Raw genomic sequence first — 55512 nt, forward strand, 5'->3', positions numbered from 1 at the left:
CGCCTCAACGCCAAAGCGCGCGATGCGCGAGCCGAATACGCTAATGCAACTTGACACGCCAGATAGTCGCTCACCCGACCCGGCTTCGCTGCGCTACGCCGGGCCGACCTCTCCCCGCAAGCGGGGAGAGGTGAAGACCGGGCGCGGCACGTTCAAAGACAAATACGCACAATCCTCAAGCCGTCCCTACGCCGCCCCGTCCTTCATCGGCGGCTGGAAGGTCAGCGCCAAGTCCCAGGGAAAGAAGATCCAGGTGTCCTGCGACACTTCGGTGATGAAGGTGTCGACCAAGGGCCGGCCCTTCGGCTTGGCGTAGACGGTGGCGAAATGGGCGTCGGGCAGCATCTCGCGCACCAGGCGCGCGGTGGCGCCGGTGTCGACCAGGTCGTCGACGATCAACAGCCCCCGGCCGGTGCCGCCGCCGAGCGCCTTGGTGGCCTCGGAGACGCCCTTCAGCACCTGCAATTCGCCCTGGCGGTCGTGGTCGTAGGAGGCGATGCAGACGGTGTCGATGACGCGGACGCCGAGTTCGCGCGCCACGATCGCCGCTGGCACCAGCCCGCCGCGGGTGATGGCGATCACCGCGGCGAACGGCCCGACCTCGTTGAGCCGCCAGGTCAAGGCGCGGCAGTCGCGGTGGAACTGGTCCCACGACACCGGAAATGCCCTGCCCGCGCGTTCCTGCGCGCTGAGATCGCTTGGCACCATTTCATTCGCTCCAACGGGCGTCATTGCGCGGAGCGAAGCGACGAAGCAATCCAGCAGTCACGGCATGAGGCCCTGGATTGCTTCGCTTCGCTCGCAATGACCGCATGCGGCAATTGTTGCAGTCGGCTCACTGCGGCGCCTGCAATGCGCCGAGCATCTGTTTGACGCCCTCGACCGCGTCGCGCAGCTTGTCCGGATCGCGCGAGCGCACCACCAGATAGGTGTTGGGCTTCTTGTCCTCGTCGAGGAACGGATAGCTGCCGATGATGGCGTCGGGATGCGCCTTGGCCAGCGCCCGCAGCGGGCCGCCGATGTCGCCCTCGCGGGCGTTGGCGCGAATCGATTCCGACAGCATCCGCACCCCGGATTTCAGCTTCGGCGCCACGATGTCCATCATCGCCTGCATGATCGAGGGCACCCCGGCCAGCACGATGACGTTGCCGATCTTGAAGCCGGGCGCCAGAATGGTGGCGCTCTGGATCAGTTCGGCGCCGTCCGGAATCCGCGCCATCCGCAACCGCGCCTCGTTGAGCTCGGCCTCGGAGAAGCGCTCGCGAAACCGCGCCACCACCTCCGGGTGATGGTCGATGCCGACCCCGAACGCCTTGGCGACCGCGTCGGCGGTGATGTCGTCATGGGTCGGACCGATGCCGCCGGTGGAAAACACGTAAGTGTAGCGATGCCGCAGCGCGTCGAGCGCCTCGACGATCGCCGCCTCGTCGTCGGCGACGACGCGGACCTCGCGCAGGTCAATGCCGATATTGGTCAGGTATTCGGCGATGAAGCCGATATTCGCGTCCTTGGTGCGGCCCGACAGGATCTCGTCGCCGATCACCAGAATCCCCGCCGTAATGATCTCGCTCATTGGCTTTCCCCAGCGTGAGCCATCCGCTTAGCATGCCCTGGCTCGGTTTCACGAGACCCTGCCGCCAATTTGAGCAGGCACTGGCTATTTTTTCCGGCAATCTTTTCAGCGGTTCAGGTAAATGCTCTGTTCGAATGCATATCGCGGTGGCCCGGGCCTTGCTACCATTGAGTTCCGTGTTGCAGTGTCGCGCAGGACCATCAGGAACAGTCAGAATTTATGGCAGTTGCGTTCGATGAAATGAATGGACCCGGCGGCGACCTTCGCCCGGCCTATCAAGAACTTTCCCGCTGGTTGAGCGAGACTCCCCCCGACGCCCTGGAATACCGGCGCCAGGAAGCCGAGCTCTTGTTTCGGCGAATCGGCATCACCTTCGCGGTCTACGGCGACTCCGAGGCCCAGGAGCGGCTGATCCCGTTCGACGTGATTCCCAGAATCATCTCGGCCAAGGAATGGACGCTGCTGGAAAACGGCCTGAAACAGCGGGTCCGCGCCCTCAACATGTTCCTGCGCGACATCTATCACGGCCGCGACATCCTGCGCGCCAACCTTATTCCGGATGACCTGATCTTCCAGAACCCGGTGTTCCGGCCGGAAATGAACTGCCAGGACGTCCCGCACGACGTCTATGTCCACATCGCCGGGATCGACATCGTCCGGGTGGATTCCGAGAACTTCTTCGTGCTCGAGGACAACGCCCGCACCCCGTCGGGGGTGTCCTACATGCTGGAAAACCGCGAAATCATGATGCGGCTGTTTCCGGACCTGTTCGCCCGCCACCGCGTGGCGCCGGTGGAGAAATATCCCGACGAGCTGTTGTCGGCGCTGCGCTCGGTGGCGCCGTTGCACACCTCGTCGGAGCCGACCGTCGCGCTGATGACGCCTGGCGTCTACAATTCGGCCTATTACGAACACTCGTTCCTGGCCGACAAGCTCGGCGTCGAGCTGGTCGAGGGTCGCGACCTCATCGTGAAGAACGACGAGGTGTTCATGCGCACCACCGAGGGGCTGAAGCGGGTCGACGTGATCTACCGCCGGGTCGACGACGACTTCCTCGATCCGCTGACGTTCCGGCCGGATTCCGCGCTCGGCGTCCCCGGGCTGATGTCGGCCTATATGGCCGGCAACGTCACGCTGGCCAACGCGGTCGGCACCGGCATCGCCGACGACAAGGCGGTGTACAGCTACATGCCGGAAATCGTGAAATTCTACCTCGGCGAAGAGCCGATCCTGAAGAACGTGCCGACCTGGCGCTGCCGCGAACCGGCCGACCTCGCCTATGTGCTCGACCATCTCGGCGAGCTGGTGGTCAAGGAAGTGCACGGCTCCGGCGGCTACGGCATGCTGATCGGCCCGGCCGCCACCAAGGCCACCATCGCGGCGTTCCGCGATAAATTGAAGCGCGAGCCGGAGGGCTTCATCGCCCAGCCGACGCTGGCGCTGTCGACCTGCCCGACCTGCACCGCCAAGGGGCTGGCGCCGCGCCACGTCGACCTGCGGCCGTTCGTGCTGACCGGCAGCCGCCAGGTCACCGTGGTGCCGGGCGGCCTCACCCGGGTGGCGCTCCAGGAAGGCTCGCTGGTGGTCAATTCCAGCCAGGGCGGCGGCACCAAGGACACCTGGATTTTGGATGAGTGATTTGAGGCGAATAGCGAATGGCGAATAGCAACGAGACGACTGCCGACGCCTTCCCTATTCGCTACTCGCCATTCGCAATTCGCCCTTTCCTCCCCCGCTCGTAGCAACGAAGAAAAAGCCCCATGCTGTCGCGCACCGCTGAAAATCTGTACTGGCTGGCCCGCTACGTCGAACGCGCGGAATATCTCGCGCGCACCATCGAGGCGACGCTGCGCGTCACCGCGCTGCCAAACACCTATATCGGCCAGACCAACGAGTGGGATTCCGCGCTCTTGACCGCCGGCGTCTCGGCGTCGTTCTACAGCCACTACGACGAAGCCAATGAAAAGAACGTGGTCGAGTATCTGGCGTTCTCGACCGCGAATCCCTCCTCGATCCGCAACTGCATCGAGAACGCGCGGCTGAACTCGCGCTCGGTGCGCACCGCGCTGACCAGCGAGATGTGGGACACCATCAACTCGGCCTGGATCGACCTGCAGGAGGTCTGGGGCAAGGGCACCAAGAGCCGCGAGGAGCTCGCCAAATTCCTGCGCTTCGTCCTGGAAACCTCGCTGCGCTTCGACGGTTCGGCCTACCGCACCATGCTGCGCAACGACGCCTATTGGTTCTCCCGGCTCGGCCTGCACCTCGAGCGTGCCGACAACACCGCGCGGATCCTCGACGTCAAATATCACGTGCTGCTGCCGGAAGAAGAACACGTCGGCGGCCCGCTGGACTACTATCAGTGGACCTCGATCCTGCGCTCGGTGTCGGCGCTGACCGCCTATCACTGGGTCTATCGCGAGACCTTGAAGCCCTGGCTGATCGCCGACCTGTTGATCCTCAACGACTCGCTGCCGCGCTCGATGTCGTCGTGCTACGGCAATCTGGTGCGCAATCTCGACCAGATCGGCGTCGCCTATGGCCGCCAGGGCGCCGCGCAGCGCCACGCCCGCGGCGTGCGGAACCGGCTGGAACACAGCCAAATGGACGATATCTTCCAGCGTGGGTTGCACGAATTCATTCAGGAATTTATTGCGGATAACGCCCGGCTCGGCGAAATCATCTCCAAGCAGTATCTGATTTAGGCTACAGACGTTGTCTGCCTGCGAGAACCGGACGGCCCAAAGCCATGCGCCTGCGAATTGCCCATTCGACGATCTATCGTTATGAGCCGCCGGCCTCGGGCGTGATCCAGATTCTGCGGATGACGCCCGGCAGCCACGACGGCCAATACGTCGCCAATTGGCAGATCGACGTCTCCACCGATTCCCGGCTCGACATGCACCACGACGCGTTCGGCAACGTCACCCATGTGCTGACCTACGGCCCTATCGCCGATCTCACCATCCGGGTCGAGGGCCTGATCGAAACCCAGGACACCGGCGGCATCCTGCGCGGCACCGACGAGCGGTTTCCGCCGAGCCTGTTCCTGCGCTCCTCGCCTTTGACCGAAGCCGATCCGGCGATGACCGGCTTCGTCCGCGAGCTGCACGCCGAGACCGGCGACGACGTGCTCGGCTTCCTGCACGCGCTGATGATGAAGATCAACGAGCACATGACCTTCGATGCCGATCCCACCAACAGCGGCACTTCGGCGGCCGACGCCTTCGCGCTGAAACGCGGGGTGTGCCAGGACTACGCGCATATTTTCATCGCCTGCGCGCGGCATCGCGGCGTGCCGGCGCGGTTCGTCGCCGGGCATTTCCTGCGCTCCGACGGCATGGTCGACCAGCAGGCCGGCCACGCCTGGGCCGAGGCCCACGTGCCCGATCTCGGCTGGATCGGATTCGATCCGGCCAACGCGATCTGCACCACCGACGCCCACGCCCGCGTCGCCATCGGGCTGGATTATCTTGGTGCGGCGCCGGTGCGCGGCACCCGCTACGGCGGCGGCACCGAGACGCTGACCGTCGAGGTCACCGTCGACCAGGCCGGCCGCCACGGCCAATGGCAATCGCAATCCTGAGCCCGGTCGGCCGCGGTCCGGTTGCCGGACGGCGGCCTATTGCGTAAGACGCAGTCCTGAGGATTTGAGGACAAAGATGACCTATTGCTGCGGAGTTCTGGTGCGCGACGGCCTGGTGATGATCGCCGACACAAGAACCAATGCCGGGCTCGACAACATCTCGACGTTCCGTAAATTGCACGTCTTCAACAAGCCGGGCGACCGCATCATGGCGGTGGCCAGCGCCGGCAATCTGGCGATCAGCCAATCCGTGCTCAGCACGCTGGTCGAGGGACTCGAAGACCCGGCCACCGGCGAACGCGAAACCCTGATGAACGCGCCGACGATGTTTCAGGCGGCGCAGCGGATCGGCCGCGCCATCCGCCACGTCAACGCCACCGAGGGCGTGGCGCTGAAATCCGAGGACATCAATTTCGACGTCTCGTTCCTGTTCGGCGGCCAGATCAAAGGCTCGCGGATGCGGCTGTTCATGGTCTATCCGGCCGGCAACTTCATCGAATGCACCACCGACACCCCGTATCTGCAGATCGGCGAGCACAAATACGGCAAGCCGGTGCTCGACCGCGCGATGCATTACGACGTCGAATTGTACGAGGCGCTGAAGACCAGCCTGATCTCGATGGATTCCACGATGCGCTCCAATCTCGGCGTCGGGCTGCCGATCGACGTGCTGGTGGTGCGCACCGACGTCTGCGACGCCGATCTCAACCACCGCATCGAGGCCGGCGAGCCGTATTTCCACGATCTGCGCTCGCGCTGGTCGGCGGCGCTGCGCGCCGCGCACAAGAACATCCCGCGCCCGCCCTACAAGAACGAGAGCTGAGTTTTTCGCGGGCGAAACATGCGAGGGAATCACGCCGGACTCATCGAGGCTGTCATTCCGGTGCGCGAGCAGCGTGAGCTGCGAGCGAGCCCGGAATCCATAACCCCTGCAGGGAGTATGGATTCCGGGCCTGCCTCCGCGCCGGCTGTCGCCGGGCGGACGCATCCCGGAATGACAAGTTGTGAGGTCATCCGGATTGCGCTTCGCGCACCGCATGCCGCAGTCAGCAGCCCGGCACGGCGATGAATTGGCGGGCGATGACGCCGCGCGATCTGGCTGCGGTGAACACGATCGCCGTGCGCGTGCATCCCGACTATCCGGAAGACGCCGCGGTGTTCGCCGAGCGGCTGGCGCTCCATGCTGGCGGTTGCTTCATCCTGCAGGGCGACGTTGATCCGGTCGGCTATCTGATCAGCCATCCCTGGCATTTCGCCGAACCGCCAGCACTGAACGTGCAACTTCGCGCCCTGCCCGCGCCGGCCTCGACCTACTACATCCACGACCTCGCGCTGTTGCCGGAAGCCCGCGGCAGCGGCGCCGCCGCGGCCGCGGTGCGCATGTTGATCCCGCTCGCGCGCACCCAGGATATGCGCAACATCTCGCTTGTCGCGGTCAACAATTCGGTCCAGTTTTGGCAGCAACAAGGATTTCACATCCACGTCGATGACGCGCTGGCGCAGAAGCTGATGAGCTACGACGCAGCCGCCTGCTATATGGTCCGCGATTTGAGCAGCGTTTGAAGCAAGAATGAATTCAGGGATGGCAACGACATGACACACGGCAGCAGCGCGCAGGGCAGCAATCGGATCGCGTTGGTCACTGGTGCCGGCTCCGGCGTCGGACGCGCCACCGCGCTGGCGCTGCTGAAGGCCGGGTTCTGCGTGGTGCTGGCCGGACGCCGCGCCGACAAGCTCAACGAGACCGCGACCGCCGGCGAAGCCTTCGGCAAGAGTCTGGTGGTGCCGGCCGACATGACCGACCCGGACTCGATCGCGGAATTGTTCGGCACCACGATGGAAGCGTTCGGCCGGCTCGATCTGTTGTTCAACAATGCCGGCATCGGCGCCCCGCCGCTGCCGCTGGAGGACGTCTCGCTGGCGCAATGGCAGGCGGTGGTCGACACCAACCTCACCGCGCCGTTCCTGTGCACCCAGCACGCCTTCCGCATCATGAAGGAGCAGAGTCCGCGCGGCGGCCGCATCATCAACAACGGCTCGATCTCGGCGCACGCGCCGCGGCCGTTTTCCGCGGCCTACACCGCGACCAAGCACGCCATCAGCGGGCTGACCAAGGCGACCGCGCTCGACGGCCGCGCCTACGACATCGCCTGCGGCCAGATCGACATCGGCAATGCCGCGACCGAAATGACCGAGCGGATGACCGGCGGCATCCTGCAGCCGAACGGCAGCCTGATGGCGGAGCCGCGGATGGGCGTCGACAACGTCGCCGAGGCGGTGGTCTACATGGCGACCCGCCCGCTCGACGCCAATGTGCTGTTCATGACGGTGATGGCGACCAAGATGCCGTTCGTCGGCCGCGGCTGAACGCTTCGCCTGCCCGCGAGCGCGCGAAAATCACTCCAGCCGCTCGACCTTACGCAGCGCCGGAAACAGCCGCATCCACAGCAGCGCGATCAGCACGGTGCCGAGGCCGCCGAGCAGCGCCGCCGGCATCGCACCGAACAACGCCGCGGTGACGCCGCTCTCGAACTGGCCGAGCTGGTTGGAGGCGTTGATGAACAGGTAGTTCACCGCGCCGACCCGGCCACGCATCGCGTCGGGCGTAGCGAGCTGCACCAGCGACAGCCGGATCACCACGCTGACGGTGTCGGCGGCGCCCATCACGGTGAGCGCCACCAACGACAGCGCGATCGAGCTGGAGACCGCGAACACCATGGTGGCGACACCGAACACGATCACCGCCTGGAACATCCGCATCCCGACCCGGCGGGTGATCGGAAACCGCGACAGCACGAAAGTCATCGCCAGCGCGCCGATCGCAGGCGCCGCGCGCAACACGCCGAGCCCCCAGGGTCCGGTCTCAAGAATGTCGCGGGCATAGATCGGCAGCAGCGCGGTGGCGCCGCCGAGCAGCACGGCGAACAGATCGAGCGAGATGGTGCCGAGAATCGCCGGATTGCGCCGCACGAAGCTGACGCCGGCGAACAACGCGGCGAAGCTCGGCGGCTCCCGCACCATCACCTCGCTCTGCAGCCGGATCGCGCCGCTGAACAGCCCCGAGGCGATCCAGAACACCGCCATCACCGCATAGGGTGCGGCCGGCGCCGCCGCAGAGGCGAAGCCGCCCAGCGCCGGCCCGGTGATGGTGGCGATCTGGAACACGCCGGTGGCGGCCGCGGTCGCCCGTTGCAGCATCCCGGCCGGCACCACCGCCGGCAGCAAGGCGGCCGCCGCGGGGCTTTCGAACGCGGTGGCGGCGCCGAACACCGCGACCGCGGCAAAGATCTCCGGCACGGTGATCCAGCCGGCATAGCTGCCCCAGGCGAGATACGCCGCAGCGAGGCCCTGCGCGATCTGACAGAGCTGAACGACGCGCCGGCGATCGTAACGGTCGGCGGCGTGGCCGGCGGCGAACACCAGAATCGCGGTCGGCGCGAATTGCACCAGCCCGACCATGCCGAGCTGGAAGGCGCTGCCGGTCAATTCATAGATCTGCCAGCCGACCGCCACCGCGGCGATCTGGCTGGAGAACCGGGAAAAGCTGCGCGACCACAGATAGAACAGGAACGGCCGGTGGCCGAACAGCGCGACGGGAGGGGCAATCGGATCTGACATCGTTTCGTAGCCAGTGATGACCGAGGCTTTGCCATGCGTCAACCGCGGGCGGTCGACGCTGATCGGGCCCCTGAAAGCGCGCGTCCCGGGCGCGGTGCAGCGTTTCGCGCTGCTCCGCAGAACCGGGACCGTTCCAGATGCCGCGCTCCGTAACAGCCCCGGCTCTGCAGCGCACCACGCCGCCAGCGCGGCGCGCTGCGCTGCGTCCGGGGCACGCCCGTCATCTCGCATAGCCTCGCACTCCCGTGGTGCGGTGGCTTGAGATCCGAGGCCTACTCCGCACCGCCCAAAGCCGGCTTGCCTGCCCGGCTTGGGTGGCTTACTCGTGCCCCCCGGGTTCGGGGTGATCATGCTTCAATTGCAATCGGCGTTTGGTGTCTTTGCACTGCTCATGCTGGCGTGGACGTTCGGCGAAAACCGCGGCGCGGTGTCGCTGAGGCAGGTCGTGATCGGCCTCGCCGTGAGCATGCTCACCGCGGTGACGCTGTTGAAGCTGCCGATGGTGGCGCACGGCTTCGGCGTCATCAACGACGCCGTCGGCGTGATCTCCACCGCCAGCCGCGCCGGCACCAGCTTCGTGTTCGGCTATCTCGGCGGCGGCGCGCTGCCGTTCGACCCCAAGGCGCCTGGCGCCGACTTCATCCTGGCGTTCCAGGCGCTGCCGATCGTGCTGGTGATGAGCGTGCTGACCACGCTGTTGTTCTACTGGAAGATCCTGCCGCCGATCGTGCGCGGCATGGCCTGGCTCTTGGAGCGCACGCTCGGCGTCGGCGGCGCGGTCGGGCTGTCGACCGCCGCCAACGTGTTTCTCGGCATGGTGGAAGCGCCGCTGTTCATCCGGCCTTATCTCGCGCAGCTCACCCGCGCCGAACTGTTCCTGGTGATGACCGGCGGCATGGCCGGCATCGCCGGCACCGTGCTGGTGCTGTACGCGACGCTGCTGGCGCCGCTGATCCCCGACGCCGCGGCGCATTTCGTCATCGCCTCGGTGGTCGGCGCGCCGGCTTCGATCCTGATCAGCCTGATCATGGTGCCGGAGACCGCCAAGCAGCGCACCGACGGCCTCGCGGTGGATCCCTCCGGCGTGGCGTCGAGCACCATGGACGCGGTGGTCAAAGGCACCAGCGCCGGGCTCGAACTGTTGCTCAACATCATCGCGATGCTGATCGTGCTGGTGGCGCTGGTCTATCTGGTCAATGCCGGGCTCGGGCTGTTGCCGCATCTCGGCGGCGAAGCGATCTCGCTGCAGCGGCTGCTCGGCTATGCGATGGCGCCGGTGTGCTGGCTGCTCGGATTGCCGTGGGATCAGGCGGTCACCGCGGGATCGCTGATGGGCATCAAGACCGTGCTCAACGAATTGATCGCCTATGTGCAATTCGCCAAGCTGCCGCCGGAGGCGCTCGATCAGCGCTCGCGGCTGATCATGCTCTACGCGATGTGCGGCTTCGCCAATTTCGGCAGCCTCGGCATCATGATCGGCGGGCTCGGCACCATGGCGCCGCAGCGCCGCGAGGAAATCGCCGCGCTCGGGCTGAAGTCGATCGTGTCGGGCACGCTGACCACCTGTTTGATCGGCGCGATCGTGGGCGTGGTGAGTTAATTTGCCAACAATCGGATCGGTTTGCAAACGTGCTCCGGACGCAGCGCAACGCGCCGCGCTTGCGGCGTGGTGCGCTGTGATCCGGGGCCGTTACGAATGCTGCCGTTGCAACGGTCCCGGCTCTGCGCAGCAGCGTGAAGAACGCTGCAGCGCGTCCGGGACACGCTCGGGGGCAGCCGCTCAATGCAGCCGGAATACGCCGTCGATGGCGCGCAGTTCGGCCGGCTTGATCAATTTGGAATGCGCCACGGTGACCGCGAACAGCGGGCCCTCCAGTTGCTTCTCCCAGAAGCTCAGAAAATCCTTCAGCGCCGGGAAATGCGGGAACAGGTCGTAGTCTTGCCAGACGTAGCTTTGCAGCAGCCAGTGCCGATCCGGACGGCGGTACAAGATCTCCGCCGTGGTCAGCCCGTAACCCAACACCTGCTTGCGAAAGTCCTTCGACACTTCGACCTGAGAGCCCATGCCAACCTCCATGCGTGCATGAAATTTTGACGTCAGACGGCAATCCATCTCAAGCCTAAAAGTTTAACCATGTGTTGAAAAATTCAGCGTTAGCAGCGACTTAGGCTCAGTGCTAGTACCAGGCCGAGAGCCGCGGCCGGATTCGCCGTACCGGCGCAGTTGGCAGTCGTCACATTTGAGTGCCAATTTTTCTGCTAGAAGCTCTTGCCGGCCAAGCCGCATTGGCTTATTTGCAGGGCATCGGCTAGCACTCGATGCGGCCGACTGCCAATTTCCAAAATTTGAGCATCGTCAGAAACTTAGGAGGACTTGCATGAAATTCCGTCCGCTTCACGACCGCGTTGTAGTCAAGCGCATCGACGCCGAAGAGAAGACCGCAGGCGGTATTATCATCCCCGACAGTGCCAAGGAAAAGCCCTCGCAGGGCGAAATCCTGTCGGTCGGCCCGGGTGGCCGCGACGAGTCCGGCAAGCTGATCCCGATCGATCTCGCCGTTGGCGATCGCGTGCTGTTCGGCAAGTGGTCCGGCACCGAGGTCAAGCTCGACGGCCAGGAAGTGCTGATCATGAAGGAAAGCGACATCATGGGCGTCCTCACCGACCTGCCCTCGACCAAGAAGAAGGCCGCTTAATTGCCGCTCCCCGTCTCGTCCTGCTGAGGCCCGCTTGTTCGGGCTCGCGGGATGAGGACCAAAAGATCAAACCCAAGGGAAACCATCTATGTCAGCTAAAGAAGTCAAATTCGGCGTCGACGCCCGCGACCGCATGCTCCGCGGTGTCGATATCCTCGCCAACGCCGTCAAGGTGACGCTCGGCCCGAAGGGCCGCAACGTCGTGCTCGACAAGTCGTTCGGCGCGCCCCGCATCACCAAGGACGGCGTCACCGTCGCCAAGGAAATCGAGCTCGAGGACAAGTTCGAGAACATGGGCGCCCAGATGGTGCGCGAAGTGGCCTCGAAGTCCGCCGACCTCGCCGGCGACGGCACCACCACCGCGACCGTGCTGGCCGCGGCGATCGTCCGTGAAGGCGCCAAGTCGGTTGCCGCCGGCATGAACCCGATGGATCTGAAGCGCGGCATCGACCTCGCGGTCGAAGCCGTGGTCGCCGATCTCGTCAAGAACTCCAAGAAGGTCACCTCGAACGAGGAGATCGCCCAGGTCGGCACCATCTCCGCCAACGGCGACGCCGAAATCGGCAAGTTCCTGTCGGACGCGATGAAGAAGGTCGGCAACGAGGGTGTCATCACCGTCGAGGAAGCCAAGTCGCTGGAAACCGAACTCGACGTCGTCGAGGGCATGCAGTTCGACCGCGGCTACATCTCGCCCTACTTCGTCACCAACGCCGACAAGATGCGCGTTGAATTCGACGACGCCTACATCCTGATCAACGAGAAGAAGCTCTCCAACCTCAACGAGCTGCTGCCGCTGCTCGAAGCCGTGGTGCAGACCGGCAAGCCGCTGGTGATCGTCGCTGAAGACGTCGAGGGCGAAGCCCTGGCGACCTTGGTGGTGAACCGTCTGCGCGGTGGTCTGAAGGTTGCCGCCGTCAAGGCGCCGGGCTTCGGCGATCGTCGCAAGGCCATGCTGCAGGACATCGCGATCCTGACCGGCGGCCAGGCGATCTCGGAAGATCTCGGCATCAAGATGGAGAACGTCACGCTGGCCATGCTCGGCAAGGCCAAGAAGGTGATGATCGACAAGGAAAACACCACCATCGTCAACGGCGCCGGCAAGAAGGCCGACATCGAAGCCCGCGTCGCCCAGATCAAGGCGCAGATCGAAGAGACCACGTCGGACTACGACCGTGAGAAGCTGCAGGAGCGTCTCGCCAAGCTCGCCGGTGGCGTTGCGGTGATCCGCGTCGGCGGCGCGACCGAGATCGAAGTCAAGGAGCGCAAGGACCGCGTCGACGACGCGATGCATGCGACCCGTGCGGCGGTCGAGGAAGGCATTCTGCCGGGCGGCGGCGTCGCTTTGCTGCGTGCTTCCGAGCAGCTGAAGCGCATCAAGACCCAGAACGACGACCAGAAGACCGGCGTCGAAATCGTCCGCAAGGCGCTGTCCTGGCCGGCTCGCCAGATCGCCATCAACGCCGGCGAAGATGGCTCGGTGATCGTCGGCAAGATCCTCGAGAAGGATCAGTATTCGTACGGCTTCGACAGCCAGACCGGCGAATACGGCGACATGGTCAAGAAGGGCATCATCGACCCCACCAAGGTGGTGCGTGCGGCGATCCAGAACGCGGCCTCGGTCGCAGCACTCCTGATCACCACCGAAGCGATGATCGCCGAACTGCCGAAGAAGAACCAGGGCGCCGGCGGCATGCCCCCCGGCGGCGGCGGCATGGGCGGCATGGATTTCTGATCTAGGCCCCTGCGCGACGAAGCGAACTACACGATGCAAAACCCCGGCGGAAACGCCGGGGTTCTTGTTTGAGGGACTTACTTCGTCATCCCGGGCGCGATGCAGCACGCAGTGCTGCTTCGCAGACCCGGGATCGCGATAGGCGGCGCCACACCGCAGAGCCTCTCAACGCGGTAGGCCTGCCCTTGTACGTCTGATCGGACCAGCGACATCCGCGACCCGCTTTCGCGCAGCCGCAAAACTGCTAATCTGCGCCGATGAGCAGCATCGAAGAGATCGAAGAGGCCATCGCAGCACTCGCCCCCGGCGATCTCGCGCGGTTTCGCGCCTGGTTCGACGCGTTCGACGCCGCCCATTTCGACGCCCGGATCGAACGTGACGCGGCCTCCGGCAAGCTCGACGCGCTAGCAGAACAAGCGCTGGCTGGCCATCGGAAAGGAGTGTCCGCCATGAATGGGTTCATTGCCACAACTCGCGCGAACCCACGCATTCCGGTTATCACAGTTCGCGAATTAGTTGACGCACTTGCACAGTTCTTGGCTACATTCATCGACTATTCTCACGAATTTGAGACGATAGAATGTGACCGATCCGAGAAATGCACTTCCATTTCAATGTTTGGAGGCATCCTCCCGGATTTCGAGTTTCAAGGCCGCACTCTGAGCGGAATCCGTCGGAAGGTTCTAATCGATATCGGGGGAAAGGCGGCCAGTACAAAAAATGCTAAGTTATGGGCAGAGCCATTCGTTGTCACAATTCATATCAATCTTCTTGATACTCAGCATTTTGACGTACTAATCGAGCCTCTACCAGACCGCTTGATAGCCATTCGCAGGGTATTGCGCTGGGAAAGCGGCAAACCCATTGCAGGCTCGTAGGATGGGTTGAGCTCTTCCCGAAACCCATCACATCGCAACACGCCAGATGGGTATCGCTCCGCTCAACCCATCCTACAATCTACCCCTTCCCCTTCACCGACCGAAAACTGATCTCAACGATGCCCGGTCGCCTTGACGAAGCGTAGCAACGTCCGGGTCGAGGGCTGGCCGCGGCCGCTTTCCAGTCGGGCGACGGTGCTTTGCGTGGTGTTCATGCGGCGGCGAGTTCGGCCTGGCTGAGGCCGGCGCGGCGACGCGCCTTGGCGATCGCGGCCATCACCGTGAACTCCCCCTCAAGCGCGTCGTAGTCCGCCCGATAGGTCGCATCCTTGCTTCAGGCCTTGTGCAGATCCTTGATCTTGGTCATCGGGTATCTCGCCGTCATTCCGGGGCGCGAGCGCGATAGCTGCGAGCGAGCCCGGAATCCATAGCCCCTGTATCAATGTGATATGCTGGGGTAGAGGTCAGCCCACTCTGGATTGAGCTCTTCGATCAGCCGGATCTTCCATTCGCGGCGCCATTTCTTCAACTGCTTCTCGCGGGTGATGGCGGTGACGACGTCATCGTAGATTTCGAACCGGACCAGTTTGTCGACACCGTAGCGCGAGGTGAAGCCGGGCGCGGCTTTGGTGCGGTGCTCGAAGCAGCGGCGCAGCAGATCGTTGGTCACGCCGAGATACAGCGTCCCATGTTTGCTGCTGGCGAGAAGATAGACGTCGTACGCCATCTTGAGCACAGGGAGTATGGATTCCGGGCTCGCTCGCGGCTGGCGCCGCTCGCGCCCCGGAATGACGAGTATAACTCATCATTGATTAGGTCGCACCTGGCGCCCGGTATGGGACGCGGCCGCAAAGCCGCCGCCCGCCCCTCCTCACTCCGCGTGCGCCAGGATCGACTTCAGCAGCCCCGGGAAGCGCGCGTCGAGGTCGGCCTCGCGCACCACATTGCGGTGCTCGACGCCCTTCTTGGTGGTGCGGACCAGGCCGGCCTCGCGCAGCACGCGGAAATGGTTCGACAGCGTCGACTTCGCCATCGCGGGGCACGGCGCCGCCGCGGTGCAGGACATGCTCACGCAATCGGCCTGCTCGAGCAGCGCCTTGACGATGCGCAGCCGCATCGGATCGGACAGCGCCGCGAGCACGCCCGCCAGCGAAATATCCTCAGTTGCGGGATGAACCAGCTGCACCATGAAAAAGATATAGGCGCTGCCTTGACATCGTTCAATAGTCCCATATTTCCGAACTATTGAAATAACAGCACGGGACGACGAACATGACCAAGACACTGCAAGGCAAGGTGGCGCTGGTGACCGGCGCATCGAAGGGCATCGGCGCCGCCATCGCGCTCAAATTGGCGGCGGAAGGTGCCGTGGTGGCGGTCAACTACGCCACCGGCAAGGATGGCGCCGACGCCGTGGTGGCGAAGATCACCGCGGCTGGCGGCAAGGCGGTCGCGGTGCACGGCAATCTCGCCGAGCCTGGCGATTCCAAGAAGCTGGTCGCCGCCACCGTGCAGGCGCTGGGCAAGATCGACGTGCTGGTCAACAATGCCGGCGTCTACGACATGCTGCCGCTCGACGCCATTACGCCCGAGCACTTTCACAAGCAGTTCAACGTCAACGTGCTCGGCCTGCTGCTGGTGACGCAGGAAGCCGCGCGGCATTTCAACGACGGCGGCAGCATCGTCAACATCTCGTCCGGCGTATCGACCATGGCGATGCCGGGCACCGCGGTGTACGGCGCCACCAAGGCGTCGGTCGACCTGATCACCGGCGTGCTGGCCAAGGAGCTGGCGCCGCGCAAGATCCGCGTCAACGCGGTCAATCCCGGCATGGTGGTGACCGAAGGCGTCAAAACCGCCGGCTTCCACGAGGGCGCGATGCGCCAGCAAATCGAAGCCATCACGCCGCTGGGCCGCGTCGGCGAAGCCGAGGAGATCGCCTCGGTGGTCGCGTTCCTCGCTTCGGACGGCGCGTCCTACGTCACCGGCGAGACGCTGCACGTCACCGGCGGATTGCGTTAGACGCTGGATCAGCCACCGCGAGGCCGGCGAACTGCCGGCTTTGCGGGTCAGTCCACAGCAGATGAGGCGCGCTGGCCGCGGCTCATCTGCTCGTTAGCAATGTGAGTTTGTCATTCCTCGTCGTCGACCGGCCGCACCATCTCGTTGGCCGGCCGTCCGATTTGGCGCCGCGCGGTGCGGACGTTGTTGGTGCTCGCGCCCGGCGGATTGAACACCGCGTAGCACGCGGAACTCAGCCGCGGTCCGGCGCTGCGCAGGCAACTCTCGACCCGCGCAGAGTCCGGAATAGCGCTACTGCACAGCCGGAACGCGTCCGGCATGCAGGCGTCGCGTTGCGCCTCGGTTCCTTCTTGCGCAAACGCCGGCGCGGCAAGGCCCAGCGACGCCGCGGCAACCAACAGCATTCTCGATGCAGCCATGATGAATCCTCCGATTCATCGACCAACAGCCGGCAGACCAACTCGTTCCGGCGCGGCGGTATCCGAGACGGGATTGTGATCGTCTCAAATCGGGACAGCGGCTGATCGAAACGAGCGTCAGCCACAAGCAGCCATCTTGCGCGTTGACTGATACGCGGTACGTATCACATACTGATGCATGATCCGCAGCTTCGCCGACAAGGCCACCGAGCGGCTGTTTCAAGACGACGTCTGCCCGCCACGTTGGCGCGGCATGGAGGCCGTTGCGCTGCGCAAGCTGGATATGGTGGACGCTGCGACCCGATTGGAGGACCTGCTTTCTCCGCCGGGCAATCGTTTGGAATCATTGAAAGGCGATCGACGCGGTCAGCATTCGATCCGGATCAACCGGCAATGGCGTATCTGCTTCCGCTGGACCATCCAAGGCCCCGAAGCGGTTGAGATCGTGGACTATCACTGAGGAGACGAAGATGCCCCGCCTGCGAACCCATCCCGGCGAAGTGTTGCGCGAGGAATATCTGCTGCCGCTCGGCCTGTCGGCACGCGCCTTGGCGAAGGCGCTGGATGTTCCGGCCAACCGATTGTCCGAGATCGTGCGCGGCAGCCGCGACGTCAGCGCCGACACCGCGATCCGGCTCGGGCGCTATTTCGGCACCGATCCGCGATTCTGGCTGAACCTGCAGGCCGCGCATGATCTGTCGAAAGCCGAGCAGGCCCACAACTACAAGGCCATCGTGCCGCGCCCGGCGGCCTGACCCCCGCGCCCGCAACGCAGGGTCGTCGACAGCGCCCGCCCGCCCCTCAGCTATCCAGACTCGCCACCACCGCCAGCCGCTTGACCTGGCCGTTGCGGAACGCGCGCAGGAAGGCGTCGTAGTTGCGGAACGAGACGCAGCCGTTGCTGTCGCCGTTGGGGCCGAGCATGTAGGTGTGCGCCAATAGCCCGTTGCGGCCGTGGATCGCGCCCTCGCCGCCGACCGGATTGAGCCGCAGCGCGGCGACGCCGTGGAACAGGGATTCCCGCATCGTCAGATCGTAGAGATGCGGCGGGGTGGCGCCACGCATCCGCTCGTGCACGTAGCGCGGATCGTCGAGCCGCGAGCCGAGCCCGGAATGCGCTTCCAGCTTGGTGCCGTCCGGCATGTAGACCACGCGCGCCTTGATGTCATAGACCGCGGTGGAGCGGTCGTAGCGCGCGCTGCTCACCGTATCGCGGCCGTCGCTGCCGACGCCGCCGTCGGAGCCGGCGAACGCCAGCACCGAGCCGGCGGGCTCGGACTTGCCGAACAGTTTTTCGAAGATGCTGGCGGGCTTGGTCTGCGCCGCGGCGGCCAACGAGGCGGCCCTGGAGGCCTGCGCCACTTCGCGCAGTGACGGCCCCTTGGCCGGCGTTGTCTTGGTCTCGGCGGGACGCTGCGGCGGCAACGGTGCCGCCTCCGCGACTTGCGCGGCGGGCTGCGGCGCGGCTTGCGCGGCGGCCTTCGGCGCCGGCTGCAACGCCGCCTGGCGCACCGGCGGCAGCGGCACCGCGGCCACTGGCGCCGCTGCGATCTGCGGCTTGGCGGGCGCCGCCTCGATCACCGGCGCCGGCGCCACCGCGTCGAGCGGCGGGGCGAAACGTTCGGCGAATTGTTCCGGAGACAGGCCGGGCGCCGAGGTCAGCATCGCCACGGTGACGTCGGGCTCGGTCGGCGTGGTCACCGCGGCGACCGGCGCTGCCGGCTTGGCGGCGGCCAGCCGCGGCGCGGCGACGATCGGCTCATGACTGGCGGCGATGCTGGGATAGATGCTGGCGCTGAACACGTTGACATGAACGGTCCAGCCGCAGGCGGCGACTGCAACGGCGACCGCGACGCCGCCCACGACATTGAACGGCCCGGCTTTCCGCGGCGCACGGCCACGCGCCGCAGCCTTCTTCAACGCACTCGAATTGTTACGCATACGCTTACGCCCGACCAAAAACGCTGCCCCTCCGAGCCCGCCTTCCAGCCGGCGCGACGGCGCCGACCAAAGCGGACTTGCCCGACGCCCGCGGCATCCAAGGCCGGGAGCATTTCGCAGAGGTGCCGAGCGTTATTAGGGCGATTTTTAGTTAAATGAGGCTTAAGTGCCGACGAATTACGACGTGGTAAATGAAATCCCCGGTCTCGCCCCAGGCGAGGAGGCACGGCGGCGGCAGATTGCGGTTGCGGAACCGGGTGGCGAATTTTACGGTCGCTGATGCAATCCGGCCCCTCCCTTCTCGACCTGCTGGCGAGCGACGCCGGCGCGGCGCTGCGCGCGATTTTCCAAGAGCGCAGCCTGCCCGCCGGCACCGTGTTCGACGACGCCGAGTTCCGCGACCATGTCTTCGTCATCAAGAGCGGCCGGCTGCGGATCTATCTCGCCACAACGGAGCGCGAGCTCAGCCTGGCCTATCTCGGCGCCGGCGACATGTTCTCCACCCACACCCGGGCGCATCTGCAGGCGGTGCAGCCGGCCACGCTGCTGATGGCGCCGCGTGCGCTGCTGGAGCACGAACTGGCGCATTACCCGGCGCTGCGCGCGGCCATCATCAGGGTGCTGGCGCGGGTGCTGAGCCAGGCGATGACGCTGCTAGAAGACCTCGCCTTCCACAACGTGCGCGGGCGGATCGCGCGCTATCTGTTGCGCAGCGCCGGCCGCCACAAGGCGCCGCTGGAGAACGGCAGCCTGATCCGCATCGATCTGCATATGGAGGAGATCGCCGCATTGCTCGGCACCACCCGGCAGACCGCCTCGACCGAACTCAACGCCATGCTGCATGCCGGCGTGCTGCTGCGCCACGACCGCCGCCGCCTGGTGATCCAGGACCTTGCCCGGCTGCAGGCCTGGGCCAGCGAGGGCGACGGCGTCGGCTAGCTGACAGACAAACCGCTTCAGCTGCCTTATAGCCATGGAGCCGCAGCCTTTGGAGACATCGATGAACGTGCCGTTCGACCGCTACGTCAGCTTCAAGAATGCCGACTGGGAGGGCAAGTCGCAGCGCGTGATGGCCAAACTGCAGGCCCATATCGACGCCGCCGACAACCCGTTCTGGGGCTACTTCGCGCAAAAGCGCACCGAGCTGAACGAGAAGCAGGGCCTCGACGATCTGCGCGTGCTGCACAACTACCTGCCGACGCTGCGCGAGATCTTGGAAGAGAGCGGCGACGAGGAGACGCTGGCGCTGCTGGAAGACCTCGAAGTCACCTGCATGTAGAGGACTCCTCGGCCGAGCGCCCTAGGGGATTTGCGCCTCGGAAGACCCGGCTCGGCGGGTGCTGCACTCTGCGAGCACTGACCTCACCTCTCCCCGCGCGCGGGGAGAGGTCGACCCCGCGTAGCGACAGCGAAGCGGGGTCGGGTGAGGGGGCGCCTCAACATAACGAGGCGCCCCCTCACCCGGCGCGACAAGCTTCGCTTGTCACGCCACCCTCTCCCCGCAAGCGGGGCGAGGGAAAAATGCGGCGCCGCGACCGCCATCTAACACGAGGGCGGTCTATTCACTCGCTGGCGCTTGATCCTTTCGCCGCAGCCATCGCCGCAGCGAGCCGGCTGGCTGCGCGCTTGATCGAGAGCAAAGCCTCAGGCGACGATCGAAGCGATGACGAAGGCGCACAACACCGCCATGCCGCCGATGCCGATGACGAGGAAACGTCGCACGGTGTCGGTTGAAAGCGTATCGGCCATCGCAAGGTCCTTCCACGATCAGTCCGGTTGCGGACATCGGAATTCGACGGCTGCAAGCAGCCCGTCAGCGATTAGCGGAAAGTATCGATCGGCTCCTTACGCGAGATCAAACCGAATCATTTTCGACCGCTCGCCGTTTCTAACGGCGGCGGTTGCAGTCGACTACTCGGGCAACTACCAAAACTGCGCATTGCAGTCATGCGGCATGAAAAACGGGGCAGGTTTGCGACCTGCCCCGGGTTTGCCACAAAGATTTGCAGGCCGATTACGCGGCGTTGTAGCCGGCGATCGCCTTGACCTCGAGATACTCTTCGAGGCCGAACTTGCCCCACTCGCGGCCGTTGCCGGATTGCTTGTAGCCGCCGAACGGCGCAGTGCGTTCGTTCGGCACGCCGTTCAGGTTGACGTTGCCGGCGCGTAGTTGGCGGCCGACCGCCCGCGCCCGCTCGACGCTACCAGCCGACACATAACCAGCCAGACCATACGGCGTGTCGTTGGCGATCTTCACCGCCTCGGCTTCGTCCTTGGCGCCGATGATCGCGATCACCGGGCCGAAGATTTCCTCGCGCGCGATGGTCATGTCGTTGGTGACGTCGGCGAACACCGTGGGACGCACATAAAACCCTTTGTTGACGCCTTCCGGCAGGCCCGGCCCGCCCGCCACAAGTGTCGCGCCTTCCTCGACGCCCTTCTGAATCAAAGCTTGAATCTTGTCCCACTGAATCCGCGATACTACCGGACCGATGCTGGTGCCCTCGGCGCGCGGATCGCCCGCCTTGGTCTTGTCGGCCACCGCCTTGGCGATCGCCGCGACCTCTTTCATCTTCGAAGCCGGCACGATCATCCGGCTCGGCGCGTTGCAGGACTGTCCGGAATTGTTGAACATATGCGCGACGCCGCCGGCCACCGCCTTCTGCAGATCGGCGTCTTCCAGAATGACGTTCGGCGACTTGCCGCCGAGTTCCTGGCTGACGCGCTTCACCGTCGGCGCAGCGCGCTTGGCGACGTCGATGCCGGCGCGGGTCGAGCCGGTGAAGGAAATCATGTCGATGTCCGGATGCTCGCTCATCGCCGCACCGACCTCGGGGCCGAGACCGTTGACGAGGTTGAACACGCCCTGCGGCACGCCGGCTTCATGCAGGATTTCGGCGAAGATCAGCGCCGACGACGGGGTGAATTCGGAGGGTTTCAAAATCATCGTGCAGCCGGCGGCGAGCGCCGGCGCCACTTTGCAGGCGATCTGATTCAGCGGCCAATTCCACGGCGTGATCATGCCGATCACGCCGACCGGCTCGCGCACCACCAGCGCGTTGCCGAGCGGTTCGTCGAACTTGTAAGTCTTCAACACCTCCAGCGTCGAGGCGATGTGCCCGAGCCCGGCGCCGGCCTGAAACTTTTCGGCGAACGGCAACGGCGCGCCCATCTCGTCGGACACCGCGGCGCCGATGTCCTTCATGCGGGTCTTGTACACCGCGATGATCCTCTCCAGCAGCGCCACCCGCTCCTCGCGGCTGGTCTGCGAGAACGTCTCGAACGCGCGCTTGGCGGCGGCGACCGCCTTGTCGACATCGGCCTTCGAACCGAGCGCAACTTCGTACATCGCTTCCTCGGTCGCCGGATTGACCACCGGCGTCGATTTCTTGACGACCGGATCGACCCAAGCGCCATCGATGTAGAATTGCATGCGGTTGACCATCGGAAACCTCTTCGTGGAATGGCTGGGAATGCGCGAACGAAACGTCCGGGCCGTTATCTTGCCACGCCCCATATAGAAATTGAACCCATGGTTTCAACCGCGCGAGGTTGCCCCCGTAGCCGGTCAGGCGCTCGGATAGGGCTCGGCGGCGACCTGGCGCAGATGGCGCAGCCGTTCGCGATGCGCGGTGTAGATGCCGCTGCCGATGATGATCGCCGCGCCGACGAAGGTCCACAACCCCGGCAACTCGCCGAACACCACGACCCCGATCATCGTCACCCACACCAGCTGGCTGTAGGAGAACGGCGCCAGCATCGAGGCCGCCGCATGGCGAAACGCCAGCACCACGATCCACTGCCCGGCGGTGGAAGCGATGCCGACGCCGATGCCGAGCCCGATGTCGCTCAAGCTCGGCGTCACCCAGACGAACGGCACCAGCACGCTCAGCACCGCAAAGCCGACGATCGCCGCAAACGCCATGGTGGTGACCACGCGATCGGCGCCGCTGATCATCCTGGTCATGACCAGCGTCGCAGCCCACAGCAGCGCCGAAGCCAGAGTCAGCAACGCCGCCGGGTTGAACGCCGACGTGCCGGGCTGCACCACGATCAGCACGCCCACGAGGCCGACCAGCGTCGCGATCCAGCGTCGCGGCCCCACGGTCTCGCCGAGCACGACGACCGACAGCGCGGTGACGAACAACGGCGCCACGAACGAGGTGGCCGAGGCCTGCGCGATCGGCTGATAGCGCAGGCTGGAAATGAAGATGACCGAGGAGAACACCAGCGCCAGCCCGCGCAGCACCTGCAGCCCCGGCCGCACCGATTTCAGCGGCGACGAGCCCGACGCGATCGCCACCGGAACCATGATCAGCACGAACACCAGAAACCGCAGCCAGGCGACCTCGATCGACGGCAAGGTCTGGGTCAGATATTTGCCGAGCGCATCCGAGCAGGCCAGGAACACGGTCGCGGCGATGATCAGCACGATGCCGCGAAATGGCCGGTCGTCGTGGCGGCGCGTCGTGTTGCGCGCGGCGTCACGGGGAGAGATCACAAGGGTCAATTTGCAAGGGCCGGCGCTCGAGGAAAACAGCCTCTCGCAGGAATGAGAAGCGCTAACAATATGCTGCAGACAACGATGTTCGCGGACCAAACGCAACCGCCGAAAATGCGGCCGGGATATGCGCCGCGCTGGAGCCGAGCCGACGGCGATACTTCCGCAGTGCAAAATCGCGGAACCGATCGTTTACAACATCGGCAGGCTGCGCGGCACCGGCCCGCGCGGAAACGCCGCGTCGAGCGTCGCGATGTCGTGATCGCTCAACCGCACCGCCGCAGCCGCGGCATTGTCGGCGGCGTGGGCTGCGGTGCTCGCCTTCGGGATCGCGAACACCGAGGGCCGTCGCGTCAGGAATGCCAGCGCCACTTGCCGCGGCGTCGCCCGATGCGCCTCCGCGATCGCCTGCAGCGCGCGGCCGCCGTCGCTGCGTGGGCCCGGAAAGGCGTCCTGCCCGAACGGCGAATACGCCGTCACCGCGACGCCGTGGGCCTCGCACCACGGGATCACCGCGTGTTCGATGGCGCGTTCGCGCAAATGATGCAGCACCTGATTGCAGGCGATGCGGCCCTCCCCGGCGATCGCCAGCGCCTCGTCGAGATCGGCGACGTCGAAATTGCTGACGCCCCAGGACAGGATCTTGCCGGCGGCGACCAGATCCTCGAACGCCGCGATGGTGTCGGCCAGCGGATAGGAGCCGCGCCAATGCAGCAGGTAGCAATCCAGCCGATCGGTTTTAAGCCGCTTGAGCGAGCGCTCGCAGGCCTGCAGCGTGCCGCGCCGCGAGGCATTGCTCGGCAGCACCTTGGAGACCAAAAACACCTCGTCGCGCCGCCCGGCGATCGCCTCGCCCACCAAGGGCTCGGCCTCGCCATACATTTCGGCGGTGTCGATATGGCCCATGCCGAGATCGAGGCCGCGGCGCAATGCTGCGATCGCGCCGGCGCGGTCGCTGCGATCCAGATTCCAGGTGCCCTGCCCGATCACCGAAACGCCGACGCCGCGCGGCCCGAACGGCCGCTGCGCTGATTTTCCCGAGTTGTCAGGCATCGACGCTCACCGGCAACATCGGCTTCGGCGCCACGCCTTTGCCGGGCTTCAATCGGAAGTCGTACGTCATCAGATGCCACGGCCCCGCCGCCGGCAGCCCGTCCGGCATCACCGCGTCGCTGCGCAATTCGATGCGCGACACCAGTTCCTGCTTCACGCCGAACACCACGTCGGAATCCAGATACTTGTCGCCGTCGATGAAGACGTGGGTGACCAGCGGCTCATAACCCTTGGCGTTCAGCAGGAAGTGCACGTGCGCCGGCCGCATCGGATGCCGCCGGGTGGCCAGGATCAATTCGCCGACCGGCCCATCGATCGGGATCGGATAGCTGCACGGCAGAATGGTGCGGAAGAACAATCGGCCCTCGGCGTCGGTGGTGAAGCGCGCCCGCAGCGACGGGCCGTCGCTGGCGTAGTCCGGCTTCTGCGAATCGTAAAAGCCGTCGTCGTCGGCATGCCAGACATCGACCGCAACGCCTTTCAGCGGCTTGCCGGCGAGATCGGTGACCCGGCATTGCACGAACATGCGCTCGCCCTCGACGGTCTCGGAAATATCCGCGCCGTGCGGCAGCGGCTTGTGTTCGCCGACATAGAACGGCCCGAGCACCGTGGTTTCGGTGGCGCCGGAGCGTTCGCGGTGGTTGACCGCGTCGACCAGCATCGAAACCCCGAGCACGTCCGACAGCAGGATGAATTCCTGCCGGGTCACGGTGGATTTCTGCCCGGTGCGGGTGAGGAAATCGATCGCCGAGCCCCATTCCTCGAAGCTCAGATTGGTCCGTCGCACGAAGCCGTGCAGCGCGCCGACCAATTCCTCCATGAGGAATTTCAACCGAAGGTCGTTGGTCTCCTGGAAGCTGGCGACCACCGCCGCCGTGAGTTTACTGTCGTCGGAGTGTGGCATCGGTGATCCTGTCCGGAACTCAAATCGCCGGGAAGCTATACCACGCCATGCCGCATGGTCAGCACCCGGCGCGAGCGATTCCGATCAACTCCATGTTCCCGCTCGCATGGCAACGCCAGGCGTTTTCCGCTATCAGATCGGACGCGGCGGAACGCAACCGCCGGCCGTCGATGAGCAAGCTGCCAGGAGTGACGATGCCCGCCGCACAACCGATCACCGCCGCGCCGTCCGCCGTTGGGATGTCCGCCGCCGCGCTCGCGCGCGTCGACGGCCATCTGAAGCGCCGCTATCTCGACAGCGGCCGGTTTCCCGGCACCCAGCTCTTGGTCTATCGCCGCGGCCACATCGTGCATAATGCGGTGCAAGGCCTGGCCGACGTCGAGCGTCAGGCGCCGGTCAAGGCCAATACGATCTTCCGGATCTATTCGATGACCAAGCCGCTGACCTCGGTGGCGTTCATGATGCTGGTCGAGGACGGCCGCGTCGCGCTCGACGAGCCGGTCGCCAAGTACATTCCCGAGTGGAGCAACCTCGGCGTGTTCCTGGGCGGCATTGCGCCGACTTTCCTGACCCGGCCGCCGGCACGGCCGATGCTGATCGTCGACCTGCTGCGCCACACCTCGGGGCTCACTTACGGCTTTCAGAACCGCAGCAATGTCGATGCCGCCTATCGTGAGAAGAAGATCGGCGAATTCGAACTGGCCGGCACGCTGGACGCGATGATCGCCGACCTCGCCGGGATTCCGCTGGAGTTCTCGCCCGGCGAGGCCTGGAACTACTCGGTGGCGACCGACGTGCTGGGCTATCTGATCGGCAAGATCAGCGGCCAGCCGTTCGAGCAATTTCTGCACGAGCGCATCCTCGATCCGCTCGGCATGACCGACACTGGATTCTTCGTGCCGCCCGACAAGGCTCATCGCCTCGCGGCCTGCTATGCCGCCGACGGCAAAGGCGGCTTCACGCTGTACGACGACCCGGCGAAGAGCAGCTATCTGAAGCCGCCGGGCTTCGTGTCCGGCGGCGGCGGCTTGCTGTCGACCTCGACCGACTATCTCACCTTCTGCCGCGCGCTGCTGAACCGCGGCGAACTCGACGGCGTGCGGCTGATCGGCCCGAAGACGCTGGCGTTGATGACGTCTAATCACCTGCCCGGCGGCCGCGACCTCACCGAAATGTCGACATCGATGTTCAGCGAGGCCACCAATGCCGGCGTCGGCTTCGGGCTCGGCTTTGCGGTGACGATGGATCCGGCGAAGACGCTGCTGCCCGGCAGCCGCGGCGAATTCTATTGGGGCGGTGCCGCCTCGACCGCTTTCTGGATCGACCCGGCCGAACAGTTGATCACCATCTTCATGACGCAACTATTGCCGTCGAGCGCCTATCCGGTGCGCCGCGAGCTGCGCACCATGGTGTATGCGGCGATCAGCGCGAGCAATCTATAGCGCGCTCAACGCTCAGCGGCGCGCGTGCACCACCGCCACCGCGTCGCTATAGACCCGCTGCCACTCCGGCAGCCGGTCCAGCAGCTTGACCGCGGGCGAGCTCGGCGCCAGCAGCGTGGCGTCGATCCGGTAGTCGTCGAGCAGCCGCGGCAACAGATCGGGATCGCGCATCGCCACCGCGCGGTGATGCGCGACGACGAATTTCTCGCCGTAGAGCTCGGCGCGACCGTCGATGAACGGCTTGACGCCGGCCGCGACCAGGTAGCCGCCGAATTCGTAAGCGTTGAACACCCGCTCGGCGCCGCGCTGCTGCAGCACCGCGACCGCCGCCTTCGGCACCTGATCCGCCACCAGCGCGAAGCGCAGATAGGGCGCCGCCACAAGGCTCGCGGCGAACAGCGTCAGTGCGCCGACCGCAGCCAGCGCGAGGCCGCGCCGCGACGGCACGGCAACGGCTTGCGGCGCGCCGCCGAGCTGAGCGGACCACGGCCGCGCCACGATCAGCGGCACCAGCAGCGCAAAGGCTTCGATGCTGCGGACATGCGACAGCGCCATGTGCAACAGCCCAAGAACCAGAAGAATGCGCGGCGGCGACAGCGTCAGCCCGCGATAGAGAGCAAAGCCGAGCAGCCCGAGCACCGAGGCTTCGAAGGCGCCGAACCGCGAGAAATCCGCCGGCGCCCATTCCGATAGAATGGCCAGCACCTGGCCGAGATCGAGGATACGGCGCGACGCCAGCAGCGTCTCGTAGCCATAGGGCGTGCAGCAGCAGGCCGCCACCGCGCCGAACCCGAACAGCATCCATCGCAGCCCCAGCGCAACGCGGCGCGCCGGCGTGGCGCTCCACACCGCCTCCAGCGCCACGCCACCGAGCAGCACCAGCCCCAAGCCGAAGCCGCCGTGCAGATTGGCCCACAGCGCCAACAGCGGCAGCAGCCACAACGACGGCGCGCGGCGCGCATCGGCAGCAGAGATCAGGCCCGCGAACCACGCCACCATCACCGGCATCGCCAGGATATGCGGGCGCGCCAACAGATGATGGATCGACAGCACGTAGGCGGCCATCACCAGCAGCGTCGCCAGCGCCGGCTCGACATAGCGTTGCAGAAACTGCGCGAACAGCGCGAAGGTCGCCGCTATCGCCAGCGCCGACAGCGCCACCACCCCCGCCCAGCCGGCCTGCGCGTCGCTCGCGGCGTACAGCAGCTGCGACAGCCAGGAGCTGGAGATCCACGGCGCGCCCGGCTTGGTGAAAGAATAGATGTCGCTATAAGGAACGGCGTGGTGATCGATGATCCAGCGCCCGACCTCGATCTGCCAGAAGATATCGGAATCCTGCAACAGATCGTTGCCGCCGACGAACTGAAACAGATAGACGCCGGCGCCGATCCATAGCGGCAGCAGCCAGCCTCGCTGGCCGACGGCGGAGGTCGAATGGACGGCGGACATCGTCACGGCTCAGGTCACATGCTGCAAAACCGGCCGCTCGCCGGCGAGCCGCCATCCAACCATGCCCGGGATAATACTTGGTAAAGCCGGGTTCCGCGGGCGGCTTCAGCGCCCCGGCCAGACCGGCTTGCGTTTCTCGGCGAACGCCGTGAGCCCCTCTTTGGCGTCCTCGGTCATCGCCAGCAGCGCGATCTGGCTTTCGGTGTAGGCGATCGCCTGGTCGAACGACATCGCGCCGATCGCCCGCATGGCGTATTTGCCGCGGCGGATCGCGGTCGGCGATTTATCGGCCAGCCGCGCGATCAGCCAGTCGACCTTGGCGTCGAGCTCGGCGACGGGCACCGCGTAGTTCAACAACCCCGCGGCGAGCGCCGCGTTTGCGTCGAACGGCTCGCCGGTCAGCGCCCATTCGTTGATCAGCCGGCGCGGCGCGATGTTTTGCAACAGGCTCATCACCTGCATCGGAAACACACCGACTTTGACCTCGGGCAGCCCGAACAGCGCCGCGTCGGACGCGACCGCCATGTCGGTCATGCACAACAGCCCCATGCCGCCGGCCATGCAGACGCCGTTGATCCGCGCGATCGACGGCTTGGTGGCGTTCTGCGACAGCCGCAACAGATCGGCGTAGTCGACATTGGGCTTGGAGAAATCCGCCGCGAACGCCGCCCCGGTCGCCTGCAGATCGGCGCCGGCGCAGAACGCCTTGTCGCCGGCGCCGGTCAGCACGATGACGCGCGCCTCGGCGTCGCCATGCGCCTGGCGATAGCCGCGGCCGATGCCCTCGACCACGGCGGCGTTGATGGCGTTGCGCTTGTCGGGGCGGTTGATGGTGATCCACAGCGCTTGGCCGCGCTTCTCGATCACCACGCTGTCGTCTGTCATGGCTTCGCTCATTTACGCTTGTTGCCGGAGGGCCTCGATCTCGGCGACGATGCGGCCGGTTGTGACCTGCTCGCCCTCCTCGACATCGATCGCCGACAAGATGCCCGAAATTGGCGCGGTGTGCACGTGCTCCATCTTCATCGCCTCCAGCGTCAACACCGGCTGTCCGGCCGTCACGCGCTCGCCGGGCTTGACCAGCACCGCGACGACGCGGCCGTTCATCGCCGCGCGTAGCCGTCCGTCGCCGCCCGCAGCCATGGCGCGCGCCGGCGCCGCGCGGCTGAGATCGCGCACCGCATGGCTGACGCCGAGGCGCTGAAAGAACAGCCGGTCGCCGTCGCGGTGAAAGATCGTGGATTGCGACAGACCGCCGACGCGAAAGCGCAACGTGTCGCCGCCCAGTTCGTCGAGTTCGAAGCGCACCGCGGCGCCGGCCACGCGAACGACGTAGCTGCCGTCGCGCTCGCGCAGCACATCGGGCTCAAGCAAGTGGCCGTCGATCTCGATCCGCAGCAGGCTCGGAAACGTCGCCGCCAGCGAGCGGCCGTTGCGCCAGCGCGGCGCGTGGCGGTCGGTGACGTAGAGCAACAACGCCGCCAGCGCGGCAGCAGGCACGTCGTTGTCCGGGTCCGCCGCAAACAACCCATCGCGATGCTCAGCGATGAAGCCGGTGGTCGCCTCGCCCGCCGCAAACGCCGGATGGCGCAAGCAGGCGGCGAGGAATTCGCGATTGGTGGTGACGCCGAACGCCACGGTCTGCTGCAGGCCGTGCAGCAGTTTTCGCCGCGCCTCGTCGCGCGAGGCGCCATGCGCGATAATCTTGGCGATCATCGAATCGTAATACGGCGAAATCTCGCTGCCGGATTGCAGCGCGTGCTCGACCCGCAACTCGCCCGGCGGCTTCCATAAGGCAAGCCGGCCGGATTGCGGCATGAAGTCCTGCGCGGGATCTTCCGAACACAGCCGCACCTCGATGGCGTGGCCGCGAAACTGCACGTCGTCCTGCTGCAGCGGCAACGGTTCGCCGGCGGCGATGCGCAATTGCAGTTCGACGAGATCGAGCCCTGTGATCGCCTCGGTGACCGGATGCTCGACCTGCAGCCGCGTGTTCATCTCCATGAAGTAGAAATGCCCATGCGCGTCGAGCAAAAATTCCAGCGTGCCGGCGCCCTCGTAGCCGATCGCCTTCGCCGCATTGACCGCGACCGTGCCCATCTCTTCGCGCAACGCCCGCGACACCGCCGGCGACGGCGCCTCCTCGATCAGTTTCTGGTGCCGGCGTTGCACCGAGCAGTCGCGCTCGCCGAGATGGACGGCGCGGCCGTAGCGATCGCCGAACACCTGAATCTCGATGTGCCGCGGATTGCGGATCGCGCGTTCCAGGATCACGGCCGGATCGCCGAACGCGCCGTGGGCCTCAGAGCGCGCGGCGCGCAACGCGTCAGGAAACGCCGCGGCGTCGTCCACCAGCCGCATGCCGCGGCCGCCGCCGCCGGCGACCGCCTTGATCATCACCGGAAAGCCGATCAAAGCTGCCTCGCGCGCCATCGCGGCGTCGCTCTGGTCGTCGCCCTGATAGCCCGGCACGACCGGCACGCCGGCCTTGCGCATCATCGCCTTGGCGCCGGCCTTGTCGCCCATCGCCGCAATCGACTCCACCGACGGCCCGATGAACATCAGATTTGCGTCGCGGCAGGCCGCGGCAAAGTCAGCGTTCTCGGCAAGGAAACCGTAGCCGGGATGCACCGCGTCGGCGCCGCTCTGCTTCGCCGCGGCGATGATCGCGTCGATGTTCAGGTAGGATTGCTGCGGCAACGCGCCGCCGATGCCAACCGCCGCGTCGGCGGCGCGCACATGCAGCGCGTCGGCATCGGCGGCGGAATACACCGCGACCACGCCATAGCCGCGGTTTCGCGCGGTGCTGATGATGCGGAGCGCGATCTCGCCGCGATCGGCGATCAGGATTTTCGAGAACGGCGTGAGTTGCAGCGCGCGACCGACGCTCATGGCCGCGCCACCGAGAACTGCATGCGCTGCGGGCTGCGCGCCTCGGCCTCGCGGCAGATCGCCAACACTTCGGCGAGCACCGCGCGGGTGTCGCGCGGATCGATCACGCCGTCGTCGAGCAGCCGCGCCGAGGTGGCGAACACATCCATCTGGCCGTCGAACACGAAGCTGATTCCGGCTTTCAGCTTGTCGATCTTCTCCCTGTCGACCGGCACGCCGCGCCGCGCCGCGGCGGCCTCGGTGACGATCGCCATGGTCTCGGCGGCCTGCTCGCCGCCCATCACCGCGGTCTTGGCGTTCGGCCAGGCAAAGCAGAACCGCGGATGAAAGCCGCGGCCGCACATGCCGTAATTGCCGGCGCCGAACGACGCGCCGCAATACAGCGTGATCTGCGGCACCGTCGCCGAGGTCACCGCCTGGATCATCTTCGAGCCGTGCTTGATCATGCCGGCCTCCTCATAGGCGCGGCCGACCATGTAGCCGGTGGTGTTGTTGAGATAGAGGATCGGCGTTTTCGACTGGCAGCAGGCCTGGATGAAATGCGTCGCCTTGTTGGCGCCTGCCGGATCGAGCGGGCCGTTATTGCTGATGATGCCGACCGCGGCGCCTTCGATGCGGGCGTGGCCGCACACCGTGGCCGGACCGTAATTCGGGCTCATCTCGGTGAAATCCGAGTCGTCGACGATGCGCGCGATGACCTGGCGCATGTCGACCGGGCGCTTGTGGTCCATCGGCATGATGCCGAGCAGCTCTTCGGCGTCGTACCGCGGCGGCTTGTAGCATGCGTCGGCCTGCTGCTGCGGCCGGTCCCAATTCAGTCCGGCCATGATGTCGCGCGCAATGCGCAGCGCGTCGCGGTCGTCTTCGGCCAAGTAATCGCCGAGCCCGGAGACGCTGGTGTGCATCTCGGCGCCGCCGAGCTCTTCCTCGGTGGCGATCTCGCCGGTCGCGGCCTTCAGCAGCGGCGGCCCGGCAAGAAAGGCGCGGGTGCGGCCGCGCACCATCACGATGTAGTCCGACAGGCCCGTTTGATAGGCGCCGCCGGCGGTGGACGAGCCGTGCGTCACGGTGACCACCGGGAGGCCTGCCGCAGACATCCGCGCCAGATTGCGAAAGATGTTGCCGCCGCGGACAAAATCCTCGACCCGGTAGCGCAGCAGATTGGCGCCGGCGCTTTCCACCAGCTGCACGAACGGCAGCTTGTCCTCCAGCGCCAGCTCCTGCACCCGCAGCGTCTTGTCGAGGCCGTAGGGCTGCAGCGCGCCGGCGTCGATGCCGGAATCATTGGCGCTGACCATGCAGCGCACGCCGGACACATAACCGATGCCGGCGATCACGCCGCCGCCGGGCACGCTCTTCGCCGCATCCGCGGTGTCGAACATGTAGCCCGCGAGCGTCGACAGTTCGAGGAACGGCGCGCCCGGATCGAGCAGCAGCGCCACCCGCTCGCGCGGCAGCAATTGGCCGCGCTTGTGGAAGCGCTCGCCGGAGGCCGACGAAGCCTTGCGGGCGCGCTCCTCGAGCTCGCGCATCCGCGCGATCAGCGCCAGCATGCCGTCGCGATTGGCCTTGAACGCCGCGCCGCCGGTCGCGATGCTGGACTCGATCAGGGCCATGCTTGCCTCATCAACGCAGTAGCCCAAAAATCTGCCGCGCCTCGGCGGGCGTCGCGATGTCGCGGCCGGCGCGTCGCGCGACGCCGGCGATTTCGTCGATCAACTGTCCGTTCGACGTGACCTTCTCGCCGCTCGCGAGATAAAACGTGTCTTCCAGTCCGGTGCGCAGATGGCCGCCGAGTTCGGCGCAGCGCTGGTGCAGCGGCCAAATCTCGGCGCGGCCGATCGCGGTCACCTGCCATTGCGCTTCGGGCGATTTGAGCTTCAACAGGATCGGCAGCAGATCGGGATCGGCCGGCATCCCCGAGGCCACGCCCATCACGAAATTGTAGTCCAGCGGCCCGGCGTACATCCCGGTCTGCTGATACATGCCGACGCAACGCACGATGCCGACGTCGAAGCACTCGAACTCCGGCACAGAGCCCGCGGCTTTCATCGCGTCGAGATAGTGCTGGATCTTCTCCACCGCGTTGTCGAACAGCATCGGCGGCCAAGCCCAGCTGTTGTCGGCCTTCACCTTCAGATAGTTCAGCGAGCCGGCGTTGCAGGCCGCCAACTCCGGCCTGGTCTCGCGCACGCAATTGAGCGCGCCCTGATAGTTCGGCCCCACGGTGCCGGTGGTGTGATTGATGATCACGCCGGGGCAGGCCTGCCGGATCGCCTCCTGGATCTCGCGCGAGACGCCGACATCCCAGCACGGCAGATGGCCCTGGCCGGGTTCCTGCCGGCGCAGATGGATATGCATCACGCTGGCGCCGGCGTCGTAGGCGGCCTTGGCCTCGCGCGCCATCTGGTCGGGCGTCACCGGCACGTGGTGCTGCTGCGGATCGGTGAGCACGCCGTTCAGCGCGCAGGTGATCACGGCTTTGGCGCTCATGCGGGCGGTCCTCGCGAGGCCGGCATGATGCGGAGCCGCGGCCCGGCCTGCTTGCGTCCACGCGCTACCGCCGGCCGGCCGAACAATCACGTTCGCCACCTCCCCCAATGGGAGAGGTGACGAACGCCCGCGCCCCGGGCTATGCCCTGCCCTGGCGCAGATCGCGGTGACTGGCGGCAACCGGATCGCCGCGATAGATCGCCAGATCGCGCGAGCCGGAAAAGATCGCGCGCGGCTTCAGCCCGTAGAAGCGGCGGATCGAATGGCTGAAATGCGTGGAGTCCGGATAGCCGATATCCTGCGCCAGATGCGCCAGGTTGGTCTCGGCATTGACGAAATGCAGCAGGTGTCGCGCCCGCTTCCAGGCGCGGAACGCGCGGAACGACACCCCGGTCTGCTCCTTGAACAGATGCAGGAAGCGCGACGGCGACAGCCGCGCCGCCGCGGCGCAGCAGGCCGCGGTCACCGCCCGGCCCGAGACGTCGTTCAACAGCGCGACCGCGCGCGCGATGCGGGCGTCGATGTCTCGCGCGCGCAAGGCTTCGCCGAAAAACCGGCGGTCGAAGTCGGCGGTGGAGAAGCCATTCGGCTGCGGCGCGCGGCGCAGATCGGCATAGCCGCTGCGAATCCGGCTCGCCAGCGCGCCGCCCTGCTCGGCGCAGCGTCGCGTCAACTGATCGAACATTTCGGGAGCGACGGTTTCCGGCTCGATCACCAGGCAGCCGATGGTGGGGTGATCAGATTCCACGCTGTGCGCCAGATAAGCCGGCACCAGCGCGAGGACGCCGTGCTGCACGCCGCGGCCCTCGATCGCCACCCGCAATTCGCCCTGCAGTGCGGTGTAGATGCCGAAGCCGCCGATCGAGCGCCGCCGCGGCCGGCCGAGCAGCCCGGCGTAAAACACCCGCTCCGGGCTGATCAGCATCAGATGCCCGGACTGCGGGCATATCTCGTCTGTCATCGTCGTCCCGTCCCTCTTGCGGGCGATGTGTCTCGCCCGATGCCGCATCGCTGCGGAGCCCTCTGTGGGGCGCTTGCAGAATACAGCAAAGCCGCCGCGTGTCACGGCGTTAGCAGGGATAGGAAAGAGCTGTGCACGGCGCCGGCCTGGTCTTCCGCCGCGACCGCCCGGCGGTAGCCGTCGCGCTGTTGCAGACGCGCCCAATAGGCGGCGACGTTCGGTCCAAATTCTTTGCCGAGGCCGATCAGCTCCGCCAGCCGCAGCGCATAGCCGTTCACCACGTCGGCGGCGGTGAAGCGCCCGGCGCAGAGCGTCTCGGCTTGTCCGGTAGCAGCTTCCACCGCGCGCAGCCGGCCGAGAAACCATTTGGCGTAGTCGGCGGCGACCTGCGGACTGCGCCGCTCCTCCGGCTCGAGCTGGCTGTAACGCAGCACCAGGGTTTGCGGGAAGGTCAGCGTGGCATCGCTGAAGAACATCCAGTTGAGGTAGTCGCCATAGCCCGGCTCGTCGACGCCGACCACCAGCGGTGTCGGCCCGTGGCGGGTGCCGAAATAATGACAGATCCCGGAGGACTCCGTCATCCTGGTGCCGCCGTCGATCATCAGCGGGACGGTGCCGAGCGGGTTGATCGCCAGATACTCCTTGGCGAACACCCGCGGCGGAAACGGCAGCATTTTCAGCTCATAGGGCAACCCGAGCTCTTCCAGCATCCACAGCGCCCGGAATGAGCGCGCGGCCTGGCAGTGATACAGCGTGATCATGCGTTTCCCCCTTATTGTTATTGCCGCGATTGCCGCGGCTTCGTGCCCCCGACGCAATGCAACGCGCCGTTCTAGCGGCGTGGTGCATTGCAGATCCGGGCCGTAACGACGGCAGCATCCGAAACGGTCCCGGCTCTGCGGAGCAGCGCAAAGACGCGCCGCTCCGCGTCCGGGACGCCAGCCGTCAGGGTTATGCCACGCATCCATCGCGCGCGGCCATAGAGCCATGATGCAAGCTACGTCTGCCCCATCCCCGGCAGCGTGCCCATCATCTTGCACAGCACGCCCAGCATCACCTCGTCGGCGCCGCCCCCGATCGAGGTCAGCCGGCCGTCGCGATAGGCGCGGCTGACCGGGGTCTCGTTCATGTAGCCCATGCCGCCCCAGAACTGCAGACAGGCGTCGGGGATTTCGCGCCCCAGCCGCCCCGCCTTCAGCTTGGCCATGGTGGCGAGCTTGGTGACGTCCTCGCCGGCGATCATCGCCTCGGCGGCGCGATACACCAGCGCACGCAGCGCCTCGACCTCGGTCTGCAGTTCCGCCAGCCGGAAATGCACCGTCTGATTGTCGAGAATACTGTGGCCGAACGCCTTCCTGTTGCGGGTGTAGTCGATGGTGTCGGCGATGGTGAGATCGTGCGCCTTCAGGGACGCCGCGGCGCCCCACAGCCGCTCCTCCTGGAATTGCAGCATCTGGTAGGTGAAGCCCATGCCCTCCTCGCCGATCCGGTTGCGCTTCGGCACCCGGACATTGTCGAAGAAGATCTGCGCGGTGTCGGACGAATGCATCCCGAGCTTGTCGAGTTTTCGCGCCACGGTGACGCCTGCGGTCTTCATCGGCACCACGATCAGCGACTTGTTGCGATGCTTCGGCCCGTCGCCGGTGTTGGCCAACAGACAGATCCAGTCCGCCTGGGTGCCGTTGGTGATCCACATCTTGCCGCCGTTGATGACGTAGTCGTCGCCGTCGCCGACCGCGTTGGTCTTGATCGCGGCGACGTCGGAACCGGCGCCGGGCTCGGAGACCCCGACGCATGCCACCCTGTCGCCGGCGATCGCCGGGGCGAGAAACTCGCGGCGCAACGCGTCGGAGCCGAACCGCGCCAGCGCCGGCGTCGCCATGTCGGTCTGCACCCCGATCGCCATCGGCACGCCGCCGCAACGCACCGTGCCGAGCTCTTCCGCCATCATCAGCGCGTAGGAGTAGTCGAGCCCCTGCCCGCCGTAGTCGACCGGCTTGGTGAGCCCGAGAAAGCCGAGATCGCCGAGCTTCTTGAACAGCTGATGCGCCGGGAAGATCTGCGCCTTCTCCCACTCATCGACGTAGGGGTTGATCTCGCTGGCGATGAATTTCTGCAGCACGCGGCGCGGCTCGTCGTGATCGGCAGTGAACAGCATTCCAGATCCCCCATGGTCCGAGGCCGGGCAGCGACGCTGCGCGCGCCGCAATCTGGGAACGAGACGCCTGCCCGGGTTGCCGCCGCCGTCACGCGGCCGCGCCAGCTTGCCGGCAAAGCCGCGGGCGCGCTTGCGCGCAGTGGCTGGCCGGCCGAACTTCGCAAAGACCGCCGTTGCGGCGCCGCCTCGGCGCTGTCAGGGCCGTTTCTGCTCGGCGATGAAGGCGCTGAGGTTTTTCGCCTCGATGCGGCTGAGCGCCATGCTGGGCATTTTCGGATGCGGCTCGAGCAGGAAGAACGCCAGCTTCTCCTCGTTGAAGTCCGTGCGCTCGGCGATCGAGGCGAACGACGGCGCGATGTCGGTGCCCTTGCTCTGCTGGTCGGACACCACGTGGCAGCCGACGCACCAGCGCTCCGCCAGGGTGCGGCCGTTTTCGGCATCGGCGGCCAGCAATGGTCCGCCGGCGCAGCCTACGATCATCAACGTCATGGCAAAAGGAACGGCGCGCATGGGCAAACCTCTGTCCGGTTCCGCACGATTCGAAGCAGTGTAGTGCCGTCTTACTGCAACCGGAATGACGGCGATAGACCCACATATTCCCAGCCCAGGCGCTGCAGTTCGACCGCGCGGGTGGTACGCGGTTGACAAATCAAGCCCGCCATTCGACGTTGCGTGGACCTCGTTGGCAGCGCAGGGCGACGACGCTCCGCCGTCGACCAGGGCAATCCGGATCATCACACACAATGCTGAAGGCCCAGCGCGACTCGATTCGATTGCTGCGGGGCATCCTGGTGGCGTCGGTGGTGCTGCCGACCGCGCTGTTCGGCTATGCCGCCTGGCTCGGCTACCACAACACCAACAGCATCGCCGACCGGCAGATCGACCAGACCCGCGACGTCATCACCGAACATGCGCTCAAGGTGTTCGAATCGGTCGAACGCAGCCTGGCTGAAATCACCGAGATCGTCCGCGACCAGTCCGACAGCCAGATCATGGACGGCGAAGCCACGCTGCACTTGCGCTTGAAGCGGATCGCCGCCGGTTCCGAGCAGGTCAAATCGCTGTGGATCTTCGATTCGCGCGGCCGCGCGCTGGTCAGCAGCCTCGGCCATCCTCCGCCGACCACCGATTATTCGGACCGCGACTACTTCCAGGCCCATGTCGAGCGCGACGTCGGCACCTTTATCGGCCAGATCCTGCGGCCGCGCCTGCCCGGCGCCGGGGCGCCGTTCTTCAGCGTCAGCCGGCGCCGGCCGCCGAGCGACGGCCGCTTCACCGGCGTCATTCAGGCGTCGCTGCTGCCGGATTATTTCGAAGGGTTCTTCGCCAAGATCAGCCGCGAGGCCGGCGGCTATGCGGCGCTGGTGCGCGAGGATGGATCGATCCTGGCGCGGCACCCGGCGATCGGCCGCAACGCCTCGATCGGGCCGAATTCAGGTCTCGGCAAGCGAATGCTCGCGCGCGACGCCGAGGGCACCCTGACGATGACCTCGGCGGTCGACAACGTGGAACGCAAGCTCGCCTATCGCAAGCTCGCGGACTTGCCGGTCTACGTCGTCTCCGGACTGGAAACCCGCGCGATCCGCGCCAATTGGCTCGCCACGCTCGGCAGCTATCTGATCTTCGGCCTGCCCGCGACCTTGGCGCTGATTGCGATCGTGATGTTGGCGCTGACCCGGACGCAACGGCTCTACGAAGAAGCCAGCCGCCGCCAGACCGCGGAGAAGGCGCTGAAAGAGGCGCAACGCCTGGAATCGCTCGGCCGGCTGACCGGCGGCGTCGCCCACGACTTCAACAATCTGATGATGGTGGTGGGCGGATCGGCGCAGCGGCTACGGCGCCGTCACTCCGATCCGCAAGATCGTCGCGCGCTCGACATGATCGATTCCGCCGTCGACAAAGCCACCGCGCTGACCCGGCAATTGCTGTCGTTCTCGCGCCGCCACGCGGTGTCCGCCCGGGTGATCGATCTGGCCGAATGCGTCGACAAGTTCAGCGACGTGCTGCGGCAATCGGTGCGCCGCGATATCGCGATCGACATCAAACGACCGGCGCAGCCGGTGCCGGTGCGGATCGATCCCAACGAATTCGAAATCGCGCTGCTCAACCTGGCGCTGAACGCCCGCGATGCGATGCCGGACGGCGGCCGCATCGCCATCGCGATCAAGCGTCAGCGCGGCAACGCGGGACGGTCGGGCGAAGTTGCGGTGCTCACCTTCTCGGACAACGGCAGCGGCATCGCGGAGGACATCCGCGACCGCATTTTCGAGCCGTTCTTCACCACCAAGTCGGTGGATCGCGGCACCGGCCTCGGGCTCAGTCAGATCTACGGTTTCGTCCAGCAGTCCAAAGGCGAGATCACCGTGGACAGCGAGCTCGGCCGCGGCACCACTTTCCGCTTGAGCTTCCCGATCAGCGACGAGGCCCCGCACGCAGAGCCCGCGGCCGCGGACCAGCCGCCGCCGCGCGTTGCGCAACCCACCACGCTGCTGCTGGTCGAGGATCACCCGGACGTCGCCGCGGTCGCCGCCGATTATGCGCAGCAATGCGGCTTCGACGTGATCGCGGCCAATTCGGCCGAAGCCGCGGTGGAGTTGCTGAACCGCCGCCGCGACATCCGCCTGGTGTTTTCGGATATCGTCATGCCGGGGATGAGCGGCTTAGAACTCGCCCGGCTGATCCGCGAACACCACCCCGATATCGCCGTGGTGCTGGCCTCGGGCTATAGCGACCGCTCCGCCACCGCGGTGGAGGAGCGCTTTCCGTTGCTGCAAAAGCCCTACACCCAGCAAGCGCTGCGGGACGCACTGATCGGGGCGCTCGGCACCACCGCTGCGATTTAAAGCCGGCAGGCAGCGGCGACGCCGGACAAACCTGCGTTACTCGCCGGCACTCACCAGCTTGATCCGGGGTTTGCGCGCCGCAATCAGGCTCTCATAGGCGGCGAGATAGTCCAGCGCCATCCGCCGCGCAGTGAACCGCGCTTCGAATTGCGCCCGCACCGCGCGACGATCGAGGCTGGACAGTCGCCCGACCGCCGCCACCGCGCCATCCTCGTCCTCGACGATGAAGCCGGTGAGACCGTCATCGATGATTTCCGGCACCGAGCCACGATTATAGGCGATCACCGGCGTGCCGCAGGCCATCGCCTCGATCATCACCAGACCGAACGGCTCCGGCCAGTCCAGCGGCAGCAGCAGCGCGGTGGCGCCGCTGAGAAATTCCGACTTCTGCTGATCGCCGATCTCGCCGATGAATTCGATGCTGGGATGATCCATGATCGGGCGAATGACGTCGTTGAAGTAGTCGAGGTCGGCGGCGTCGACCTTGGCGGCGATCTTCAGCTTCATGCCGCAGCGCAGGGCGATCTTGATGGCGCGATCGACGCCCTTCTCCGGCGCGATGCGGCCGAGCACCGCGAGGTAACCGGGCTTGCCCGGCATCGGCGTCAGCAGGGTTTCGGGAAGTCCGTGTTGGATCGTGCCGATCCAGTTCGCCTGCGGCACCGGCTGGCGCTGCGAGTCGGAGATCGACACCACCGGCACCGACGAGAACGTCGTGAACACCGGCTGATGCTCCGGCAGGTCGAGGCGGCCGTGAAGAGTGGTGATGAAAGGCGTCGGCTGGCGGGAAAATAACGAGAACGGGTAGTAATCGAGGTGAAAATGCAGCAGGTCGAACTCTTCATTGTCGCATTTTTGAAGTACTTTTTCCAACATCACGATGTGCAGCGCGTTGGGGTCTCTTACCGAGCCATCGAGCCGCAGCGCCCTCGGCCAGGTGGCGTCGAGTTTGGCGGAGGTGATCGAATCTCCACTGGCGAACAACGTGACATCGTGCCCGAGCGCCACCAGCTCTTCGGTCAACCAATGCACAACACGTTCGGTGCCGCCGTAAAGCTTGGGCGGAACGGCTTCCGTCAGAGGAGCAACCTGCGCGATGCGCATCTTATCGTCTCCTGTTGTTTGCAGCACTGACCAACCATTCGCGGCTGTCACCGATGGGAACGATTTCGCACCTGCGAAGTTCCTCCGACACACGCACTTCCAACTACTAGGTGGTCATGCTGATGCCATCGTCGTTCGCCAGAACTCAGCTGCCGCCGCCGCTGCACAAACTTTCACTGGCATTGCGCGAATTCTCATCAGGCAGCGCGCGCCGAACGCGCGTTGTCGAGCAACGACCGCCCGTAGCAGCCGATGATCTCGGCTCGTCGCCTCCCTGCAAACCTCCCACAGGTTCGGCTCCCATGGATACGCTTTCCGGCTATGCGCACCGTCCTTTCGCCTTTGTTGCACGCTATCTGCGGCAACGGCCGACGGCGCACGCGGTCATTCTGCTCGCGGTGGTCGCCGCCGTCACCTGCTCGGTGGGCACGCAATACGGCGTCAAGTATCTGGTCGACGGGCTGTCGAGCGGACCGGCGAACGGCGGCCACGTCTGGATGGCGCTCGGCTTCCTGGTCGCGCTGATCGCCGCCGACAACATTCTGTGGCGGGTCGCAAGCTGGACCGCCAGCTTCACCTTCGTCGGCGTCACCGGCGACCTGCGCCGCGACATCTTCCGTCATCTCACCGGCCACGCGCCGAGCTACTTCTCCGATCGGCTGCCCGGCATGCTGACCAGCCGCATCACCGCGACCTCGAACGCGGTGTTCACCGTCGAGAACATGTTCGTCTCGAACGTGCTGCCGCCCTGCATCGCAACGCTGGCGGCGATCGCGCTGATCGGCACGGTGAGCCTGCCGATGGCTGCAGGCCTGGCGGTGGTGTCGGCGATCGTGGTGCTCGGGGTGTTCCACCTCGCCGCCGCCGGCAAGCCGCTGCACGATGATTTCGCCGACAAGGCCGCGGCGGTCGATGGCGAGATGGTCGACGTCATCAACAACATGCCGCTGGTGCGGGCGTTCTGCGGGCTCGGCTACGAGCACGCCCGCTTCGACGCCACCGTCAACCGCGAACTGACCGCGCGCGGCCGCAGCCTGCGCTATCTTGAGCGGCTGCGGCTACTGCACGCCTTGATCACCGTGGCGTTGACCGTCGCGCTGCTGGCCTGGGCGGTGATGCTGTGGCAGCAAGGCCGCGCCACCACCGGCGACGTGGTGCTGGTCTGCACTTTGGGGCTCTCCATCCTGCACGCCACCCGCGATCTCGCGGTCGCGCTGGTCGACGTCACCCAGCATGTCGCGCGGCTGTCGGAAGCGCTCGCCACGCTGCTGGTTCCGCACGAACTCGCCGATCATCCCGAGGCCGAACCGCTGGTGCGCTCCGGCGCCGCCATCGCGTTCGACAACATCAAGTTCCGTTATCCCGGCGGCCAGAAGCTGTTCGACGGCATGACCTTGCGGATCTCAGCCGGCCAGCGCGTCGGCCTGGTCGGCCAGTCCGGCGGCGGCAAGTCCAGCCTGTTCGTTTTGTTGCAGCGCTTCTACGATCCGCAGGCCGGCCGCATCACCATCGACGGCCAGGACATTTCCCGGGTCACCCAGCAGAGCCTGCGCGAAGCGATCTCTGTAGTTCCGCAGGACATCTCGCTGTTCCATCGCTCGATCCTGGAGAACATCCGCTACGGCCGCCCGACCGCGACGGATGACGAGGTGCTGCGCGCGGCGATCGCGGCGCGCTGCGATTTCGTCGAAACCCTGCCGGAAGGGCTCGCCACCATGGTCGGCGACCGCGGCGTCAAGCTGTCCGGCGGGCAGCGCCAGCGCATCGCGATCGCCCGCGCCTTCCTGAAGGATGCGCCGATCCTGTTGCTCGACGAGGCGACCGCGGCGCTCGACGGCGACTCCGAAGAGGCGATTCGCGAAGCGCTCGGCCGGCTGATGCGCGGCCGCACCGTGATCGCGATCGCCCACCGCCTCGCAACACTACGCAACTTCGACAGGGTTGTTATGTTGCAGGCAGGGCGTATCATCGAGGACGGCCCGCCCGATCACTTGATGCAGGGCCAAGGTCCCTATCGCGATCTCGTGGACCGCGAGATGAACCGTCTCGCTCCCCGCGCCGCCTGAGCGTGCCGCTCACTTGTTCGCTTCCGTTGCGTAGCCGTCACGCGGAACGTCTCCGCGCAGCCCAACCGGCCGAGGACACCAATGGCAATTGAAGCCACAGCCAGCGTTTCGACGATCCGCGACGAAGCGGTGACGGAATCGCCGTTCTACATTCCGATGACCGGCCCGACGGCGCGCCCGCGCCAGGTGCTCAAGCACGACGACACCTTCGTGGTGCTCGACAGCCATGGCGACATCGGCGCCTCGGCCGGCGGGCCGGACGGGCTGTTCAATGCCGATACCAGGTTCCTGGCCCGGCTCGAGCTGCTGCTCGACGACATGCAGCCGCTGCTGCTCGGCAGCAATATGCGCGACGACAATTCGGCGCTCACCGTCGACCTGACCAACCCCGACATCTACAGCAACGGCCGGCTGGTGCTGCAGAAGGACGTGCTGCATCTCGTGCGCACCATCTTCCTGTGGCACGGCACCGCGTATCAACGGATCGGCTTGCAGAACCACGGCGACCGCACCGCGGTGTTCGATCTGACGCTGTTGTTCGACAACGACTTCGCCGATCTGTTCGAAGTCCGCGGCGCGCAGCGCCCGCGCCGCGGCGCCGGCTCCAGCCGGTTGCTGGGTTTCAACGACGTGGCGCTGGACTATCGCGGGCTCGACGACATTACCCGCAGCAGCACCGTCCACCTGGAGCCGCGGCCGAGCCGGCTCGGCGTCAACGCCGCAACCTATCACCTCGAGCTCAAGCCGCAGGAGAACACCTCGCTGTTCGTGACGGTGTCGTGCAATCGCCCCAACACCGAACCGCTGATGCCATTTTTCAAAGGCCTGTTGGCGCATCGCCGCGAGATGCGGCAGCTCACCTCAGGCGCGACCTCGATCGAGACCTCCAACAACATCTTCAACGAAGTGGTCTGCCAGTCGATGGCCGACCTCAACATGCTGATGACCGAAACCCCGCAGGGCCGCTATCCCTACGCGGGAATCCCCTGGTACTCGACCACGTTCGGCCGCGACGGGCTGATCACCGCGCTGCAGATGCTGTGGATCGATCCGCGCGTCGCCCGCGGCGTGCTGCGGCGGCTCGCGCACTATCAGGCGACGGCGGTCGACCCGGTGAACGACGCCGCGCCCGGCAAGATCCTGCACGAGATGCGCGGCGGCGAAATGGCCTCGCTGCGCGAGGTGCCGTTCGCGCAATATTACGGCAGCGTGGATTCCACGCCGCTGTTCGTGATGCTGGCCGGGCTCTATGTCGAGCGCACCGGCGACGACGCCACGTTGGGCGACCTGTGGGAATCGATCGAGGCCGCGCTGCGCTGGATCGACGGCCCCGGCGACCCCGATCACGACGGCTTCGTCGAATATCAGCGCGCCACCGAAGAGGGTTTGCAGAACCAGGGTTGGAAGGATTCCTACGACGCCGTGTTCCACGCCGACGGCACGCTCGCCGAGGGCAACATCGCGCTGGCGGAAGTCCAGGGCTACGTGTTCGCCGCCAAGCAACTCGCCGCCCGCTGCGCCCGGCGGCTGGGGCTGAAGCACCAGGCCGACAAGCTCGACGACGAGGCGCGCCGGCTCGCCGCGCGGTTCGAAGAGGCGTTCTGGTGCGAAGAGCTCGGCACCTATGCGCTGGCGCTGGATGGCGCCAAGCGGCCGTGCCGGGTGCGCACCTCCAACGCCGGGCAATTGCTGTTCACCGGCATCGTGCGCGAGGACCGCGCCCGCTTGGTCGCCGCCGACCTGTTAGGGCCGCAGTTCTTTTCCGGCTGGGGCATCCGCACGGTGGCGCGCGGCGAGGCCCGCTACAATCCGATGTCGTATCACGACGGCTCGATCTGGCCGCACGACAACGCGCTGATCGCGCTCGGCTTCGCCCGCTACGGCCTGAAGCACGCGGTCGAGCAGCTGTTCAAGGGGCTGTTCGATGCGGCGAGCTACATGGAGCTGCGGCGATTGCCGGAACTGTTCTGCGGCTTCCAGCGCGAGCGTCGTCGCGGGCCGACGTTGTATCCGGTCGCCTGCGCGCCGCAGGCCTGGGCCAGCGCCACGCCCTTCACCCTGCTGGAGGCGTCGCTCGGACTGGAATTCGACGCCCGCCGCGGCGAAATCCGGCTGCGCAATCCGCGGCTGCCGGCGTTTCTCAACGAGGTGATCCTGCACGATCTGCAGCTCGGCGACTCCAGCGTCGATCTACGGGTCCGCCGCCACGGCGACGACGTCTCGCTGGAAGTGCTGCGCACCCGCGGCAAGATTCAGGTTTCGCTGTTACTTGCTCACTAGGAGAGCCGCCACCACCGCGGCGGTGCCGTCACCGGAAGGACCGATGCAGATACGTTTCAGCACAGCGTTCGTGATGGTCGCCCTGGTCAGCGTGGTTTCGGCGACGCTGCGTGCCGAGCCGTCCACCACCACCGGCCAGGCCGCGCCGCCTGCCGCCACCCCGCCTGGCGGGCCCCAAGGATCTGCGCCTCCGCCAGCGGCACCGCGGACCGACGCCGTCACTGCCGATCCGGTCAGTCCGAAGCCACCGGCCTCGGTGACGGTGCTCAGCAATGTCGAGGCCCGGGGCATATTGGGCCGCGAAGTGCGCAGCGCCGCCGACGAAGACATGGGCCGCATCGTCGACGTCATCGTCGACCGCGCCGGCCAGGTGCGCGCCGCGGTGATCGATTTCGGCGGCTTCCTCGGCGTCGGCAGCCGCAAGATCGTGGTCGACTGGGCGGCGCTGCGGTTCGGCAACGTCACCCGCAAGCAGGAGAAGATGACGCTGGAGCTGACCCGCGACCAAGTGCGCGCTGCGCCCGAGTACAAGGACAATCAGCCGATCGTGGTGCTCGGCGCCTCGGGCAATCTGGAGCCGCTGCGGTTCGATCCGGCGGCGGAGCGCTAAGCTGAACCGGCCCTTGCCCGATCAGGGGAACGAGCCGCGTCCGTCCGGCGCTGACGGCGACGCCCCGCTTCCGTCGTCGTCAGAGCCGAGCTTCACGCCGCCGTCGCGGCAAAGCCAGCGCGGGCTGGACTGGTTCATCTTCTTTCTCGCCGACGTGCAGACCGGCTTCGGGCCGTTCGTCGCGGTGTATCTCACCACGCAGAAATGGACCCAGGTCGAGATCGGCCTGGTGCTGTCGGTCGGCGGCATCGTCGGACTGATCGGACAGATGCCGGGCGGCGCGATCGTCGACGCCGCGCGCTCGGAACGTTTCGTCGCCGGGCTTGCCGTGGCGCTGATCGGCATCAGCGCGCTGGGCTATGCGGCGTGGCCGTTGTTTCCGATCGTGATGGCCTCGGCGACGCTGCACGCCGCAGCGAGCTGCGTGCTGGGACCGGCGATCGCCGCGATCAGTCTCGGTCTGGTCGGCCGCGCCGCGATCGGCGAGCGGCTCGGCCGCAACGCGCGCTACGCCTCGCTCGGCAACGGCGTCGCCGCCGCGGTGATGGGAACCTGCGGCTATCTGTTGTCGAGCCGCTCGGTGTTCCTGGTGACTTTCGTGCTGGCGATCCCGACGCTGATCGCGCTGTCGCGGATTCGCGGCGGCGAGATCGACGCCGAGCGCGCCCACGGCGCGCTGCCGCATGCCAATCCGCGGGCCGAAATTGCCAAACTGACGAATCTGCTGAAGCAGCGTCCGCTGTTGGTGTTCGCCGCGGCGATGCTGCTGCTGCAGCTCGCCAATGCGGCGATGCTGCCGCTGATGGCCGGCGTGGTCACCACGCGCTCCAGCGACGCCGCGCCGGCGCTGATCGCGTTCTGCATCGTCGTGCCGCAGGCGATCGTGGCGCTGGCCTCGCCCTCGGTCGGACGGTTCGCGCAAAGCTTCGGGCGCCGGCCGCTGCTGTTTGCCGGCTTTGCGGCGCTGGCGGTGCGCGGCCTGTTGTTCGCGATTGTCAGCGATCCTTACCTCCTGGTCGCCGTGCAGGTCTTTGACGGCGTCACTGCGGCGGTGTTCGCCGTGATGGTGCCGCTGATCGTCGCCGACGTCGCCTTCGGCTCCGGGCATTTCAGTTTCGCGCAGGGCATCGTCGGCACCGCCGGCGGCATCGGCGCCTCGCTCAGCAACGTGGTCGCGGGTTACGTCGCCGATCAGTTCGGAACCAGCGTGGCTTTTGTCGGCCTCGCCGCGGTGGCGGCGACCGGCTTGGCAATGGTGGTTCTTCTCATGCCGGAAACGCGGCGCCGCGTCTGAGCGGCGCCGCGTTTCATTTGCCGGGCGCAGTTCGCTGGCTGTTACCAGCGGTGACGCCAACCGCGATTCCAGCCGCCGTAGCCGCCATAGTAGCGCGGCCCGCCCCATGACGCGGCAATGACCGGCCCGCCATAGCCGTAGCCATAGGCCGGACGATAGCCGTAACGCGGAGCGTAGCCGTAATAAGCGCGGCGATAGCGCGGCCCGTAATAGGCGTAGCGCGGCGCATAGTAGCGCGGCGCATAATAGGCCGGCGCGTAACCGCCATAATACCCGCGATAGCCGGCGTAATACGGTCCGCCGCCATAACCGTAAGGACCGTAGGCGTAGGCGCTGGACGCCGCGCCGGCGAGAATTGCGCCCACCGCCAGTCCGCCGATCAGGCCGGGACCATAGCCGCCGCGCGCTTGGGCGGGAGCGGCCGACGCGACCGCGAGAGCCGCCACGGTGCCGACAACCAAAGCTGTCTTATTCATGGTCGATGTCCTCTTTACGTTACACCCGCGACAACGAGCTTGGATTTCAAAGGTTTCAGAAATACGGCGCTCGCCGCCGGGCCGACTGAAGATTTAATGATCGGCCGGGCGCTCGGAACCCCGCGCCCATCACACTTCGGTCATCGGTCCCGCTCGGCGCTTGTTGTGAGCGGATGCTGCGTGGCAAACCGCGCCGCGGTGAATATATCCCTGCCACATCGAATGAAGCATCCCACCCGTGAGAAAACTCGTGCTGGTCCTGTTATTGTTGCTGTTCGCGCCGCTCGCCGTATCGGCGGGAAAATACTGGTTGGGCGATCGCACCGTCGATTGGCAGACCGCCGACCGTTCCAGTGCGGGCCTGTTGCCGGCGCCGGCCGATCATCCCGAAGCGCTGGTCCGGGTGTTCGCCGCGCGCACCGTGCGCTGGCGCGGCATCTTCGCGGTGCATAGCTGGATCGTCACCAAAGAGGCCAACGCCCGCAAATACACCCGCTACGACTACACCGCCTGGGGCGATCCGATCCGGGTCAATGGCTTTGCCGCCGACGGCCGCTGGTTCGGCGACCTGCCGCAAGTCGTCGCCGCCGCCGACGGCGACGAGGCGGCCCTGATGATCCCGAAGATCCGCGCCGCGATCGAGAGCTATAAGCTGCGCTCTTACGGCGACTACCGGGCCTGGCCGGGGCCGAATTCCAACACCTTCGTGGCGGCGGCGCTGGCCGCGGTTCCCGAGTTGAAGACCACCCTGCCGCCGACCGCGATCGGCAAGGACTATCCCTATGACGGCGGCTGGGTCGGCGTGACGCCGTCCGGCACCGGCGTCCGCGCCACGCTCGGCGGCTATGTCGGGCTGACGGTCGGCTGGGTCGAGGGCGTCGAACTCAACGTGCTCGGCGCGGTGCTCGGCCTCGACCTGCGCCGCCCGGCGATCAAGCTGCCGGGGCTCGGCCGGATCGGGGTGGCGGTGGCGTGAGTTGTGTCCGCTTGGCGAGGACGTGATGCGTCGCGAATCTCTGCATGCAGCTGGCACACCCAGGCTGGCATACACCCAACATCACGCGGTCATTCCGGGGCGCGCGCCGCGACAGCGGCAAGCGAACCCGGAATCTTGCCTCGAGTCTGGGCGACGCAAACTCTCGGCCTTGCAGCGAGATTCCGGGTTCGCTCGAGCTACGCTCTCGCGCCCTGGAATGACGCGTTGTGAGGTTCACGCGGCTCGCGCCCGGCATGACGAACATGAGCGCCCCGAATGACGGGCTTGATTACTTCACCTTCGCCGGACTTGCTGTCGGCGCCGACGCTTGCGGCGGCACCGCCGCCGCCGTCACCACGTTCAGCGTCTTCAATTCCTCCGGCGTGAATACGAACAGCTTGTCCTTCGGCGTTTCCATGGCGTGCACCCAGACCTGCAGGTTGATGCCCATGTCGCCGAGGTAGCGCTGGCAGCGCGCCGAGATACGCTGCGCGTCGCTCATCTCGTCGCGCGGCGCGCCGGTGGCGGCCTGGCTCATCGCGAACACCTGATGCACGCCGATCGCGGCCTTGGCGCCGGCGCGGCGCTCGACGCCGCCGACAAACACCAACGGACACGACGACGCGCAATATTTTCCGGCGTCGACCTCGGTGGCGAGCTTCTTGTCGCGGATCAGCCGGCCCATCGCCAGCGCGTCGCCGACCGAGCCACCCGGCGAATTCAGCACTACGGTCTTGATGTACTCGCCGTGCTGGGCGATCTCGGCGGCGAAGGCTTCGGAGATGCCGGGCGTGATGGTGCCGGTGGCGAGCAAGCGGCCGCCATTCACCAGCTCGAAGGTCATCGGCTTGTTCATCACGCCGTCCGGCTGCGGCACCGGCTTGAGCCGCGGATTGCCGTCCGGCAGCCACGGCGACAGGATCGCCGGCAGGCCGGGCGACGCCTCGCGTTGCTCGGCCGGGGTCAGCGCGATGTCGGCCGGATTGAGCCAGCCGTTCATGGTGGCGAGGTCGGCGGCGAGCACCGCGAAGGTCACCGCCAGCGTGCCGCGGAACAGCCAGCGCAGCACCGACTCGTCCGGGTTGCCGGACAACCAGGCCTGGAACCGACGCTGCAAGATCGAGCCCTGCGCCATCGTCGATTACTTCGGATGCCGCGCCGAGGCCAGCGCGGTGACGTTCTCGTCGGCGGCGGCGGGCTCGCCGACCGCGGGCGCCGTGGCCGGCGCGCTCTGCGGCTCCGCCTCGCTCGGCACCGCACGGCGCGCGGTTTCCACCTCGCGCGCCATCTGCAACGCCGCCAGCATATCGCCGACGGTGACGCTCGAGGCGTTCGCCGCCGGCAGGCCTTCGCGGCGGATCGCGGCGTGCACCACGCACAGGATCAGCACCAGCACCGCCGGCATCAGGTCGATCGAGATCGCGCCGGCCCAGCTCGGAATGAAATCGCCGGCATAGCGCAACACGGCTTCCGCCGGCGACATCGACTGGAACCGGGCCGGCTCGACCCGCGGCATCGCCAAAATCTTGTCGGCGGCATCCGCCAGCGAGGTGGCCTGCATGGCGATCACGCCCTCGACCTTGCCGACCACGGCGCTCTGCCGGTCGGCGAGATCGGCGGTACGACCGCCGGCTACCGGGGCGATGAAGCCGGAGGACAACGTCGCTGCGGCGCGTTTCACCGCCGGCGCCACCGAGGTCTGCTGCAGATTGGCGATCACCCCCATCAGCGCCAGCGATTCCGTGGCGAAGGCATCGCTACGGCTGGCGATCGGACCGCGATCGGAAATCAGCTCGCGCATCTTCGCCAGATGCTTGCCGCCCTGCTCGAACAGCGCCGAGACCCGCTTGGCGGAGGCCTGCACCTCCTGACCCAAACTGTCGAGCTGGCCGGACATCTGCGTCATCAGCTGCACCACGGTTCCCGAGCCCGAGGTGCCGGTCAGCGAGCCGGCCTTCTCGGCGTCGGCCAACTTCGAGAACCGCGAGGCCGATAATTGGATATCCGGCAACAGCCCTTGCGCCGCGATGGCGTTGGTGTTGGCGGCGTCGAGATCGCGGGTGTAGTTCTGCACCGTGATCGACAGATGCTGCTGGATCGCCGCTGCGCCGGCCAGCGCCGAGGCGTTCAGCCACGACGACATCGCCACGATCATCAGCGAGCCGAGCAGCATGCAGCCGAACATCAGGTTGCGGCCCTTGGTCGAGACCACGTGCGGCATGAACTGCATCAGGAAGATCCAGAACGCGTAGATCCCGACCGACACCGCGACCGAATAGATCACCGCGGCGAAGAACACCGTCGAGGGGCTGCCGTTCAGCAGTTCGCGCACGCCCAGATAGGTGTAGACCCCGGCGGCCAGCGCCAGGATCGCAGTGGTGATTTTCAGCGTGGCTTCGAGCCGGTCAACGCCGCGCGACAAAAGCAGCGAGGTCGGAACCGCGGTGGTGGGCACGGTGGCGGAAACGGGAGCGGACTCTGTCGGCATGAGGCTTTCCAAAACATGCGATGCATCGCATGAACAACGCCCCCGCTGCTCGGCAATGCTGGTTATCTAGGGAATAATTCCGACGAGATTATGTTAATCACTCAACGGTGTCGTCGCGGCATGGCGACTTAGCAGCACGCCGAGAAAGCCACCCGGGGGCCGTTGCCGCTAGCGCCGGTGCCGCACCGCGCGGCGATGCCGCCGGAGCACCGGCTCGGGCGGCGCCACCAGCACGCGCGCGCCCAATTCCCGCCGCGACTCGATCAATCGCTGGTCGTAGCCCGGCGACGGCGTCACCGTCGGCGGCGCCGCGAAGGCGGGGCCGATCAGACCTGCCCCGGTCAGCAGGAGGGCGAAAGCGATCGCACTGCGGTGAATCATGCCGGCACTCCTGCGGTTCGAGAACCTCATCGTCGCGCGCCGCGAGACTTAACGCGGCGCGCTCGGCGCGGTCAGCGGCACCACGACCTCGTTGCGCCGCAAAAACGGCAGCGTCCATGGCGGATTGTAGAACAGCGCCGTCACCTCGCCCGCGGCGCGCCAGTCGGTAGCGGCGAGCGCGTGGGTCAGCTCAGCGGTCCGCGCCGCCACCGCGGCGTCGCCGGTCGAGCCGGAGAACCGCAGCGCCGCGACCGTCGACGCCGGCCGCTCCACCAGCTTCACGCGCGGGTCCGACGGGTCGGGAAGCTGCTCGCGGGAATATTCGCTCGGCATGAAGAACCGCATCACCAGGCCGTCGTCGGCCTTGCCGACCTCGACCGGGACGGTCATCGCGATCTTGCTGCCGGGCGAGCTGACTTCCACCGGCGAGGTCATCGCGATCTTCTGCTTGCCGTTGTTGGCGCCGAAGATGTAACCGGCGACCAGGCGGAATGCCTCGCCACGCGCATTGCTCGAGCTGCCCTGCACGGTGGTCTCGGCGGCGAGCCGTGCCGGATAATGGCGGATCTCGATCGAGTCGCCGATCCGCGCGATCACGTCGTAGCGCGGCTGCTCGGTGCCCAGGTTGATCCCGAAAATCGAAATCATGCCGAACACCACCGATTGCAGGAAATTGAGGACCGACTGCAGCATGCTGTGCAGATAAGCCAGCGCATCGCCGGTTCAATCCCGTCGAGACAACTCATACAACTCATAAGTGCTGCGCTGCTGGCCGCGCACGGTTCGACGGCGCGCAGCTTCTCAGCCGGCGGCGGCGAATTCGCCGCCCGCGGTGGCCGGTTCGGTCGCAAAGCGCGCGACGTTGCATTCGCGAAAATGGAATGCAATTTCGGCCAGCGCGATTTGCTGCCACTCTTCGGCTTTGGCCGACCAGAACGCGCGGCGGGTCGGATCCCGCAGGGCGCGCTCCCGGCACATCGCTTCCTGACTGCGGATCGCAATGAGCTTGTTCATGCACTCCACTCCTGACAGCGTGAAGCCAACTAACGCACGAACGATACCACTATTGTGACGACGAGACGGTGCCAATTCCGTGAGAGAAATAAGAACAGTTCAACGTCAAAAATCCGTTGCAGCGCAGCAGAAGCCGACGCGGCGCTACAGGCAGTAGGACAGCTGATCTTCGGTGGCGACCCGCTCGATATTTTCCAGCTTGCTGCGGATCCGGTAGCGCAACCGGCCATCAGCTTCGATCGGCAAACGCTGCACGATCGTGTAGACCTTGGGCTGCTCGACCGTGACGCGCCCCTGAGGCCCCTGCCCCCGGTGGAGGACGTCTTCGTTGAGTGCATAGGCGTGGGACATCTGAGCCTCGTGATTAGGACCGCTTTCACCGGCAGCGCGATGCGGTCGCGCGCTGCATTCGCCCCATCTTAAACCTTGCGACGCTGCATGTGGTGAAAAACCACACCCGAAACTTCATCGATATGAATAGCGCGTGTTCCCGGCACCGCCGCCCGGCTCTCGCAAACTAGCGCGAAATCCCGCTACAGACCGTACAATGTTGAACATGCGAGGTAATTTTCGGGGATAGCCATGATCGCGGGCGCGCGAGATGAGCTTTACCGGCATACTGGCCTACACATGCGAATTCATCTATATGACATGAATGAGCAAGTCCCTGACCTCGCTTCCGGCCGCCGAATTGGAACCTGACGTCGCTGCAGACGCCTCGCCGGCAGGCGGGCATTCGGCGGAACTCGACACGCTGATGCTCAAGGCCCGCAAGGCCAGCAACTTTCTCAAAGCGCTGTCGCACGAAAACCGGCTGCTGCTGCTCTGCCTGTTGGCGGAGCGCGAGCGCTCGGTCGGCGAGCTGGAGAGCATCCTGGCGATGCGGCAATCCGCGGTGTCGCAGCAATTGGCGCGGCTGCGTTACGACGGCATGGTCGACACCAGGCGCGACGGCAAGACGATCTATTACCGCCTCGCCAGCGAGGACGTGCGCCGCGTCATCGCGGTGATCTACGACATCTTCTGCGGACCGCCGAACACCGACCCCACGGCGTAAGACGCCGGCGGCTAAGCCCGCTTCTCACTGCGCAGCACCACATAGATCGCCGGAATCACCAAGACCGTCAGCAGCGTCGAAGACGCGAGGCCAAACAGCAGCGAGATCGCCAGCCCCTGGAAGATCGGGTCGAGCAGGATGGTGGCCGCCCCGATCATCGCGGCCAGCGCGGTCAGCAGGATCGGCTTGAACCGCACCGCGCCGGCCTGCAGCACGATCTCGCGCACCGTCTTGTGCTGCCCGGGACTGTGGCGGATGAAATCCACCAACAGGATCGAGTTGCGCACGATGATGCCCGCCAGCGCGATGAAGCCGATCATCGACGTCGCAGTGAACGCGGCGCCGAGCAGCCAATGCCCGATTAGAATGCCGATCAGCGTCAGCGGGATCGGCGTCAGGATCACCAGCGGCAGCTTGAAGCTGCGGAACTGCGCCACCACCAGCACATAGATGCCGAGGATCGCCGCGCCGAACGCCGCCCCCATGTCGCGAAACGTGACGTAAGTAATCTCCCACTCGCCGTCCCACAGCAGCGTCGGCTTGGATTCGTCGAACGGCTGGCCGTGCATGGCGATCGCGGGCTTCGGCAAGGCGCCCCAATCATGCGCGTCGATCTTGTCCGCCACCGCGAACATGCCGTAGAGCGGCGCCTCGAAGCGTCCGGCGAGTTCGGCCATCACCATGTCGGCGAAGCGGCCGTCGCGGCGAAACAGCATCGGCGAGCCGTCCTCGTAACTCGCCTTCACCACCTGCCCGAGCTCGACCACGGTCTTGGCGCCGGGCTGCGCGTTGGCCGGCACCGGGGTCGAGGCCAAGGCTTCGGTCCAGGCAAGATCACGCTTCGGCAGCCGCACCGCGATCTCGATCGGGTTGCGGTCCTCGCCGCGATGCGAATAGCCGACCGAGACGCCGCCGAACAATGTTGCGATGGTGTCGTAGACGTCGCGCTGCTCGACGCCGAAGAATTCCAGCCGATCCTGATCGATCGACAGCCGCAGCCGCGGCCGCTTCTCGCCGATCGAATCGTCGATATCGACGATGAACGGCACCTCGGCGAACAGCTTCTTGGTCTCCAAGGCCACAGCACGCCGGGTCGCGGCGTCGGGAGCATAGATTTCGGCGAGCAGCGTCGACAGCACCGGCGGTCCGGGCGGCACTTCGACGACCTTGATACTAGTGCCGGCGGGGACCACGACGGCCTTCAGCCGCTCGCGCAGATCGAGCGCGATGGCGTGGCTAGCGCGGGCGCGATGCTCGCGGCCGGCGAGATTGACCTGCAGCTCGCCGAGCTCCGGCCGCTCGCGCAAGTAATAATGCCGCACCAGGCCGTTGAAGTTGAACGGCGCCGGCGTGCCGGCATAGCTTTGCACCGAACTGATTTCGGGAAGACCGCGCGCGATGGCGGCTGCGGCGAACAGCGTGCGCTCGGTGGCCTCGAGGCTGGCGCCTTCCGGCAGATCGACCATCACGGCGATCTCGGATTTGTTGTCGAACGGCAACAGCTTCACCGTCACCGACTTGGTGGCGAACAGCGCCATCGACAGCAAAGTCGCAATGCCGACGCCGAGCAGAAAAATCCACGCCGAGCGCTTGCTGGCGATGATCGGCGTGGCGATGCGGCGATACAACCGGCCGAGCCGGCCCTCGTCGTGCCCGCCATGTCCCGCGACCACGGCGCCGTCGCGCGGCGCCAGCCGCAGCATCAGCCACGGCGCCACCACCATGGCGACGAAAAACGAGAACAGCATCGCCGCCGAGGCGTTCGCCGGGATCGGCGCCATATAGGGGCCCATCAACCCCGAGACGAACAGCATCGGCAGCAATGCGGCGACCACCGTCAGCGTCGCGATCACCGTGGGGTTGCCGACTTCGGCGACGGCTTCGATGGTCGCCTGCAGCCGCGGCCGGCCGTCCTGCATCGCCCAATGCCGTGCGATGTTTTCCACAACTACAATCGCGTCGTCGACCAGAATGCCGATCGAGAAGATCAGCGCGAACAGGCTGACGCGATTGATGGTGTAGCCCATCAGATTGGCGGCAAACAGCGTCAAGAGAATCGTGGTCGGGATCACCACCGCGGTGACCAGCGCCTCGCGCCAGCCGATCGCGAAGCCGATCAGCACCACGATCGAAATCGTCGCGATGCCGAGATGCAGCAACAGCTCGTTGGCCTTGTCGTTGGCGGTTTCGCCATAATCGCGGCTCACCGTGACGACGACATCATTGGGGATCAGCCGCGCCTTCAAGCCGTCGAGCCGCTCGGCGATCGCCTTCGACACCACCACCGCATTGGCGCCGGCGCGCTTGGCCAGCGCCAGGCTCACCGCGGGCACGCGCTGCCAGTCGCCGTTGCGGTCGCGCGCCTCGCTCCACACCCGATGCTCGCTGGCGTTGGGGCCGATCACCACCGACGCCACGTCCTTGACGTAGACCGGGCGGCCGTCGCGGGTCGCAATCAGCAACAGCCCGATATCGGGAATCCCGGATAGCGTCTGCCCCGCCGAGACGCTGCGCACGATGCCGGCGTCGCGCACCGCGCCGGCCAGGAACGAGCGGTTGGCGTCCTTCACCTTGGCGACCAGTTGCTGCAGCGTGACGCCGAACA

General features: G+C 66.2%; 54 protein-coding genes (1 of these 54 only partly in view). 23 read left to right on the forward strand and 31 right to left on the reverse strand.

The window, feature by feature from the left end; all coding sequences use genetic code 11:
• Nucleotides 1-186: 186 nt before the first annotated feature.
• Together gpt and HNR60_RS18050 are read right to left on the reverse strand one after the other, a co-directional pair.
• The gene (gene gpt, locus HNR60_RS18045; RefSeq protein ID WP_184260180.1) at nt 187-708 is read right to left on the reverse strand and encodes a xanthine phosphoribosyltransferase; all 522 of its coding nucleotides are present in this window, start codon (nt 706-708) and stop codon (nt 187-189) included.
• A 127-nt stretch (nt 709-835) separates the two neighbouring features.
• The gene (locus tag HNR60_RS18050; RefSeq protein WP_184260184.1) at nt 836-1573 is read right to left on the reverse strand and encodes a competence/damage-inducible protein A; all 738 of its coding nucleotides are present in this window, start codon (nt 1571-1573) and stop codon (nt 836-838) included.
• Between the two features lie 219 nt (nt 1574-1792).
• On the opposite strand from HNR60_RS18050, the gene HNR60_RS18055 reads away from it, so the two are divergent.
• The 6 genes from HNR60_RS18055 to HNR60_RS18080 all read left to right on the forward strand — a co-directional run bounded on the left by HNR60_RS18055 (nt 1793) and on the right by HNR60_RS18080 (nt 7526).
• The gene (locus tag HNR60_RS18055; RefSeq protein ID WP_184260187.1) at nt 1793-3211 is read left to right on the forward strand and encodes a circularly permuted type 2 ATP-grasp protein; all 1419 of its coding nucleotides are present in this window, start codon (nt 1793-1795) and stop codon (nt 3209-3211) included.
• Nucleotides 3212-3333: 122 nt separating this feature from the next.
• Nucleotides 3334-4278 (forward strand): alpha-E domain-containing protein, encoded by a 945-nt coding sequence (locus HNR60_RS18060; RefSeq protein WP_184260190.1) that lies wholly within the window; start codon nt 3334-3336, stop codon nt 4276-4278.
• A 44-nt stretch (nt 4279-4322) separates the two neighbouring features.
• Nucleotides 4323-5159 carry a transglutaminase family protein gene (locus HNR60_RS18065; RefSeq protein WP_184260193.1) on the forward strand — a complete coding sequence of 279 codons (837 nt, stop codon included), beginning with the start codon at nt 4323-4325 and terminating at the stop codon, nt 5157-5159.
• Between the two features lie 76 nt (nt 5160-5235).
• On the forward strand, nt 5236-5982 hold the full coding sequence (locus HNR60_RS18070) for a proteasome-type protease (RefSeq protein ID WP_184260196.1): 747 nt from the start codon (nt 5236-5238) through the stop codon (nt 5980-5982).
• Nucleotides 5983-6239: 257 nt separating this feature from the next.
• Nucleotides 6240-6722 (forward strand): GNAT family N-acetyltransferase, encoded by a 483-nt coding sequence (locus HNR60_RS18075; protein WP_246432999.1) that lies wholly within the window; start codon nt 6240-6242, stop codon nt 6720-6722.
• Between the two features lie 30 nt (nt 6723-6752).
• Nucleotides 6753-7526 (forward strand): SDR family oxidoreductase, encoded by a 774-nt coding sequence (locus HNR60_RS18080; RefSeq protein ID WP_184260202.1) that lies wholly within the window; start codon nt 6753-6755, stop codon nt 7524-7526.
• Nucleotides 7527-7556: 30 nt separating this feature from the next.
• On the opposite strand, the gene HNR60_RS18085 is transcribed toward HNR60_RS18080, so the two are convergent.
• Nucleotides 7557-8777 (reverse strand): MFS transporter, encoded by a 1221-nt coding sequence (locus tag HNR60_RS18085; RefSeq protein WP_184260205.1) that lies wholly within the window; start codon nt 8775-8777, stop codon nt 7557-7559.
• Between the two features lie 349 nt (nt 8778-9126).
• Here HNR60_RS18085 and HNR60_RS18090 point away from each other — a divergent pair, with 349 nt between their 5' ends.
• Nucleotides 9127-10377 carry a NupC/NupG family nucleoside CNT transporter gene (locus HNR60_RS18090; protein ID WP_184260208.1) on the forward strand — a complete coding sequence of 417 codons (1251 nt, stop codon included), beginning with the start codon at nt 9127-9129 and terminating at the stop codon, nt 10375-10377.
• A gap of 180 nt (nt 10378-10557) precedes the next feature.
• Here HNR60_RS18090 and HNR60_RS18095 read toward each other — a convergent pair whose 3' ends face one another.
• Entirely contained in the window at nt 10558-10842 is a 285-nt protein-coding gene (locus tag HNR60_RS18095; RefSeq protein WP_184260211.1) for an usg protein, read from the reverse strand.
• 313 nt (nt 10843-11155) lie between these two features.
• Between HNR60_RS18095 and HNR60_RS18100 the strand changes: the two genes are divergently transcribed.
• From HNR60_RS18100 to HNR60_RS24230, 3 genes are all read left to right on the forward strand, one after another.
• The gene (locus HNR60_RS18100; protein WP_184260215.1) at nt 11156-11473 is read left to right on the forward strand and encodes a co-chaperone GroES; all 318 of its coding nucleotides are present in this window, start codon (nt 11156-11158) and stop codon (nt 11471-11473) included.
• A gap of 88 nt (nt 11474-11561) precedes the next feature.
• Complete coding sequence (gene groL, locus HNR60_RS18105) at nt 11562-13205, forward strand: chaperonin GroEL (protein WP_184260218.1); 1644 nt, start codon at nt 11562-11564, stop codon at nt 13203-13205.
• A 257-nt stretch (nt 13206-13462) separates the two neighbouring features.
• On the forward strand, nt 13463-14083 hold the full coding sequence (locus HNR60_RS24230) for a hypothetical protein (protein ID WP_246433000.1): 621 nt from the start codon (nt 13463-13465) through the stop codon (nt 14081-14083).
• 113 nt (nt 14084-14196) lie between these two features.
• Here HNR60_RS24230 and HNR60_RS24500 read toward each other — a convergent pair whose 3' ends face one another.
• From HNR60_RS24500 to HNR60_RS18125, 3 genes are all read right to left on the reverse strand, one after another.
• A complete protein-coding gene (locus HNR60_RS24500; RefSeq protein ID WP_430694982.1) occupies nt 14197-14298 on the reverse strand; it encodes a helix-turn-helix domain-containing protein in 102 nt (33 codons plus the stop codon).
• 224 nt (nt 14299-14522) lie between these two features.
• A complete protein-coding gene (locus HNR60_RS18120; RefSeq protein WP_184260362.1) occupies nt 14523-14810 on the reverse strand; it encodes a GIY-YIG nuclease family protein in 288 nt (95 codons plus the stop codon).
• Nucleotides 14811-14954: 144 nt separating this feature from the next.
• Complete coding sequence (locus tag HNR60_RS18125; protein WP_184260221.1) at nt 14955-15272, reverse strand: ArsR/SmtB family transcription factor; 318 nt, start codon at nt 15270-15272, stop codon at nt 14955-14957.
• 83 nt (nt 15273-15355) lie between these two features.
• Here HNR60_RS18125 and HNR60_RS18130 point away from each other — a divergent pair, with 83 nt between their 5' ends.
• Nucleotides 15356-16105 carry an SDR family NAD(P)-dependent oxidoreductase gene (locus HNR60_RS18130; protein ID WP_184260225.1) on the forward strand — a complete coding sequence of 250 codons (750 nt, stop codon included), beginning with the start codon at nt 15356-15358 and terminating at the stop codon, nt 16103-16105.
• Nucleotides 16106-16215: 110 nt separating this feature from the next.
• Here the strand turns inward: HNR60_RS18130 and HNR60_RS18135 are convergent, their stop codons facing one another.
• The gene (locus HNR60_RS18135; RefSeq protein WP_184260227.1) at nt 16216-16524 is read right to left on the reverse strand and encodes a hypothetical protein; all 309 of its coding nucleotides are present in this window, start codon (nt 16522-16524) and stop codon (nt 16216-16218) included.
• A gap of 178 nt (nt 16525-16702) precedes the next feature.
• Here HNR60_RS18135 and HNR60_RS18140 point away from each other — a divergent pair, with 178 nt between their 5' ends.
• Both HNR60_RS18140 and HNR60_RS18145 read left to right on the forward strand, forming a co-directional pair.
• Nucleotides 16703-16984, forward strand: coding sequence for a type II toxin-antitoxin system RelE/ParE family toxin (locus tag HNR60_RS18140; RefSeq protein ID WP_184260230.1), 282 nt, complete (start codon nt 16703-16705; stop codon nt 16982-16984).
• A 10-nt stretch (nt 16985-16994) separates the two neighbouring features.
• Nucleotides 16995-17279 (forward strand): HigA family addiction module antitoxin, encoded by a 285-nt coding sequence (locus HNR60_RS18145; protein WP_184260235.1) that lies wholly within the window; start codon nt 16995-16997, stop codon nt 17277-17279.
• Between the two features lie 46 nt (nt 17280-17325).
• Here HNR60_RS18145 and HNR60_RS18150 read toward each other — a convergent pair whose 3' ends face one another.
• The gene (locus tag HNR60_RS18150; protein ID WP_184260238.1) at nt 17326-18465 is read right to left on the reverse strand and encodes a DUF2778 domain-containing protein; all 1140 of its coding nucleotides are present in this window, start codon (nt 18463-18465) and stop codon (nt 17326-17328) included.
• A gap of 279 nt (nt 18466-18744) precedes the next feature.
• Here HNR60_RS18150 and HNR60_RS18155 point away from each other — a divergent pair, with 279 nt between their 5' ends.
• Both HNR60_RS18155 and cowN read left to right on the forward strand, forming a co-directional pair.
• The gene (locus tag HNR60_RS18155; RefSeq protein ID WP_184260241.1) at nt 18745-19404 is read left to right on the forward strand and encodes a Crp/Fnr family transcriptional regulator; all 660 of its coding nucleotides are present in this window, start codon (nt 18745-18747) and stop codon (nt 19402-19404) included.
• Nucleotides 19405-19465: 61 nt separating this feature from the next.
• Nucleotides 19466-19744, forward strand: a complete 279-nt coding sequence (cowN, locus tag HNR60_RS18160; protein ID WP_184260244.1) for a N(2)-fixation sustaining protein CowN — start codon at nt 19466-19468, stop codon at nt 19742-19744.
• Nucleotides 19745-20479: 735 nt separating this feature from the next.
• Here cowN and HNR60_RS18165 read toward each other — a convergent pair.
• The 4 genes from HNR60_RS18165 to HNR60_RS18180 all read right to left on the reverse strand — a co-directional run bounded on the left by HNR60_RS18165 (nt 20480) and on the right by HNR60_RS18180 (nt 24923).
• Nucleotides 20480-21910 (reverse strand): aldehyde dehydrogenase family protein, encoded by a 1431-nt coding sequence (locus HNR60_RS18165; RefSeq protein WP_184260247.1) that lies wholly within the window; start codon nt 21908-21910, stop codon nt 20480-20482.
• 123 nt (nt 21911-22033) lie between these two features.
• Nucleotides 22034-22966 carry an EamA family transporter gene (locus HNR60_RS18170; RefSeq protein WP_184260250.1) on the reverse strand — a complete coding sequence of 311 codons (933 nt, stop codon included), beginning with the start codon at nt 22964-22966 and terminating at the stop codon, nt 22034-22036.
• Nucleotides 22967-23158: 192 nt separating this feature from the next.
• Nucleotides 23159-24019, reverse strand: a complete 861-nt coding sequence (locus HNR60_RS18175; RefSeq protein WP_184260253.1) for an aldo/keto reductase — start codon at nt 24017-24019, stop codon at nt 23159-23161.
• Nucleotides 24012-24923, reverse strand: a complete 912-nt coding sequence (locus HNR60_RS18180; RefSeq protein ID WP_184260256.1) for a dioxygenase family protein — start codon at nt 24921-24923, stop codon at nt 24012-24014. Before HNR60_RS18180 ends, HNR60_RS18175 begins: the two co-directional genes overlap by 8 nt.
• A gap of 194 nt (nt 24924-25117) precedes the next feature.
• On the opposite strand from HNR60_RS18180, the gene HNR60_RS18185 reads away from it, so the two are divergent.
• Nucleotides 25118-26365, forward strand: a complete 1248-nt coding sequence (locus HNR60_RS18185; RefSeq protein ID WP_184260259.1) for a serine hydrolase domain-containing protein — start codon at nt 25118-25120, stop codon at nt 26363-26365.
• A 12-nt stretch (nt 26366-26377) separates the two neighbouring features.
• On the opposite strand, the gene HNR60_RS18190 is transcribed toward HNR60_RS18185, so the two are convergent.
• The 9 genes from HNR60_RS18190 to HNR60_RS18230 form a co-directional block, all read right to left on the reverse strand.
• Nucleotides 26378-27814 (reverse strand): hypothetical protein, encoded by a 1437-nt coding sequence (locus HNR60_RS18190; RefSeq protein WP_210313665.1) that lies wholly within the window; start codon nt 27812-27814, stop codon nt 26378-26380.
• 105 nt (nt 27815-27919) lie between these two features.
• Nucleotides 27920-28699: an enoyl-CoA hydratase/isomerase family protein gene (locus tag HNR60_RS18195; RefSeq protein WP_184260272.1), complete on the reverse strand. Its 780-nt coding sequence runs from the start codon at nt 28697-28699 to the stop codon at nt 27920-27922.
• 12 nt (nt 28700-28711) lie between these two features.
• Nucleotides 28712-30706, reverse strand: coding sequence for an acetyl-CoA carboxylase biotin carboxylase subunit (locus HNR60_RS18200; protein WP_184260273.1), 1995 nt, complete (start codon nt 30704-30706; stop codon nt 28712-28714).
• Nucleotides 30703-32322, reverse strand: coding sequence for an acyl-CoA carboxylase subunit beta (locus HNR60_RS18205; protein WP_184260275.1), 1620 nt, complete (start codon nt 32320-32322; stop codon nt 30703-30705). The genes HNR60_RS18200 and HNR60_RS18205 overlap by 4 nt, the downstream gene beginning before the upstream one ends.
• A 10-nt stretch (nt 32323-32332) precedes the next feature.
• Nucleotides 32333-33199, reverse strand: coding sequence for a beta-keto acid cleavage family enzyme (locus HNR60_RS18210; RefSeq protein ID WP_184260277.1), 867 nt, complete (start codon nt 33197-33199; stop codon nt 32333-32335).
• 139 nt (nt 33200-33338) lie between these two features.
• Complete coding sequence (locus HNR60_RS18215; RefSeq protein ID WP_184260279.1) at nt 33339-34160, reverse strand: helix-turn-helix domain-containing protein; 822 nt, start codon at nt 34158-34160, stop codon at nt 33339-33341.
• A 101-nt stretch (nt 34161-34261) separates the two neighbouring features.
• Nucleotides 34262-34921 (reverse strand): glutathione S-transferase family protein, encoded by a 660-nt coding sequence (locus HNR60_RS18220; protein ID WP_184260281.1) that lies wholly within the window; start codon nt 34919-34921, stop codon nt 34262-34264.
• Nucleotides 34922-35157: 236 nt separating this feature from the next.
• Nucleotides 35158-36318, reverse strand: a complete 1161-nt coding sequence (locus HNR60_RS18225; protein ID WP_184260283.1) for an acyl-CoA dehydrogenase family protein — start codon at nt 36316-36318, stop codon at nt 35158-35160.
• A 195-nt stretch (nt 36319-36513) separates the two neighbouring features.
• The gene (locus tag HNR60_RS18230; RefSeq protein WP_184260285.1) at nt 36514-36828 is read right to left on the reverse strand and encodes a c-type cytochrome; all 315 of its coding nucleotides are present in this window, start codon (nt 36826-36828) and stop codon (nt 36514-36516) included.
• Between the two features lie 233 nt (nt 36829-37061).
• Between HNR60_RS18230 and HNR60_RS18235 the strand changes: the two genes are divergently transcribed.
• On the forward strand, nt 37062-39161 hold the full coding sequence (locus HNR60_RS18235) for a hybrid sensor histidine kinase/response regulator (RefSeq protein ID WP_184260288.1): 2100 nt from the start codon (nt 37062-37064) through the stop codon (nt 39159-39161).
• A 36-nt stretch (nt 39162-39197) separates the two neighbouring features.
• On the opposite strand, the gene HNR60_RS18240 is transcribed toward HNR60_RS18235, so the two are convergent.
• Nucleotides 39198-40265, reverse strand: a complete 1068-nt coding sequence (locus tag HNR60_RS18240) for a glycosyltransferase family 4 protein (RefSeq protein WP_184260291.1) — start codon at nt 40263-40265, stop codon at nt 39198-39200.
• A gap of 302 nt (nt 40266-40567) precedes the next feature.
• Here HNR60_RS18240 and HNR60_RS18245 point away from each other — a divergent pair, with 302 nt between their 5' ends.
• The 4 genes from HNR60_RS18245 to HNR60_RS18260 all read left to right on the forward strand — a co-directional run bounded on the left by HNR60_RS18245 (nt 40568) and on the right by HNR60_RS18260 (nt 46515).
• Nucleotides 40568-42331, forward strand: coding sequence for an ABC transporter ATP-binding protein (locus tag HNR60_RS18245; RefSeq protein ID WP_184260294.1), 1764 nt, complete (start codon nt 40568-40570; stop codon nt 42329-42331).
• An 81-nt stretch (nt 42332-42412) separates the two neighbouring features.
• Nucleotides 42413-44611 carry an amylo-alpha-1,6-glucosidase gene (locus HNR60_RS18250; protein ID WP_184260297.1) on the forward strand — a complete coding sequence of 733 codons (2199 nt, stop codon included), beginning with the start codon at nt 42413-42415 and terminating at the stop codon, nt 44609-44611.
• Nucleotides 44612-44654: 43 nt separating this feature from the next.
• A complete protein-coding gene (locus HNR60_RS18255) occupies nt 44655-45221 on the forward strand; it encodes a PRC-barrel domain-containing protein (protein WP_184260300.1) in 567 nt (188 codons plus the stop codon).
• Between the two features lie 13 nt (nt 45222-45234).
• Nucleotides 45235-46515 carry an MFS transporter gene (locus tag HNR60_RS18260; protein ID WP_184260303.1) on the forward strand — a complete coding sequence of 427 codons (1281 nt, stop codon included), beginning with the start codon at nt 45235-45237 and terminating at the stop codon, nt 46513-46515.
• A 41-nt stretch (nt 46516-46556) separates the two neighbouring features.
• On the opposite strand, the gene HNR60_RS18265 is transcribed toward HNR60_RS18260, so the two are convergent.
• On the reverse strand, nt 46557-46991 hold the full coding sequence (locus HNR60_RS18265) for a hypothetical protein (protein WP_184260306.1): 435 nt from the start codon (nt 46989-46991) through the stop codon (nt 46557-46559).
• A 229-nt stretch (nt 46992-47220) separates the two neighbouring features.
• Here HNR60_RS18265 and HNR60_RS18270 point away from each other — a divergent pair, with 229 nt between their 5' ends.
• The gene (locus tag HNR60_RS18270; protein WP_347339356.1) at nt 47221-47967 is read left to right on the forward strand and encodes a DUF3750 domain-containing protein; all 747 of its coding nucleotides are present in this window, start codon (nt 47221-47223) and stop codon (nt 47965-47967) included.
• Nucleotides 47968-48256: 289 nt separating this feature from the next.
• Here the strand turns inward: HNR60_RS18270 and HNR60_RS18275 are convergent, their stop codons facing one another.
• From HNR60_RS18275 to HNR60_RS18300, 6 genes are all read right to left on the reverse strand, one after another.
• Nucleotides 48257-49102 carry a COG3904 family protein gene (locus HNR60_RS18275; protein ID WP_184260310.1) on the reverse strand — a complete coding sequence of 282 codons (846 nt, stop codon included), beginning with the start codon at nt 49100-49102 and terminating at the stop codon, nt 48257-48259.
• A 6-nt stretch (nt 49103-49108) separates the two neighbouring features.
• Nucleotides 49109-50455 (reverse strand): hypothetical protein, encoded by a 1347-nt coding sequence (locus HNR60_RS18280; RefSeq protein ID WP_184260313.1) that lies wholly within the window; start codon nt 50453-50455, stop codon nt 49109-49111.
• Between the two features lie 168 nt (nt 50456-50623).
• Nucleotides 50624-50836 carry a hypothetical protein gene (locus HNR60_RS18285; protein ID WP_246433001.1) on the reverse strand — a complete coding sequence of 71 codons (213 nt, stop codon included), beginning with the start codon at nt 50834-50836 and terminating at the stop codon, nt 50624-50626.
• Between the two features lie 48 nt (nt 50837-50884).
• A complete protein-coding gene (locus tag HNR60_RS18290; protein ID WP_184260317.1) occupies nt 50885-51529 on the reverse strand; it encodes an SOUL family heme-binding protein in 645 nt (214 codons plus the stop codon).
• A gap of 108 nt (nt 51530-51637) precedes the next feature.
• Nucleotides 51638-51850, reverse strand: coding sequence for a hypothetical protein (locus HNR60_RS18295; protein WP_184260320.1), 213 nt, complete (start codon nt 51848-51850; stop codon nt 51638-51640).
• Nucleotides 51851-51994: 144 nt separating this feature from the next.
• Nucleotides 51995-52201 (reverse strand): hypothetical protein, encoded by a 207-nt coding sequence (locus HNR60_RS18300; protein WP_184260323.1) that lies wholly within the window; start codon nt 52199-52201, stop codon nt 51995-51997.
• 304 nt (nt 52202-52505) lie between these two features.
• Here HNR60_RS18300 and HNR60_RS18305 point away from each other — a divergent pair, with 304 nt between their 5' ends.
• The gene (locus tag HNR60_RS18305; protein ID WP_430694986.1) at nt 52506-52907 is read left to right on the forward strand and encodes a metalloregulator ArsR/SmtB family transcription factor; all 402 of its coding nucleotides are present in this window, start codon (nt 52506-52508) and stop codon (nt 52905-52907) included.
• A gap of 11 nt (nt 52908-52918) precedes the next feature.
• On the opposite strand, the gene HNR60_RS18310 is transcribed toward HNR60_RS18305, so the two are convergent.
• A protein-coding gene (locus HNR60_RS18310) for an efflux RND transporter permease subunit (protein WP_184260326.1) crosses the window boundary here: on the reverse strand, nt 52919-55512 show its 3' portion. The gene runs 610 nt beyond the window's last position; the window shows 2594 of its 3204 coding nt (coding positions 611-3204); its start codon lies off the right edge, out of view; the stop codon is at nt 52919-52921.

The organism is Rhodopseudomonas rhenobacensis, assembly GCF_014203125.1.
Classification (GTDB): domain Bacteria; phylum Pseudomonadota; class Alphaproteobacteria; order Rhizobiales; family Xanthobacteraceae; genus Rhodopseudomonas_A; species Rhodopseudomonas_A rhenobacensis.

What these genes read in the sequence shown, in the direction of transcription:
- gpt (WP_184260180.1), bottom strand. Translation starts at nt 708, where the DNA reads ATGGTGCCAAGCGATCTCAGCGCGCAGGAACGCGCGGGCAGGGCATTT.
- HNR60_RS18050 (WP_184260184.1), bottom strand. Translation starts at nt 1,573, where the DNA reads ATGAGCGAGATCATTACGGCGGGGATTCTGGTGATCGGCGACGAGATC.
- HNR60_RS18055 (WP_184260187.1), top strand. Translation starts at nt 1,793, where the DNA reads ATGGCAGTTGCGTTCGATGAAATGAATGGACCCGGCGGCGACCTTCGC.
- HNR60_RS18060 (WP_184260190.1), top strand. Translation starts at nt 3,334, where the DNA reads ATGCTGTCGCGCACCGCTGAAAATCTGTACTGGCTGGCCCGCTACGTC.
- HNR60_RS18065 (WP_184260193.1), top strand. Translation starts at nt 4,323, where the DNA reads ATGCGCCTGCGAATTGCCCATTCGACGATCTATCGTTATGAGCCGCCG.
- HNR60_RS18070 (WP_184260196.1), top strand. Translation starts at nt 5,236, where the DNA reads ATGACCTATTGCTGCGGAGTTCTGGTGCGCGACGGCCTGGTGATGATC.
- HNR60_RS18075 (WP_246432999.1), top strand. Translation starts at nt 6,240, where the DNA reads ATGACGCCGCGCGATCTGGCTGCGGTGAACACGATCGCCGTGCGCGTG.
- HNR60_RS18080 (WP_184260202.1), top strand. Translation starts at nt 6,753, where the DNA reads ATGACACACGGCAGCAGCGCGCAGGGCAGCAATCGGATCGCGTTGGTC.
- HNR60_RS18085 (WP_184260205.1), bottom strand. Translation starts at nt 8,777, where the DNA reads ATGTCAGATCCGATTGCCCCTCCCGTCGCGCTGTTCGGCCACCGGCCG.
- HNR60_RS18090 (WP_184260208.1), top strand. Translation starts at nt 9,127, where the DNA reads ATGCTTCAATTGCAATCGGCGTTTGGTGTCTTTGCACTGCTCATGCTG.
- HNR60_RS18095 (WP_184260211.1), bottom strand. Translation starts at nt 10,842, where the DNA reads ATGGGCTCTCAGGTCGAAGTGTCGAAGGACTTTCGCAAGCAGGTGTTG.
- HNR60_RS18100 (WP_184260215.1), top strand. Translation starts at nt 11,156, where the DNA reads ATGAAATTCCGTCCGCTTCACGACCGCGTTGTAGTCAAGCGCATCGAC.
- groL (WP_184260218.1), top strand. Translation starts at nt 11,562, where the DNA reads ATGTCAGCTAAAGAAGTCAAATTCGGCGTCGACGCCCGCGACCGCATG.
- HNR60_RS24230 (WP_246433000.1), top strand. Translation starts at nt 13,463, where the DNA reads ATGAGCAGCATCGAAGAGATCGAAGAGGCCATCGCAGCACTCGCCCCC.
- HNR60_RS24500 (WP_430694982.1), bottom strand. Translation starts at nt 14,298, where the DNA reads ATGAACACCACGCAAAGCACCGTCGCCCGACTGGAAAGCGGCCGCGGC.
- HNR60_RS18120 (WP_184260362.1), bottom strand. Translation starts at nt 14,810, where the DNA reads ATGGCGTACGACGTCTATCTTCTCGCCAGCAGCAAACATGGGACGCTG.
- HNR60_RS18125 (WP_184260221.1), bottom strand. Translation starts at nt 15,272, where the DNA reads ATGGTGCAGCTGGTTCATCCCGCAACTGAGGATATTTCGCTGGCGGGC.
- HNR60_RS18130 (WP_184260225.1), top strand. Translation starts at nt 15,356, where the DNA reads ATGACCAAGACACTGCAAGGCAAGGTGGCGCTGGTGACCGGCGCATCG.
- HNR60_RS18135 (WP_184260227.1), bottom strand. Translation starts at nt 16,524, where the DNA reads ATGGCTGCATCGAGAATGCTGTTGGTTGCCGCGGCGTCGCTGGGCCTT.
- HNR60_RS18140 (WP_184260230.1), top strand. Translation starts at nt 16,703, where the DNA reads ATGATCCGCAGCTTCGCCGACAAGGCCACCGAGCGGCTGTTTCAAGAC.
- HNR60_RS18145 (WP_184260235.1), top strand. Translation starts at nt 16,995, where the DNA reads ATGCCCCGCCTGCGAACCCATCCCGGCGAAGTGTTGCGCGAGGAATAT.
- HNR60_RS18150 (WP_184260238.1), bottom strand. Translation starts at nt 18,465, where the DNA reads ATGCGTAACAATTCGAGTGCGTTGAAGAAGGCTGCGGCGCGTGGCCGT.
- HNR60_RS18155 (WP_184260241.1), top strand. Translation starts at nt 18,745, where the DNA reads ATGCAATCCGGCCCCTCCCTTCTCGACCTGCTGGCGAGCGACGCCGGC.
- cowN (WP_184260244.1), top strand. Translation starts at nt 19,466, where the DNA reads ATGAACGTGCCGTTCGACCGCTACGTCAGCTTCAAGAATGCCGACTGG.
- HNR60_RS18165 (WP_184260247.1), bottom strand. Translation starts at nt 21,910, where the DNA reads ATGGTCAACCGCATGCAATTCTACATCGATGGCGCTTGGGTCGATCCG.
- HNR60_RS18175 (WP_184260253.1), bottom strand. Translation starts at nt 24,019, where the DNA reads ATGCCTGACAACTCGGGAAAATCAGCGCAGCGGCCGTTCGGGCCGCGC.
- HNR60_RS18180 (WP_184260256.1), bottom strand. Translation starts at nt 24,923, where the DNA reads ATGCCACACTCCGACGACAGTAAACTCACGGCGGCGGTGGTCGCCAGC.
- HNR60_RS18185 (WP_184260259.1), top strand. Translation starts at nt 25,118, where the DNA reads ATGCCCGCCGCACAACCGATCACCGCCGCGCCGTCCGCCGTTGGGATG.
- HNR60_RS18190 (WP_210313665.1), bottom strand. Translation starts at nt 27,814, where the DNA reads ATGTCCGCCGTCCATTCGACCTCCGCCGTCGGCCAGCGAGGCTGGCTG.
- HNR60_RS18195 (WP_184260272.1), bottom strand. Translation starts at nt 28,699, where the DNA reads ATGACAGACGACAGCGTGGTGATCGAGAAGCGCGGCCAAGCGCTGTGG.
- HNR60_RS18200 (WP_184260273.1), bottom strand. Translation starts at nt 30,706, where the DNA reads ATGAGCGTCGGTCGCGCGCTGCAACTCACGCCGTTCTCGAAAATCCTG.
- HNR60_RS18205 (WP_184260275.1), bottom strand. Translation starts at nt 32,322, where the DNA reads ATGGCCCTGATCGAGTCCAGCATCGCGACCGGCGGCGCGGCGTTCAAG.
- HNR60_RS18210 (WP_184260277.1), bottom strand. Translation starts at nt 33,199, where the DNA reads ATGAGCGCCAAAGCCGTGATCACCTGCGCGCTGAACGGCGTGCTCACC.
- HNR60_RS18215 (WP_184260279.1), bottom strand. Translation starts at nt 34,160, where the DNA reads ATGACAGACGAGATATGCCCGCAGTCCGGGCATCTGATGCTGATCAGC.
- HNR60_RS18220 (WP_184260281.1), bottom strand. Translation starts at nt 34,921, where the DNA reads ATGATCACGCTGTATCACTGCCAGGCCGCGCGCTCATTCCGGGCGCTG.
- HNR60_RS18225 (WP_184260283.1), bottom strand. Translation starts at nt 36,318, where the DNA reads ATGCTGTTCACTGCCGATCACGACGAGCCGCGCCGCGTGCTGCAGAAA.
- HNR60_RS18230 (WP_184260285.1), bottom strand. Translation starts at nt 36,828, where the DNA reads ATGCGCGCCGTTCCTTTTGCCATGACGTTGATGATCGTAGGCTGCGCC.
- HNR60_RS18235 (WP_184260288.1), top strand. Translation starts at nt 37,062, where the DNA reads ATGCTGAAGGCCCAGCGCGACTCGATTCGATTGCTGCGGGGCATCCTG.
- HNR60_RS18240 (WP_184260291.1), bottom strand. Translation starts at nt 40,265, where the DNA reads ATGCGCATCGCGCAGGTTGCTCCTCTGACGGAAGCCGTTCCGCCCAAG.
- HNR60_RS18245 (WP_184260294.1), top strand. Translation starts at nt 40,568, where the DNA reads ATGGATACGCTTTCCGGCTATGCGCACCGTCCTTTCGCCTTTGTTGCA.
- HNR60_RS18250 (WP_184260297.1), top strand. Translation starts at nt 42,413, where the DNA reads ATGGCAATTGAAGCCACAGCCAGCGTTTCGACGATCCGCGACGAAGCG.
- HNR60_RS18255 (WP_184260300.1), top strand. Translation starts at nt 44,655, where the DNA reads ATGCAGATACGTTTCAGCACAGCGTTCGTGATGGTCGCCCTGGTCAGC.
- HNR60_RS18265 (WP_184260306.1), bottom strand. Translation starts at nt 46,991, where the DNA reads ATGAATAAGACAGCTTTGGTTGTCGGCACCGTGGCGGCTCTCGCGGTC.
- HNR60_RS18275 (WP_184260310.1), bottom strand. Translation starts at nt 49,102, where the DNA reads ATGGCGCAGGGCTCGATCTTGCAGCGTCGGTTCCAGGCCTGGTTGTCC.
- HNR60_RS18280 (WP_184260313.1), bottom strand. Translation starts at nt 50,455, where the DNA reads ATGCCGACAGAGTCCGCTCCCGTTTCCGCCACCGTGCCCACCACCGCG.
- HNR60_RS18285 (WP_246433001.1), bottom strand. Translation starts at nt 50,836, where the DNA reads ATGATTCACCGCAGTGCGATCGCTTTCGCCCTCCTGCTGACCGGGGCA.
- HNR60_RS18290 (WP_184260317.1), bottom strand. Translation starts at nt 51,529, where the DNA reads ATGCTGCAGTCGGTCCTCAATTTCCTGCAATCGGTGGTGTTCGGCATG.
- HNR60_RS18295 (WP_184260320.1), bottom strand. Translation starts at nt 51,850, where the DNA reads ATGAACAAGCTCATTGCGATCCGCAGTCAGGAAGCGATGTGCCGGGAG.
- HNR60_RS18300 (WP_184260323.1), bottom strand. Translation starts at nt 52,201, where the DNA reads ATGTCCCACGCCTATGCACTCAACGAAGACGTCCTCCACCGGGGGCAG.
- HNR60_RS18305 (WP_430694986.1), top strand. Translation starts at nt 52,506, where the DNA reads ATGAGCAAGTCCCTGACCTCGCTTCCGGCCGCCGAATTGGAACCTGAC.